We start from the raw sequence: 56291 nt of genomic DNA, 5'->3' as shown, positions 1-56291 counted from the left end.
TTCGACGCCATGGGCGCAATGTCCTCCAAGAAGAACGACGAGCCGGAGAAAGCCTCGCGCGCCTTTGACCAGGACCGCGATGGTTTCGTGATCTCCGGCGGCGGCGGAATCGTTGTGCTGGAGGATCTGGAGCATGCGCTGGCCCGCGGCGCCAAGATCTATGCCGAGGTGACCGGCTTTGCCGCCACTTCCGACGGCCACGACATGGTGGCGCCCTCCGGAGAAGGCGGCGAGCGGGCGATGCGCCTGGCGCTGTCGACCCTGCCAGAAGGCCGCAAGGTGGACTACATCAACGCGCACGGCACCTCGACCCCGGTCGGCGATGTTGGCGAAGTTGAAGCCGCCCGCCGTGTGTTCGGCGAAGGCAATGTGCCGCCGATCTCCTCCACCAAATCGATGACCGGCCACGCCCAGGGCGCTGCCGGCGCGCTGGAGGCGATCTTCTGCCTGCTGATGCTGGATAACGACTTTATTACCCCGTCGATCAATGTCGACACCCTCGCCGAAGGCATCCTGCCGGGTGAGATTGCCACCAGCCTGGTGGAAAACGCCGGCCTCGACTCGGTGATGACCAACAGCTTCGGCTTTGGCGGCACCAACGGCTCGATGGTTCTGAGCAAGTACAAGGGATAAGCGACGATGGCGGGACTGCTGACAGGCAAACGCGGCCTGATTATGGGCGTTGCCAATGACCGCTCCATCGCCTGGGGCATTGCCAAGGCCATGGCGGATGCCGGGGCCGAGCTGGCCTTCACCTACCAGGGCGAAGCCTTTGGCAAGCGGCTGGAGCCGCTGGCGCAGAGCGTCGGTTCGGATTTCATGGTCGATGTGGATGTGACCGACGATGCCTCGCTGGATGCTGCGTTTGAGCAGCTGGCGGGACGCTGGCCCGCGATCGACTTCGTGGTCCATGCGATTGCCTACTCGGACAAGTCCGAGCTGACCGGCCGCTTCCTGGACACCAGCCGGGCGAATTTCAAAAACTCGCTGGATATCTCGGCCTATTCCTTCATCGAAGTGGCACGCCGCGCCTACCCCCTGATGAAAGACGGTGGCGGCACTCTGCTGACCCTGACCTACCAAGGTTCGAACCAGGTGGTCCCGAACTACAACGTGATGGGCGTTGCCAAGGCGGCGCTGGAATCCGCGACCCGCTACCTGGCCAACGATCTGGGCCCGGAAGGCATCCGCGTGAACGCGATCTCTCCCGGTCCGATGAAGACTTTGGCCGGAGCCGCCATCGGCGGTGCGCGCAAGACTTTCAAACACACCGCCCAGAACGCGCCGCTGCGTGACAACGCGACGCTGGAGGCGGTCGGCGGCACGGCTGTTTACCTGGCCTCGGATGCCGGCGCCTGCACCACCGGCGAGATCATCCGGGTCGATGGCGGCTTCCATGTCCTGGGGATGCCGCAGCCGGATCACCTGTGATCAACTGCCCGTAATTTCAAAAAGTTGAGGCGCCCTTGCGGCGCCTTTTCTTTTGCCTGCACTTTGCCGTTTGTATTTTTATACCGAATCGCACAATAATAATCAGCATTGCAGACGCAGGAGAATTCATGTGCCACTGACTGACCTTGTAACCCCGCCGGATACCGCGTTGTGTGCCGCCGCCGATGAGATGGCACGCATGGCCAGCGCGCCATTCCTCTACAACCATGTGAGCCGCTCCCATGCGTTCGGCGCGCTGATGGCCCGGAAGATGGGTATGACCTACGACCCGGAGCTGTTCTACATCGCCGCCATGCTGCATGATCTGGGCCTGACTGAAGCCTACAAGGGTGATGACCGGTTTGAAGTGGATGCCGCGGATGCCGCCGCGCGTTTTCTTGCGGCGCAGAATGTGGAGCAATCCCGCATCGACCGGGTCTGGGACGCCATTGCGTTGCACACCACATTCTCCATCCCGCAAAAGAAATCGCCGGAAGCAGCCCTGGTGCAAATCGGTGCGGGCATCGACGTCGGCGTGATCCCGCATGACAAGATCACCCCGGAACTGATGGAACAGGTGCTTGACGCCTACCCCCGCCTCGGCTTCAAACAGGCCATGGAACAGGCTTTGACCCGGATCTATGCGGAGAAACCGATGACGGCGATGCACAACTTCGGGGCAGATGTGGCCCGCCGGAACGTGCCGGGTTTCCACCAGCCGCATTTCTGCGACATGCTGCACGGCGCGGATTTCCCGGAATGAGCCGGGGCCGCGGGCGCCCGCGCAAGTTCGACGAGACCGAGGTGCGGCAGGCCATCATGCGCTGCTTCTGGGCCAAGGGCTATGCCGCAACCACGCTTGACGATCTGGCCAAGGCAACCGGGCTGGTACGGCCCAGTCTTTACGGCGCTTTCGGCGGCAAAGAGGATATGTTTCTGGCGGCGATGGACGATTTTGCGGCCAGAACAAGGGCATACCTGGTTGGAAAGGTGCCCGCAGATGCGCCGCTCGACGTGGTACTGCGGGCAGTCTTCTCGGCGATGCTGGACCTTTACCTGACAGAGGACGGCGGCCGGGGCTGCCTGGTCTTTTCCACCGCCGGGGCAGAGGCGCCTGCGCATCCGCAGATCCGCGAAAAGCTGCTGGAGAAGCTGAACCAAAGCGACGATCAGTTCCGCCGGTTGCTAGAGCGCCATGCCCCTTCGGCCGCTCCGCAGAATCTGGAAACGGCGGCGGGGTTAGCCGCCGCGGCTCTTCACTCTATGGGATTGCGCGCCCGCTCCGGTGTCGCCCGGTCCACGCTGGAAGAGTTCGCGGAAAGCGCGGCAAACAGCATTGCCGCTCTCGTTGACTGCGCCGGGGCAAGGCGAACCGCCGACTAAGGTCCCTATCGCGTTCCCGCCTGACGGACCTGCGCCGCCGGGCCCAACCGGTGACGATGCAATCTGCAGATCGCACCGCACCGCGGGCGGGAGCCCCCGCCTGCGATGCGAAAGATGTCAGTTTACCGAAACCAACTCGATATCAAACACCAGATCCTTGCCAGCCAGGAAATGGTTGGCATCCAGGGTCACGGTTTCCTCGCTGACTTCCACGACGGTCACCGGAAGCACCTGGCCATCTGGGCTTTGCATCTGCAGTTGAGTGCCAAGGTCCAGCGGGATGTCCGCCGGGATGCCCTCGCGCGGGATTTCCTGCCGTGCGGCGGGGTTGATCGGGCCATAGGCTTCTGCGCAGGGGATTTCGAGGGTTTTCTTTTCACCAACGCCCATCCCTTCAAGGCCGGCGTCCATACCCGCGATCACATGGCCCGCGCCTACGGTGAATTCCAGCGGATCCCGGCCCTCCGAGCTGTCAAAGACGGTGCCGTCTGTCAGCTTGCCTGTGTAGTGGATGCGCACGGTGTCGCCGTTCTTTACCCCGGTCATGAGACCTCCAATCGGTTGCGGGTTGATCAAGGGGGGCAGCCTAACGGCCGCAGACGCGATGTAAACCCGTATGGGTACAATTTCCTGCTTTGCCCGCTCTCTGCCTTCGTGCCAATCTCGCCGCAGGGGAGGACAGAATGCCGATCACCACCTGTATCTTCGACGCCTATGGAACGCTGTTCGATGTCGCCGCCGCCGCCCGGCAGGCCGCAAGTGAACCCGCCTTTCCGCACCTGCAGGACAATTGGGCAGAGCTTGCAAGCCACTGGCGGCTGAAACAGCTGCAATACACCTGGCTGCGCGCCATCACCAATGCTCACGCTGATTTCTGGGACGTGACCCAGGACGGGCTCGACTGGGCGATGGAGGCGGCCGGACTGTCCGGCGACGTGGCGCTGCGCCAGCGGCTGCTGGATCTCTACTGGGAGCTGCAGGCCTATCCGGAAGTGCCCGCGATGCTGCGGGAATTGAAAGACGCGGGCATGAATACCGCGATCCTGTCGAACGGTTCCCCTGCTATGCTGGATGGCGCCGTGCAGTCGGCCGGGCTGGGCGATGTGCTGGATGATGTTCTGTCGGTGGAAAGCGTCGGCATCTTCAAACCCGATGCCCGCGTCTATGATCTGGTTGGCAAACGGTTCAGCTGCGCCAAGGAAGACGTGCTGTTCGTCTCCTCCAACGGCTGGGATGCGGCTGGGGCCGCCGGCTATGGCTTTGTGACCGCCTGGGTGAACCGCGCGGGCGAGCCTGTGGACCGCCTGCCCTGGAAACCGGCGCACATCTTGCCGGATTTGACCACCATCCCGGACCTTGCCAAGGGCTGAACCGCAGATGCCTTTCTTTGACTCTTCGGACGGGCTGCGCCTGCATTACACAGACACCGGCGAAGGCCTGCCGCTTTTGTGCCTGGCGGGCCTGACACGGGACGGCCGGGACTTCCGCTATTTTGCACCGCATGCCACGCGGTACCGGATGATTACCCTGGATGCCCGTGGACGCGGGCAGTCGGAGCACGACCCGGACTTCATGAACTACAATGTCCTGCGTGAGGCGCAGGATGTGCTGGAGCTGCTGGATCACCTGGGTGTCAGTCGGGCCGCCATCCTCGGCACCTCGCGCGGCGGGCTGGTGGCGATGACACTGGCGGCGATGTCCAAGGACAGGCTGTCGGCGGTGGTCCTGAATGACGTCGGCCCGGAGATCCCGCCTGGCGGCATCGCCCGGATCATGGAATATGTGGGCCGCCGCCCGGCAGCCAAATCTCATGCGCAGGCCGCGGAAACGCTGGAGCATCTTATGGCTCCTGCCTTTCCGGACGTGCCGGCGGGCCGGTGGCGCGAGGAGGTTGAAACTTTCTACGATCAAACCCCGGACGGCCTTTCCCTGCGCTACGACACGCGCCTGCGCGACGCGCTGCTGGCGCAAGCTGATGCAGGCCCGCCGCCGGATCTGTGGCCGCTGTTCCTGGCGCTGGACGGCCTGCCCTGCGGCGTGATCCGCGGCGCGAATTCCGACATTTTGAGCGCAGAAACCTTTGAGGAGATGCAGAGCCGCCTACCCGCCTTGCAGGCAGCGGAAATTGCCAGCCGCGGCCATGTTCCCTTTTTGGACGAGCCGGAAGCGCTCGCCCTCATCCATTCAGTTCTGGATCAGATCAAATGACTTCAATTGCCATGATCGAGGCCGCGGCGGAGCGGCTGAAGGGCCATGCCCGCGTAACCCCGCTGCTGTCCTCGCCGTTTCTCGACGAGATTGCCGGGCGGCGCCTGCTGGTGAAGGCGGAATGCCTGCAGCACACCGGGTCGTTCAAGTTCCGCGGCGGCTGGTCGGCGGTCTCAGCACTGCCGGAACAGGACCGCAAGCGCGGGGTGATCGCCTATTCCAGCGGCAACCATGCGCAGGGGGTTGCGGCCGCAGCCAAGGCGCACGGCGCGCCTGCGGTGATCGTGATGCCGGCGGATGCCCCGCAGTTGAAGATCCAGAACACCCGTGATCTGGGTGCCGAGGTGGTGCTGTATGACCGTGCCGGCGGTGAAAGCCGCGAGGCAGTGGGCGCGCAATACGCGGAAGACCGCGGGCTGACGCTGATCAAGCCCTATGACGAGCCGCTGGTGATTGCCGGCCAGGGCACCTGCGGGCTGGAGATTGCGAAGCAGGCCGCAGCGGAAGGTGTCAGCACAGCAGAGGTGCTGGTCAACTGCGGCGGCGGCGGGCTGTCTTCTGGCATTGCGCTGGCGCTGGAAGCCCGCGCGCCAGGACTGCGGGTGCGGCCGGTGGAGCCGGAAGGTTTCGACGACGTGACCCGGTCGCTGGCGGCAGGCGAAATCCGGCAGAATCCCAGCCAGTCGGGCTGCATCTGCGATGCCATCCTGACACCGCAGCCGGGGGATATCACATTTCCGATCCTCAGCCGCCTGTGCGGTCCGGGACTGATCATCACCGAGGAAGAGGCGCTGCGGGCAATGGCGCTGGCGTTCTTGCGGCTGAAGATCGTGCTGGAGCCCGGAGGCGCGGCCTCTCTGGCGGCGGCCCTATTCCACCCGGATCAGATCGAAGGCGAGGCTGTGATCGCAGTGGCAACCGGCGGCAATGTGGATGCAGAGCTGTTCCGGGAGGCGCTCTCGCGTTATGCTTGAGACCTGGCCGCGCGATGGTCCGCGCGGCAGCCAGGGGGACACGTCATGACACGTTTCACCATCGCCTCGTTCAACGTCAAAAACCTGATCGGCCCGGAGCGGGAATTCTACCGCTTTCAAAGCTACACGCCGGAGGAGTACGCGTGGAAGGCCGACTGGATGGCCGACCAGCTGCTGACGCTGAATGCGGATATCGTCGGCTTCCAGGAAGTCTTTGAGGAAGCACCGCTGCGGCAGGTGATCGCCGAAGCCGACCGGCGCGGCGCGCTGGCCAATGCTGCCAGCATCCCCGATCCTGCCAAACGCTATCACCGCAAGGCAATTTTCCAGAAACTGGCCTACGGCTCCTATGCCGAGGCAGAGCTGGCGTTTGCCCCTAACCTCAATGACACCAGCGAGCCGGGCAAGCGGCGGCCAGGGCTGGCGGTGCTGTCGCGTTTCGGCTTTGAGGGAGACCCGGAAGTGATCCAGGACCTTGCCCAACCGCTGGATATTCCGATGGCTTGCTTGGGTGAGGAGGAAGACGCGGGATTTTACACGCTCCGCCGTCTGTCGCGCCCGATCCTCAAGGTGCGGGTCCCGGTCGGGGATCAGGTGATCAGCGTGTTCAACTGCCACCTGAAATCAAAACTTGGCGAATACATCAAGCCGCAGGGCGCCCCCTACCCGCCCGAGACTGTGCTGACGGCCTATGATGCTGCAGGCAGGGCGATGGGGTCGCTGCGCGCGGCGCTCAGGCGGATGGGCGAGGCCTGGGTGCTGCGCCGCGCGGTGCTGGACGAGCTGGAACAGGGCCGGCCGGTGATGGTGCTGGGAGACTTCAACGACGGTGAACACGCGGTCAGCAGCGAGATCATCTCCGGCGAGGTGCCGTTCAAGAACTATACCTGGATGCTGCGCCACGATGCACAGCACCCGGGCGACCGCTACAGCGAGGCCGAGGACGCGCAGATCCGCGAGGCTGTAGACCGGGTGCGGCTGCGCTCGGCGGAAAAAATGTTCCTGCGGAAATCCCTGCGCGACGTGGTCTACACCACGGCCTTTGGCGGAGTTCACGAGAGCATCGACCAGATCTACATGTCGCGCCACTTCGACCCGGACTGGCACGGAGCGGTCGGCAAGATGCACTATTACAGCGTCTTCAACGACCATCTGACCGATGGCAGCCACCCGGAGGCGCCGTTCAACAAGCTTGCCTCGGACCATGGCCAGATCATGGCCCATATGGAGCTGCACGGCTGAGCCCTGCCGATTGCTTTACCTCCCTGCCCCGGCACAGGTAGACTGCGGCGGAGCAGAAACGAGGTACCCCATGCAAATTGCAGATCTGGGCGATGTCCAGCTTCACTACCGCGTTGACGGTGACGCAGGCGGCGCCCCCATCGTGTTTGCCAATTCACTCGGCACGGATCTGAGAGTCTGGGATGCTGTGGTGGAAAGGCTGCCCGCAGGATTGCGCATCATCCGCTACGACAAGCGCGGGCATGGGCTGTCCTCCTGCCCGCCTGCCCCCTATTCGATGGGTGCGCTGGTGCGGGATGCGGAACGGCTGCTGGACCATCTGGACGTGCGCGATTGCATGTTCGTGGGCCTGTCAATCGGCGGCATGATCGCGCAGGGGCTGGCGGTGAAGCGGTTGGACCAGATCCGCGCGCTGGTGCTGTCAAACACCGCTGCCAAGATCGGCACCGCAGAGATGTGGAAAGAACGGGTCCAAACGGTTCAGACAGATGGCATCGAGGCGCTGGCCGACGCGGTGATGGAACGCTGGTTTGCCCGCGGCTTCCGCGCCACGCCGGAGCTGCAGTTGTGGCGAAACATGCTCTTGCAGCAATCGCGCGACGGCTATGCCGGCTGTTGCGCGGCGATTGCGGGCACTGATTTCTACACGCCGACCAGCGGGCTGAGGCTGCCATGCCTGGGCATTGCGGGGTCCGAGGACGGCTCCACCCCGCCCGACCTGGTGCGCGAGACGGTGGACCTGATCCCAGGCAGCCAATTCCATCTGATCCGGCGCGCAGGCCACATTCCCTGTGTCGAGCAGCCGGATGAATACGCTGAACGCCTGACAGCCTTCCTGAGGGAGACCGGGCACATTGGCTGAGTTTCTTCTGGTTCACGGCTCCTGCCACGGCCCATGGTGCTGGCGCGATGCGGTCCCGGCGCTGGAGGCCCGCGGCCACATCGCTCGCGCCATCACCCTGCCCGGTCACGCGGACGGGCGCGATCCCGCGGGCGTGACACTGGCCGAAACAGCCGAGGCGGTTGCGACAGCCTCCTCCCCTGACACTGTGATCGTCGGGCATTCCTGGGGCGGCTTTCCCATTTCCGCTGCGGCAGAGGCGCATCCGGCGCGCGTGCGCGGGCTGATTTACCTTTGCGCCTATCTGCCGGTCAGCGGCATGTCCCTGATCGACATGCGCAAGGCAGGGCCGCGGCAAACGCTTGAAGGCGCCACTCAGAAGAACACGGCAGGCACCGCTTACAGCCTGGTGCCGGAAACAACACCTGACTTGTTTTACCACGACTGCCCGGCGGAAGCCGTGCGCTTCGCCATGGAAAACCTCTGTGTACAGCCGATCCTGCCGCAGGACACGCCGATTCGCCTGAGCGAACGGTTCGAGGCTGTGCCCAAAGCCTACATCCGCTGCACTGGAGACCGGATCATTCCGCCGGAATACCAGGCGCAGATGGCGGCCCGCCTGCCGACAGGGCGGACCCATATTATGAATACCTCCCACTCGCCCTTCTTCGCCGATCCTGAAGGCCTGGCAGAGCTATTGGGAATGATCGTAAAGGACTTCTGATGGCAGGCTCTGTCTTTGACAGCCGGGTTTATGGCGACTTATTCAGCAGCGGCGAAGTCAGCCGCCTGTTCTCGGACAGCGCCGAAGTGCGCGCGATGCTGCTGGTGGAGGGCGCCCTGGCCAAGGCGCAAGGCGAGGCAGGCGTGATCCCGCAGGAAAGCGCTGCTGCGATCGGGCGGGCCGTGGTGGAAATCGCCGTCGACCCGGGTGTGCTAAAACGGCCCACGGGGCAGAACGGTGTGCCGGTGCCGGGTCTGGTGGCCGCATTCCGCGAAGAAATGAAGGCGCCCGAACATGCTCAGTATGTGCATTGGGGCGCGACTTCGCAGGACATCATGGACAGCGCGCTGATGCTTCGTCTGCGCCAGGCGCTGGCGCTGGTTGAGGCGGACGTGAAGGCCGCTGTCCTATCGCTCGGCAAACTCGCCAGGGCGCATGCGGAGCTGCCGATGGCCGCCCGCACTTACGGGCAGCACGCAACCCCCACCAGTTTTGGCGCGGTGGCGGCGGCTTGGGGCACCCCGCTGCTGAACCTGCTGGAAGAGCTGCCCGGCTTGCGGCAATCCTGCCTGATGGTGTCCCTGTCCGGCGCGGCGGGCACGTCCAGCGCGCTGGGTCCTAAGGCAGCGGAAGTGCGGGCAACCATGGCAAAAGGACTGGCGCTGCAGGATCCTGGGCACAGCTGGCACACCGACCGCACGCCGGTGCTGCGGATCGCGGACTGGCTGCTTCGCGTGACCCTGGCCTTCGGCAAAATCGGCGAAGACTGCACCGCGCTTGTGCAAAGCGGCATTCAGGAGGTTTCGCTTGGCGGAGCCGGCGCCTCTTCCACCATGCCGCAGAAGCAGAACCCGGTGGCGCCCTCAGCGCTGGCAGCGCTGGCCCGGCAAGGCAGCGGATTGCTCTCCGTTTTGCAAGGTGCCGCAATGCAACAGCACCAACGCGACGGGGCGGCCTGGTTCACCGAATGGATGTGCCTGCCGCAGATCGTTCTGGGCGCGGCAACTTCCGCAAGAACCAGCAAGGAACTGTGCGCAGATATTTCGCCGCGCGCTGAGGCCATGGCGACGGCGCTTTCGGCCGGGCGGGGCCTGATCCACGCCGAAGCGCTGAGCTTCACCCTGGCGGCACAAATGCCGCGGCCCGATGCCCAGGCGGCGGTAAAGACCTTATGCCAGGAGGCTCAGGCCGCGCGCACTCCACTGCGGGATCTTGTTGTGCGGGACTATCCGGACTTGGATGCGGATGCGTTGTTTGACCCGGCCAGACAGATGGGCCATGCGCCATGGGAAGCCCTGCAGTTCAGCAAGCGTGCGGACGGCCTGCGCGGTTCCTGACCGGATTGCACCAGGCTTTGCAAAGCGCGTTTTCCGTGACGTTACAACGCGCTCTGTCCGGCACATTGCTGCTTGATGCAGCTGCCTTGGCGCGTCACCCTGACTGTAAACGGGGAGGACGATCATGCAAACCATCAAAGCCGCTGTCTGCCACGAATTCGGCGCCCCGCTGGTCATTGAAGATGTGCAGCTGGCACCGCCCGGAATGGGGGAAGTCGAGGTCACGCTGGACGCGGTTGCAATCTGCTACAGCGACATCTCCTATGCCGATGGTGCCTGGGGCGGGCATCTGCCTGCGGTTTACGGTCACGAAGCCGCCGGGGTGATCACCGGGGTTGGCTCAGGCGTGCAGGGGTTTGCGACAGGCGACTCGGTCGTGGTCACACTGATCCGCAGTTGCGGCACCTGCGCTTCCTGTGCGGGTGGCAGGCCAGTGATCTGCGAAACGCCCTATGACACGGTGAATGGGCCGTTGAAAACGGTCAGCGGCGCCCCGCTGGACCAAGCGATGGCGTGCGGCGCCTTTGCCGAGAAAGTGGTGGTGGATCAGCGCCAGATCGTAAGGATTCCCGCAGAAATGAAAAAGGACGCGGCAGCGCTGATTTCCTGCGGAGTGATCACCGGTGTGGGTGCGGTGGTCAACGCTGCCCGGCTCCGCGCGGGCCAAGACGTGGTGGTCATCGGCGCGGGCGGCGTCGGCCTCAATGCCATTCAGGGCGCCCGTATTGCAGGCGCCCGCCGCATTGTTGCGGTCGACATGAACCCGGAGAAACTGGAGACCGCCAAGGAGTTCGGCGCCACCCACGGGGTGCTTGCAACCGAAGACAAACCTTGGAAGGCCGCCCACAAAGCGCTTGGCGGGCGCGGTGCCGATGCGGTGCTGGTCACTGTCGGCGCCATTCCCGCCTACGATCAGGCGCTGCGCTACTTGGCCCGCGGCGGCAAGGCGGTGCTGATCGGCATGCCGCATTCGGGCGCCAATGCAGCATACGAGCCTGTTGTGCTGGCTGCCTTGGGACAGGGGCTGATCGGCTCCAAGATGGGTGACACAGTAATCCAGCGGGACATTCCCTGGATCGTGGATCTGTACCAGCAGGGGCGGTTGAAGCTGGATGAGCTCATTTCCGGCCGCTGGTCCCTGGACCAGATCAACGAGGCAATTGCCGATACCAAGACCGGCAGCGCCAAGCGGAATGTCATCGTGTTCAATCATGGGCGCACAGCAGGCTGACCTGTCCCCAAGAACGCCAGCAATTTTCGACAGTTTTGCGCATTCCTGGTCCCGCCGTTTGCCGCTGACCGCCTTGCCGGTCTTAACGGATCCGGTTCAGGCAGGCGCCGCTATGCCTTTGGCAGAGCTCTCACCGGTGACTCTCCGCCGATCCTGGTGTTAAACGCAACTGCTGGATGACTTGGGCACTTGAAGCGGGCAAGCTGCGGAAAAACGACAGCAGGAAAAGAAGCAGTGCCTCCGTCAAAAAGTGGCGGCAACCCGCCGGAAGCCGACATGCAGGAAAGTGCTGCAGCTGCAGCAGCATTCCTGAAGACCCTTGCACATGAAGGCCGTCTGATGATCCTTTGCCACCTTATCGCAGGGGAGAAATCGGTCAGTGAACTGGAAAACTTAATGAACCTGCGCCAGGCGGCGGTGAGCCAGATGCTGGCGCGGCTGCGGGAAGAAGGGCTGGTCACGCCCCGTCGAGAGGGCAAAGCGGTGTACTATTCCCTGAACAACGGCAGCACGGAAGAAATGATTGCGTTGCTCCACAAGCAGTTCTGCGGCTGAGATTGAGCGCGGTTCCGTGATCCGCTGCCGGCCTGGCGGTGCCTTTGCAAAAGATCTTCTTGTGTTTGTGGCAAGAGCCACGCCTTGGGCTGCAACACGCCCAAGAGGCGCGAGGCGCCTGAGGCCTGAACCCCAGGCAAAGATGTCGGGCCGGGCGGCTACTCCCCGTCAGCCCTGACCTTTTGGGTTTGCACACCCAGTCCTTCGATTTCCAACCGCATCACATCGCCGGGTTTTAAATAGACCGGCTCGGGCTTTGCTCCCATGCCGACCCCCGGTGGCGTACCTGTTGCAATCACATCACCGGGATGAAGCGTCATCAGCTGGCTCAGATGCGAAATGATCTGCGCCACCGAGAACACCATTGTGCTGGTGTTGCCAGTCTGCCGCCGATCACCGTTCACATCGCACGTCAGCCACAGGTTCTGCGGATCCGGCACCTCGTCCCGCGTCACCAGCCACGGACCGATAGGCCCGAAGGTGTCGCAGCTTTTGCCCTTGGTCCATTGCCCTGTCAGCTTGGTCTGGAAATCCCGTTCCGACACATCGTTAATCACGCAATAGCCCGCAACATGCTTCAGCGCGTCTTCTTCGGTAACGTACTTGGCCGCAGAGCCTATCACTGCGCCCAGTTCTACTTCCCAATCCGCGGCCACGGAACCGCGCGGCAGGATCACATCGTCATTCGCTCCAACTATCGAAGAGGTGGCCTTGAGGAACAGGATAGGATGTTCCGGCAGTGCCATGCCCATTTCCTCAGCATGGTCAGTGTAATTCAGGCCGATGCCAAGGAACTTTCCCGTCTGGCCGACGCAAGGAGCCAGTGCCGGAGCGCCTTCCACCGGCGGCAGCATCTGCGGATCCAACCCAGCCAGCCGGTTCAGCGTCGCATCATCCAGCACTTCGCCGGTGATGTCCGGCACGTGGGCAGAAAGATCCCGGACTGCACCCTCACTGTCCAGCAGTCCCGGCCGTATTTCTTCGCCCGCGCGGTATCGCAGCAGTTTCATTCCTGTTTTCCCCGTTTGTTTCCCGATCAGTTGGAGACGTAGCCCGCAACCACCTGTAGCAGTTTGAAGGCCGTGGAGGCGTCGTTTTCCACCACCGCAAGGAATTCCTCCTCACCGATCCGCAGGCAGCGCAGGTCGGTTTCTGCGATCATGCTCAGAGCGCGCGGTTCATGGCGGATCAATCCAAGTTCTCCAACCAGCCTTCCCGGGCCAACAGTGGCGATCAGGCGGTCTTCCTCACCTTCTTGCGGCAAGTACAAACCTGCCTCGCCATCAAGGATCATGTAAGCCCCGTCTGTGGCCTCATCATCCTTGAGAAAGACAACTTCGCCAGCCTTCGCATCATACCAGCGCGCACCAAAAGCAAGCAGGCGCATCTGGCGGCGGTTCAGGCCGGAGAACAGCTCTGTCTGCTCCAGCGCCCGCAGCTTGCGCGCCAGATCCTGGCTCGCCGCCCCATCGCCCGCCGCAGTCGCCTCGGCCTCATCGCTGACAAGCCTGCCTTGGCGCAACTCGAAGAACGCGTCGAAGACATCCGGACTTTGGAAACTGGGGGCCAAATAGATCAGTGTTGTGTCCGGCAGAAGCTTGCGCAGGTTCTTGTGCACGGCCACGCGGGTGTCCAGATCATAGCTTGCCATTGAGGAGTCAAGGATCAGGATGTCCGGCCGCTTGATGGTGGCCCGGCAGAAGGCCAGGGGCTCCGCAAAACTTGCCGCCAGCCCCTGCCCGCCCACGGCGATCGGCATGTCAAAAATCAGCTCCACCACCTGATCACGCAATCCTTCACGGACCATGAGCTCCGAAACCAGCTTGCGCACTTCATCCGCCTTGGCCCCGGCGGCATCGGAAATTTTGCCGAACAGTGCATTCTCAAGGACAGTCAAACTGGGTGCAAATGCATTTTCGCTAAAGGGCAAAAACCCGGCACCCAGCGCCTGCAGCAGACTGTCGCCATGACTGCGGCGGAAGCCAAGGATGCGCTCCTTCATCCCATCCTCGAAAGCCGGGCCGATCTGTTCCGCCGAGATTGTGAAAGGCACGATCAGCAGTTGCGCCAATTCCTCCCGGCTAAGCTTGGCAGCGTCCGTTCCGCCAGGTTTATCCGCCAGCGCCAGCGCGGCCTCATAGGCCTCCACATCCAGCCCCAGCTTGCGGAACAACGGGTGACCGGTACCGTCCATGCCAAAAATCTGCCGCAGCATCTCAACCACATCGCGGGTCAGCGCGACCAGCCCCTCGTCCAGACCCAGCTGCTTCAGCTGGTCGAGGAACTCTCCCTGGTGGTGCAGCATCTCGCCGGTCATGGCTTCCTGAGACGCGGCGAACAGCAGGTTTTCCGCAACCGGCAAAGCCGGGTTGTAGCTTTCCTCGTCCAGGAAATGCACATGCACATCCAGCCCAGCGTCCTCGATCGCCTTGCGTACCGCGGGGCGCAGCTCGACCAGCTGATCCGCAAGGTCTTGATGCGCCGGGGCTTCGAAATACTGATCAATACCGCGGCGGAACAGCGCAGTGTCCGACCCGATGCCTTCCACCAGCTTCAGCCACCACCCGCGCAGTTCATCCTCGCTGGAAAAACCCGCCAGTTCAGGATCCAGCCATGGCGCATCAAAGGGATCCGGGCTGTTGCCGGCAAGCTTTGCGATTTCCAGCTCCCGCTGATTGCGTGCCTCGCCGCGGGGGCGCATCCGCATCGGCATCATTACGTTGTCGCCGAAGGACCCCTGGAACAGGACCGGGCGCGAGGTGGCGTAGCCGATCCGTGCAGCGATGGTTGCCTGGTGCAGGCCGGCAAGACTCTCCCCCGCCACCGTCACGGTTCCAGAGGAAGGCAGGATTTCCCGGGTCAGCAGTTCCGCCAGGGCACGCCGGTCTTCCTCGGACGGCGCCGCGATACCAATCACGTTCCCCGCAGGAAACGTCGCGCTCAACTCTTCCAGCACCAGATTGCCGTCAGTATCCCGCACACTTACCGTATCAAGCTTCACATCGCCCTTCAGACGGCCCAATTTCTCGGGTTCGCCGCTGAGCAGATTTTCCTCGACCATGCCCTGCGGTGCGAAACGTTCCAGAATCACGTCCCAGCGCAAGCTCATGTCCTGGGTCTGGTTGTAATAGGCCAGCAGTTCCTTCCAGGGCGACGCCAGGTCCTTGTAGGCCGCCAGCGCCGCCACCAGCGCGCCCAGCGAAACCTTGCCCTGCAGCACCAGATAACCGCCGACCGCATAGAAGAAGAAAGGCGTCAGTTGGGTAATGAAGTTGTTGAGAAACTTCATGAAGAATTTTTTCTGGTAGATCAGGAAGCGGATGTCATAGAGGCGCCCCAGCCTGGCGGTAATAATCGCCATGCGATAGCGCCAGCCGCCGTTGATCCTGAGCGTCGACGCGCCTGCGGCACTTTCCCCGATTTCCGTGGCCAGCGCGCGCACCTGCTTGATGCGTTTCTTGTTCAGCAGGTTGATCTGCCGCTGCAGCATCGGGATCAGCCAGCCCTGCAGCGGAATCAAGGCTATCGCTGCCATCCCGAACCAGAAGTTCTGCAAAAACAGAAAGAACAGGATGGTCAGCATCTGGCCCGCCTGCAGCACCGGCTGGCTGACCGCATCCCCCATCAGCCCGCCCATCGGCTCCGATTCTGAGGTGACCATCGACACCAGCTCACCCTGGCTGACCCGCTCGAAATAGGGTTGCGGAAAGCGCAGGACCCGGGCGATCAGCTGATAGCGGAAGCGGCGCAGCATCCGCTCCGCCAGCACCCCCTTCATCGTGTTGATCCGCATTTTCAGCAGACCGTGGCAGAGCACCGACAGCAGGAAGGCTCCGCAAAGGATCCAAAGGAACGTCAGCTGATCGAAACTCTGCCCCAGCACCGTAATCGTAGAGCTCTCGGCACCGATCGCGTCATTGATGATCCGTTTGGGCAGCTCGAGCGTCAGATAGAGCAGCGGAAACAGGCAGGCGGTCACGACCAGTAGCACCAGCTGGTCGCGTTTCGAGTATTTCCAGATGAAGCGGAACAAAGAGCGCTCGATGGGAAAGCTCCGTAATTGGCGGCATCAGGCTAGGCTTTTCTATGGGTAGCGCGGTTTGACAGGCACAGGCAATGGGCAGAAACCCGCCTTGTCCCGTTGCGGCACCTTGCCGTCGCAACATTTGCCAGACGCCAAAAAATCCGTAAGGTTCCAGCCAAGTACACTTTCAGGAGACTAATTGGTTTGCCGGAATACGTCGGATCCGTTCTGCTGCTGCTCTGCGCCCTGCAGGTCAAGCACTTGTTTGCCGACTTCTTCCTGCAGACGCCCAAGATGCTGTCAGGCCGCTGCGCTTATGCCCACATGGGGCGCGCTCAGCATGCCGGTGTCCATATTGTCGGTTCGGCCTTGATCTTCCTGCTGTTCGGCGCGCCGATGATGTTCATCCTGGTGCTGGCCGTGCTGGAATGGGTGGTGCATTTCCACATCGATTTCGGCAAGGCCCGGTTTTCCGAGCGCAAGAAACTGAATCCGCAGCAAGCAATGTTCTGGCAGGCGATGGGCTCGGACCAGGCGCTGCACCAGCTGACTTATATCGCCATGGCCTGGGCCTGGATAAAGTACGCGGCGACATAAGCCACCTCTGCTTGCGCATTGTCAGGGCACCACTGGCTTGTCCCGTTTGATCGTGCGCAGGACAACATTGGTCTGGGCGCTGGCCACCGCAGGGAGGCGGAACAGGAAGCTTTCCAGAAACCTGTTGTAGGCCTCAAGATCCGGCGCCAGAATCCGAAGATGGTAGTCAGCCTGCCCGGTTGTGGCATAGCACTCCTGCACCAGCGGGCTGGTTTCCACCGCGCGGATGAACTCCACCAGCTTGTCCGGATCGTGCCGCGTCAGGTGCACATGCACTATGGCCTGGAACCCCAGCCCCATAGCGGGCGCATTCACCACGGCCCCATAGCGTTCAATGATCCCTGCCTCCTCGAGCCCCCGCACCCGGCGCCAAAGGGCTGACGGTGACATGCCCACAGCCTCTGCCAGATCGGCATTGGAGATGCGGGAATCTTCCTGAATCAACGTCAGGATCCGGCGGTCGCGGTCGTCGATCTTCATTTTTCGGTCAATTCCTCCGAAAATGTTGTAAATTTTGGATAACACATCCACATCTAGCCGCAAAACCAGAAATTCAGGCAAATCTTTTCAGCCTTCGTGGCTTATTTTTCCGGCAAACACTTTTTCCGCGCAAGGATACCGCCGCGATGACCGAGCTGAGCCACGATTTCCGCAGCTACAAGCTGGACGACCGTTATGACATGACCGAAGGCCGGGTGTTCCTGACCGGCACCCAGGCGCTGGCCCGGGTGATGCTGGACCAGGCCCGCCGAGACCACGCCGCGGGGCTGAATACCGCGGGCTTTGTGTCGGGCTACCGCGGCTCGCCGCTGGGCGGGGTCGACCTGGAATTCTGGCGCGCGGAGAAGCGGATGCAGGAGAACCGCATCAAGTTCATGCCCGCCGTGAACGAAGACCTGGGCGCCACCGCCGTTCTGGGAGCCCAGCAGGCCATTCTGGACCCGCACTGCGAGGTCGAGGGTGTGTTTTCCATGTGGTACGGCAAGGGCCCGGGCGTGGACCGCTCCGGCGATGCGCTGAAACATGGCAACGCCTACGGTTCTTCGGCAAAAGGGGGCGTGCTGGTCGTTGCTGGCGATGATCATGGCTGCGTCAGCTCTTCGATGCCGCATCAGTCGGATGTGGCCTTCATGTCCTGGTTCATGCCGGTCCTGAACCCGGCAGATGTTTCTGAATACCTGACCTTCGGCGAATACGGCTTTGCCCTGTCGCGCTACTCAGGCACCTGGGTCGGCTTCAAGGCAGTGTCGGAAACCGTGGAGAGCGCGCGCTCGGTGGAGCTGCAGCCGGACCGAGAGTTCATTTACCCGGAGCTGCCGGACTATCCCGGCGGGCTGCATATTCGCCGCGCAGACCTGCCCTCGCCCGAGATCGAAACCCGCATCCATGCCAAGCTGGGCGCCGTGCGCGCCTTTGCCGAGGCAAACCCGATCGACAAGCGGATCTATGACATCAAAGAGGCGCGGTTCGGCTTCGTTTCCACCGGCAAAGGGCACCTGGACCTGATGGAGGCGCTGCGTCTTCTGGGACTGGATGAGGCCGCCTGCCGCCGGTTGGGCATCGACATCTACAAGGTTGGCATGGTCTGGCCACTGGACCGCACCGATGCGCTGAAGTTCGTGAAGGGGAAGCAGGAAGTCCTGGTTGTCGAAGAGAAGCGCGGTATCATCGAAAGCCAGTTCAAGGAAAACTTCTATGACTGGCCCGGCAACAAGCCGGAAAAGATGGTCGGCAAATACGACAGCGAGGGCAACCCGCTGATCCCCTGGACCGGGGAACTGAGCCCGCTGCTGCTGGCGCCCATCGTGGCGGCGCGGCTGGACAAGTTTTTCCCGGAAGAAAACCTGCCGGCCAAAGCCGCTGCACTGACTGCAGAACCGCCGAAAGTGCTGAACGTGCCCGGCGCCACCCGCACACCCTATTTCTGCTCCGGCTGCCCGCACAACACCTCGACCAAGCTGCCCGAGGGCTCCAAGGCGTTCTCTGGCATCGGTTGCCACGTGATGGCGAGCTGGATGGACCGCGAAACCGCGGGATATGCCCAGATGGGCGGCGAAGGCGTGCCCTGGACCGTGGCCTCGCAGTTCAACGGCAGCAAGCATGTGTTCCAGAACCTGGGCGAAGGCACCTGGTATCACTCGGGCTCGCTGGCGATCCGCCAGGCGGTCGCGGCCGGCACCAATATCACCTATAAGATCCTCTATAACGACGCGGTGGCAATGACCGGCGGGCAGCCGGTGGACGGGCCGGTCTCGGTGCATGGCATCGCCCAGACCTGCCGCGCCGAAGGCGTGCAGCGGATCGCCCTGGTTTCTGACGATATCGGCAAGTTCAGCCACGGCGACTTCCCGGCAGGAACCACTTTCCATGACCGCAGCGCGCTGGACACGGTGCAGCGGGAACTGCGCGAGGTCACCGGCGTTACCGTTCTCATCTACGAGCAGACCTGCGCCACAGAGAAGCGCCGCCGCCGCAAGCGCGGCAAGATGGAAGACCCGAAACGCTTTGCCTTCATCAACGATCTGGTTTGCGAGGGCTGCGGCGATTGCTCGGTGGAATCCAACTGCCTGAGCGTGGAGCCGAAGGAGACGCTCTTTGGCCGAAAGCGCAAGATCAACTTATCCACCTGCAACAAGGACTTTTCCTGTCTGAACGGCTTCTGCCCCAGCTTCGTCACCGTCGAAGGTGCCACCCGGCGCAAGAAGAAAACCGCCGGGCTGGACGCCGCCGCGCTGACTGCCAAGCTTCCCGCGCCCGAACTGCCATCACTCAAGCAGCCCTTTGACCTGCTGGTCACCGGGGTGGGCGGCACCGGCGTTGTCACCGTTGGCGCGCTGATCACCATGGCAGCGCATCTGGAGAGCAAGGGCGCCAGCGTGCTGGACTTCACCGGCTTTGCTCAAAAATTCGGCACAGTGCTGAGCTACATCCGGCTGTCCAACTCCCCGGAGACACTGAACCAGGTGCGCATTGACCAAGGCGGTGCGGATGCCGTGATAGGCTGCGATGTTGTCGTAAGCTCGGCGCCGAAGGCATCGGTTCATTACCGCGCCGGTACCAAAGTGGTGCTGAACCGGGCGGAAATGCCTACTGGTGATCTGGTTCTGCGCCGCGATGCCGACCTGATGGCGGGAGTGCGCGAGAATACCATTGCAGAAGCAGTGGGGCCGCAGAACCTGTCTGGTTTCAATGCCAACGAAGCCGCTGAGGCCATGCTGGGAGATGCAGTTTTGGCCAATGTCATGATGCTGGGCTTCGCCTGGCAAAAGGGGCTGGTGCCGGTGAGTGCGGGCGCGCTGGATCAGGCAATAGAGCTGAATGGCGTGGCCATCGAAAAGAACCGTCTCGCCTTTGCCATCGGACGCGCCATGGCTGCGGACCCGGCGCTGGTAGAGGACATCTACACAGAAGCTCCGGAACAGGACGAAACGCTGAAAGAGCTGATTGATCGGCGCGCCACCTTCCTGACCGGGTACCAAAACACGGCCTATGCATCACGGTACCAGGATACGCTCGAACGGTTCCGCGATGCGCTGCCCGAGAAGGCGCAGGATGAACTGACCGCGGCAGCCGCCCGGTCGCTGTTCAAGCTGATGGCCTACAAGGACGAGTTCGAGGTAGCGCGTCTGCTGACCAGCGAGAAATTCCGCCACCAGATCGAGGACGAATTCGAGGGTGATTTTAAGGTCAACTACCACCTCGCTCCGCCGCTTCTGAGCCGCAAGAAAGATAGCCGCGGCCGGCCCCTGAAGCGCTCATTTGGCCCCTGGCTGCGCCCGGCGCTGAACCTGCTGGTCAAGGCGCGCAGCCTGCGCGGCACCGCCTTCAACGTCTTCGGTTACCACGAGGAAGCCCGCCTGCACCGCGAACTGCTGACCTGGTACGAGGATGCTCTCCGTACCGTGGTCCAGCGCTACACACCGGATACGCATGGCGCCTGTCTCGAAATCCTGCGAGCGCCGATGGAAATCCGCGGTTACGGACCGGTGCGCCTGGAGGCCGCCAGAAAGACCCGCTCGGCAGCGGATGAGACGCTGCGCAGCCTGTAAGGCAAGCACTCATAAACCGGCACTGGGATATCAGATGTCCCAGTGCTGGCGCGTAAACTCGGTGAAGGTCTCGATCTCCTCAGCCAGCGGCTCCCGCCCGGTGAACACCTTGAGATATTCAGGCGTCACTTCCAGCCGGTGGGCGTGGCTTTCGTTCGGATCCGCCATGTCATAGCCCAGCTGCATATAATACAGGACTTTGGCGCGGGTCATGGCCTCGCGCTCCGGGTATCCATAGCGGGCAAACATCGCTGTCAGCGCCTCAACCCGTCGCCGGTCGGACCGGTCCAGCAGGCTGCGCACCTTGCCTGAGCGGCGGGACCAGTCCCGCACTGCAAAGTCAAGCGCGGTGTTGAACAGATTGGGGTTGGTGATGCAGTGAAAGACATTCAGCACTGCGCCAGTGATTGTTTTGGCCGGCGCCTCCGCCTGCCGCACCATGCCTGCGGTATTGGTCTGCTCCCAGGTTTTCAGAAGCGCGTCCAGCAGATCCTGGCGGGATTTGAAATACCAGTAGAAAGACGACCGCGAGACCTGCATCCGCTCGGCCAGTGCCAGCACCTTGACCTGTTCCACGCCATCCGAGATCAGCACGTCCATTGCGACGTTCAGCCAGTCGTTGCGGGTGACCTTGATATTGCCAACCAGCGGCTCGGCCTCTGGATCATCCCGGTGCAGAACAGGTTTTTGCGCCATGAGCGGCCTTTCAGATTACTTGCATTTCCGCCACTCTATGCCGGGCCGCCTGCCTGCGCCAACACGGCAACCCTGTCTGCCCGGATTTGCAACGGGGACTAAGTGGCATCAGCGACACACAGGAAATGCGGCTTGAATATTGGGCGGTACCGACGGCTGGCGCCTGCCGGCACATCCTTGTGACTGATTGTGACCGGATGCTGGCGCCCCTCCAGCACGCTCTCTCAATCAGTTTGAATGCAGACTGCCAAGCATTCTCCGGCCTGCAACGCTTTCTGCAGCTTGGCAAAATTCTCCTTGCAGAACCGGCGTCAGACCAAATGGGGTTTGACTAAACAGCCTCCGGCGCGCGAAGGTGTTGGAAAAAACAGGGGAAAACACGATCTCATGAGCGCCTTGAACCAACTGGGCGGGCTATTCTGAATGCGTCCGCTGCTGTCCGTCGAAAACCTCAGCGTCGGTTTTGGCAAGGGGGACTCCGTTGTCAAAGACGTGAGTTTTACCGTCCAGCCGGGTGAAACGCTTGCCCTGGTTGGGGAAAGCGGCTCGGGCAAGACGGTTTCCTGCCGGGCAGTGCTGCGCATCCTGCCGAAGGCGGCGCAGCTGCGGTCAGGGCGGATCCTGCTGGAGACCCGTGGCAAAAAACTGGATCTGGCCTCGCTGGATGAACGCCGGATGCGTGACGTGCGCGGCAACACCATCTCGATGATTTTCCAAGAGCCGATGCGCTCGTTGTCACCGCTGCACCGGATCGGCAACCAGGTGTCCGAGGTGCTGTGGCTGCATGGACGGAAATCCGAACGCGAGGCGCGCGACATTGTTCTGGATTGTTTTGAACGTGTCGGTTTTCCAGAGCCGGAGCGCACCTATCGCTCCTACCCGTTTGAATTATCGGGCGGAATGCGCCAGCGTGCGATGATCGCCATGGCGATGGTGGCCAAGCCGGACCTGCTGATCGCCGACGAGCCGACCACAGCGCTTGACGTAACTACCCAGGCACAGGTGCTGGGCCTGATGAAGGATCTGCAGCGCGAAACCGGCATGGCAATGATCCTGGTGACCCATGATCTGGGCGTGGTCGCCAACATGGCCGAGCAGGTCGTGGTGATGCACAAAGGCCGGGTCATGGAGTCTGGGCGCGCCGAGCCGATGCTGCGCGCGCCTGCACATCCGTATACCAAGGCGCTGTTCGACGCTGCACCGGAAATCCCGGACGAGGCAGTCGTTGCGATTCCTCCTTCGCGCGAAGACCTGATCATGGAGATGAGATCTGTCTCCAAGACCTACACGCTGCGGGCGGGTAAGGGCTGGCAGGCCCCGACGCTGATCCATGCCTGCCGCGAGATCGACTTGCGGGTAACCCGCGGCGAAACACTGGCAATCGTTGGCGAAAGCGGATCAGGCAAGACCACTGCCGCCCGCATCGCCTTGGGGGCAGAACCGCCCGACCCTGGCGGCGAGGTGCTGTTCCGGCCAAATGCCAGCCAGCCCCCGGTCACAGTTCATGACATGGACCGGGAGACGCGAACAGCCTTCCAAAAACAGGCCCAGATGGTGTTTCAGGACCCTTACTCGTCGCTGTCGCCCCGAATGCGCATACAGGACACGCTGATGGAGCCTTTGGACATCCATCGCATCGGCACCCGGACCGATCGTCGCGACAAGGCTGCGAAAATGCTGCGCCTGGTAGGGCTGTCGCCCGACATGCTGAAACGCTATCCGCACGCTTTTTCCGGCGGCCAGCGCCAGCGCCTGTCAATTGCGCGCGCCCTGATGCTGGATCCGGCATTGATTGTCTGCGACGAACCGACCTCAGCGCTGGATGTCTCGGTGCAGGAACAGATCCTGCGGCTGCTGGAAGACATCCGCGACCAGCACAACCTGTCCTACCTGTTCATCAGTCATGACCTTGCCGTGGTAGCACGGATTGCCGATGAGGTTGCGGTGATGCGGCGCGGGCTGATCGTCGAGCAGGCACCGCCGGAAACACTATTCTATAATCCCCAGCACCCCTATACCAAGGCGCTGATCGCTGCCCAGCCGGAACCGGATATCGACCGGCCCATCGACCTGAAACTGGTGGCGCAGGGTGCGGGGGCGCCCCAGCGCTGGCCCGAAGCCTTCCGGTTCAACGGCGTCGATGCCCCGCCCCTGGTGAATTTGAAAAACCTGGAACCCGGCCACAAGGTGCGCTGCCATGCTTGATGCCCTGAAACCTTTCCTGGCGGCTGCCTTCTGCTTTGCCCCTTTAGCTGCCTTCGCAGACATCGCTGTACAAGAAAGCAAATTCTGGAGCTCCGAAGTCAAGGCCGGGTATCTGCCACCAGCTGCCAAACGCCTGCCAGAAGTACCGCTAGTGGTGGATCTGGCCTCCAAGGGCCGGGAGTTCGGTATTCAGGGCGGAACGCTGAATACCATGGTCACGCGCTCCAAGGACATCCGGCAGATGGTGGTTTATGGTTATGCACGGCTGGCCGGTTACGACGAGAAATACCAGCTGAAGCCGGACATTCTTCTGGGATACGAGAACGAGGGCAACCGCCGCTACACGCTGCAACTGCGGCCCGGGCACCGCTGGTCCAACGGCGATCCGTTCACCTCTGACGATTTCCGGTACTGGTGGGAGGATGTCGCCAACAACGAGCTGCTGAGCCCCGCTGGGCCGCCGGACTTTCTGCGGGTAATGGGAAATCTGCCGCGGGTAAGCTTCCCCGACGAAACAACAGTGATTTATGAATGGGATGACCCGAACCCCAGTTTTCTGCACATGCTGGCTCAGGCTCGCCCGCCTTTTATCTACAGGCCAGCAAAATACTTGAAACAGTTCCACGCGGATTATGCCGACGCAGAGGTTCTGGAAGAGGAAGTTGACTACGCCCGTGTCAAAAGCTGGGCTGCGCTGCATAACAAGTACGACAACATGTACAAGTTCGACAATCACGAGCTTCCGACGCTGCAGCCCTGGATCAACGCCTCGCCCGGCAAGAAGATCCGCCATCAATTCGTGCGCAATCCTTATTATCACCGGATCGACAGCCGCGGTGTGCAGCTACCCTATATCGACACTGTAGAGATGGAGATCGTGACGGCGGGGCTGGTGGCCGCCAAGTCGAACGCAGGAGAAGCGGATCTGCAGGCCCGCGGATTGGATTTTCGCGACATCCCGATCCTGCGCAAGGGCGAAAAGGACAATTCCGGCTACATGACCTACCTTTGGGGTAACGGCGCTGCTTCACAGATCGCCATCTACCCGAACCTCAATACAAAGGATCCGCTCTGGCGTGAAATTCTGCGTGATGTGCGGGTACGGCGCGCCTTGTCCCTGGCTATCAACCGCCGCGCCATTAACAGAGCGCTCTACTTCAATCTCGCCAAGCCCGGCGCCATGACGGTGCTTGAGCAGAGCGAGCTGTTCGATCCCGCCCTGCGCGACGCTTGGGCCAGGTTTGACCCGGAACAGGCAAACCGCCTGCTGGACGAGGCCGGGCTGACCGAAAAAGACGGCTATGGCATCCGCTACTTACCTGACGGACGCCTGATGGAACTGATTGTGGAAACCGCCGGCGAACGTCAGGAAGTGGAAAACGCCCTCCAGATCATCGCCGATGACTGGCGCGATGTCGGGGTCAAACTAATCATGCGTCCGCTGGACCGCGACATTCTGAGAAACCGTGTCTTCTCCGGCAGTTCCATGGCCTCCGCCTGGTTTGGCTGGGACAATGGCTTGCCGCAGTCCTATACGTCCCCGGTTTACTTGGCCCCAACAGATCAGGTCTTTTTGTCCTGGCCGAAGTGGGGCCAATACTATCAGACCGGTGGCAGCGCGGGCGAGCCGCCGGACATGGAGCCGGCCAAGAAATTGCTTTCCCTGCTGCAGGACTGGGACATGGCCACGACAAAGGCCGGGCGCATCGCGGCCTGGCGCGCCATGCTGCAGATCCACGCAGAGCAAGTCTACGCGATAGGGGTGGTTGCCGCCGCACCGCAGCCTGTGGTCGTCAGCAAGCGGCTGCGCAACGTCCCTGAGCAGGCGATCTGGGCCTGGGACCCCGGCGCGCATTTCGGTGTCTACCGGCCCGACGAGTTCTTTTTCGAGGATGGCCTGGACTGATGGAGATACTGCGATACGCCATCTACCGCTTTGGCACCATGCTGATGACACTGCTGGTGGTATCGGTGCTGATCTTTGTCATCATCAACCTTCCGCCCGGCGACTACCTGTCGAACCAGATCGCCGAGTTGCAGGCTACAGGCCAGTCCGCAGGGGTGGCCAAGGCCGAATTTCTGCGTAAGGAATACGCGCTGGATAAGCCGCTGTGGCAGCAATACATGATCTGGATGGGCTTCATGCCCGGCCCGCATGGGTTCTCCGGCATGATCCAAGGCAACTTCGGCTGGTCCTTCGAATTTGACAGCCCGGTGGCTGATATCGTTGGCGACAGCCTTTGGCTGACTGTGCTGGTGAACCTGGCCGCCGTTATTTTTGTCTATACCGTAGCCCTGCCTCTGGGGGTGCTTGCCGCCGCCCGCGCCCGCACCTGGGTCGACTACACCACGGCCTTTGTCGGCTATCTGGGGCTTGCAACGCCAAACTTCCTGCTGGCGCTGATCCTGTTCTACTACGGCCACCGCTGGTTTGACCTGCCGATCGGCGGGCTGATGGCGCCTGAATTCGAAGGTGTGCCGATGAATTGGGACAAGGTGAAATCCATCTTGGTGCACCTCATTGTTCCAACCTTCGTGATCGGTACTGCCGGCGCCTCGGCGATGATGCAGCGGCTGCGGGCCAACATGCTGGATGAACTGGGAAAACCCTATGTGGAGACCGCCATCGCCAAGGGCATGGCGCCGTCCCGCATGCTGGCAAAGTACCCGCTGCGGGTGGCATTCAACCCCTTTGTGGCCGACATCGGCAACCTGCTGCCCTCGATGATTTCCGGCTCTGTCCTTGTGTCGGTGGTGCTGGGCCTGCAAACCATCGGCCCGACCCTGCTGACAGCGCTCAAGACACAGGACATGTTCCTGTCAGGATTTGTATTGATGTTCGTGGCCCTGCTCACCCTGATTGGCACCATGATTTCGGACGTGCTGCTGGTGTTGCTTGACCCCAGAATCCGCTACGAGGGGCGCGACGCATGACCCATTTGCCCGACGGACGTTTTGTCGATGATGAACCCTTCGATCCGCAGGCCTCGCTGCTGGAGCTGGAGCGCAAGGATCTTGATGCCCCGAATTGGCTGCTGGTATGGCGCAAGTTCAAGACACACAAGCTGGGTCTGATCTCCGGCATATTCCTCTTTATTGCTTACTTCCTGATCCCGTTCGCCGGCTTCATCGCCCCTTACGGCCCCAATCAGCGTTTTTCGGAACACCTCTATTCCCCGCCGCAGTCGATCAAGCTGTTTCACGAGGGTGAGTTTATCGGCCCGTTTGTCTACCCGATGACTTCCGAGGCCAACCTCGAGACCTTCCAGTGGGAGTTCAAGCCGGACACCTCACGCCCGCTCAAGCTCAAGTTCTTCTGCGAAGGCAGCACCTATTATCTGGCCGGCTTCATAGAAAGCAACCGGCACCTGTTCTGCGCCAGCGAAGAAGCCACGATCTTCATCTTGGGGTCTGACCGTCTGGGCCGCGACATCTTCAGCCGCGTTTCCTATGGTGCGCAGCTGTCGCTCACGGTTGGCCTGATCGGGATCACGGTCTCCTTCGTGCTTGGCATCTTCTTCGGCAGTGTCGCCGGGTATTTTGGCGGCCGAGTGGACTGGACGGTGAACCGGGTGATCGAGATCCTGCGCTCGCTGCCTGAACTTCCCTTGTGGCTTGCGCTGTCAGCGGCGGTGCCCTCAAACTGGTCGCCGGTCGCGGTTTTCTTCATCATCTCCATCATTCTCGGCATTCTTGACTGGCCCGGACTGGCCCGCTCAGTGCGCGCCAAATTTCTGTCGCTCCGTGAAGAGGAATATGTCCGCGCGGCGGAAATGATGGGCGCCTCTTCCGGACGGGTGATCCGCAAGCATCTGCTGCCGAACTTCATGTCGCACCTGATCGCCTCTGCCACCCTATCAATCCCGGCCATGATCCTGGGCGAAACCGCGCTGTCCTTCCTCGGCCTCGGCTTACGTGCGCCGGCTGTTAGCTGGGGGGTAATGCTGAATGACGCGCAGAACCTCACGTCCGTGGAAATCTACCCCTGGCTGGCCATTCCGATGCTGCCGATTGTAGTCGTCGTACTGGCCTTTAACTTCCTGGGCGACGGGCTGCGCGATAGCTTGGATCCCTATCAGCAGTGACCCTGCTCACCGCCCTCCCCGCCATGGAGCAATACCGCCTCACCGGCAGCGGCCGGTGGCCCAGCGCCTTTGCTGTCACAGAACTGGCTAATGCTTCAATTGCCGCCGTTGGGCTTGAACTGGCAAAGCTGATCGAGGTGCTGAACCTCGCGCCCACCGCGCCCGATGTCATTGTCGATCAGCGTCTGACGTCCCTGTGGTTCAGCTACAGCTTCCGTCCAGAGGGTTGGGAACTGCCCAGCCTGTGGGATGCGATCGCCGGCGTCTATGAAACACAGGACGGCTGGATCCGCCTCCATACCAACCTGCCGCATCACCGCCAGGCAGCGCTGCGGGTGCTTGAATGCGCCGGCACGCGGGAGGCCGTGGCTGCCTCGGTAAAGTATTGGAATGCGGATAGCCTGGAAAGCGAAACTGTGGCTGCTGGCGGGGCGGCTGCCGCCATGCGCAGCCGAGCGGACTGGCTGTCGCACCCTCAGGGCCGCGCTGTGGCGGCAGAGCCACTGATCGACTGGTGTTTCCCCCGCCATATACAGCTGAGAGATCGGCCGCAGGCGATTGTTGAACGCCCGCTTGCCGGCTTGCAGGTGCTGGACCTCACCCGCGTTCTTGCCGGGCCGGTCTCCACCCGCACACTGGCCGGTTTTGGTGCCGATGTGCTGCGCATCGACCCGCCCGGCTGGGACGAGCCGGGAGTGATCACCGACATTTCCCTAGGAAAGCGTATGGCCGCGCTCGACCTGACCAAAGGCGAAGACCGGCTGGTATTCGAAACCCTGCTTGCCCAGGCCGATGTGCTGGTGCACGGCTACCGGCCCGGCGCACTGGACGGGCTGGGGTATGACGCAGGCAACCGGCGGCAGCTTGCGGCAAACGCCGTGGAAGTGACGCTGGATGCTTATGGCTGGACCGGCCCCTGGGCCACGCGGCGCGGGTTCGACAGCCTGGTGCAGATGAGTGCTGGCATTGCAGATGCAGGCCGGGACTGGGCCGGGACCAACAGGCCGCACCCACTGCCGGTACAGGCGCTGGATCATGCAACTGGATATCTGATGGCCGCCGCAGTGCTGTCGGCACTCACTGCAGCGGCGCAAGGCGAGGCAGTTCCGACTGCTCGCCTCTCGCTGGCGCACACAGCGGAATTGCTAGCGGGGATGGGCAAGACTGCCAAAGGACCGGATATCGCCGGGCCAAAAGACGACGACTACTTGCCGCATATTGAAACAAGCAGCTGGGGGTCTGGCCGTCGACTTGCTGCACCACTCACTCTGAACGGCACGGCAATGCACTGGGAATTACCTGCCACCCGCTGCGGCAGCGCCGCTGCCGCCTGGGCTGATTAACCGGCGGCACGCGAGCCGCCCCTGCCCCTAGGCAATCTGCCCCCCAAAAAACAAACCTGGAAAGAAGCGCCCGTCAGATTCCCGGCATCTTGCCCGTCCAGCAGCCTCCAGAACTGCGCCGCGCACCAGCGCGGCGCAAGGCCCAACCCCAAGCTGAACACGTCAGCGGTCAAGCGCGGGGGCGGGAGGGCGCCCTTTGCCAAGGTTATTCAGCGGTCGTCGCCGCCTGGTCCACCCATGTCTTCCAGCATGTCCTCGTCAATAGCTGCCTGCACAGCTCCCAACGCGGCCTCCTTCTGTTTTGGTTTCACCTCTTCCTCCTGATCCGGGGCCAGGCGCACCGTGACCTCGCGGTGGGCGAATTTGACGCCTTCACGCGCGAAAAGTTCACGAATCTCTTGGTACACCCGCTTGCGAACGATCCACTGGTCGCCCGGCTTGGTCATGAATTTCACCCGGATGATCATTGCCGAGTCCTGCATCTCGATCACCCCCTGCGACTTCAGCGGCTGGATGAAGGTTTGGCCGACAACCGGATCATCCATCAGCTTTTGCCCCAGCTTCTTGATCAGCTTCCTGACCTTCTCCACATCGGTGTCATAGGTCACCCGCAGCGGCAGTTTCATCATTACCCAGTCGCGGGAGTAATTGGTCAGCACCTTGATCTCACCAAAGGGTATGGTGTGCAGCGCGCCCAAGTGATGGCGCAGCTGGAAGGAGCGGACGGAGATCTTTTCGACAGTGCCCTTCACATCGCCGATGTCGATGTATTCGCCTTTGCGGAAGGCATCATCAATCAGGAAGAATGCGCCCGAGAAGATATCCCGCACCAGCGTCTGCGAACCAAATCCCACGGCCAGGCCAACCACACCGGCACCGGCAAAGAGCGGGCTGACGTTAATGCCCAGCTCCAGCAGCAGGATGAGGACGATCGACACCAGCACCACCGCCAGGATTGCACCGCGGAACAGCGGCAGCAGGGTCGCCAGCCGGCTGGCCCCGCCGGCACCGCCCTCATCGCCCAGTTCGGCCTCTGGAACATCCCCCACTTCTTCGTCGATCTTGCTGTCGATCCAGATCCGGAACAGGTGATAGACGATGTAGCCGATGAACAGGATCACAGTCACATCCACGACCCGCTCGGCAGCAGTAGTCTTGAGCCAGCTGGCGTCCGGTTTCCAGACAATTACCAGCGAATATGCACCGACAACAAAAGCTAGGATGCCCGCAACCCTGCGCGCGAGATCCTCGTATGTAGCTATCGGGTGTTTTGTCTTGAGGGAGGCTCCTTCCTCCCCCCCCTCTTCCTCTGCTTCCGGAGCAGCGCTTTCCGGCTGCACTGCCTCAGTGTCAGCAGCCGCCCCGCCCGCATCCGGTGCTGCACTTTCCGCAGCAGACGGCACTGCCGCCGCGGCTTGTACAGCGAGGCTGCGGCGGAAATACCTTTCGATCAAGTAATTTATTACTCCGTACACAACCAGGATCGTGGTCAGAACAAAGTAGCTGCCCGCCATCAACGGGATCGAAACTTCGTGCTCAAGAACCAGATCAAAGGCCAGCTTGAGCCAGCCGAAAACCATGTAGACCATCAGCACCGGCGCCCAGGCGACCGCCAGGAACCGCACCAGCCAGGAGCAGTCCTCGGGCGGGCGGCCAGCACGGATGGCATTGGAAATCGCCCGGCCGTTGACCAGCACCATCAACAGGTTGCCCAGCGTCCCCGCCAGTGCCAGAACGCCGTAGACCAGTGCATAGACATTGTAGTTAAGTCCGAAATCCCCGACCCAGGTCGCAAACAGCGTCGAGGAAATGTCGTATGTCGCCAACAAGGACGCCCAGATATACAGCCGCTTGGCATCCCGGTCGGAAAATACCGGGATACGGTATTGCGCCAGGAATGGTGACAGCACCATCCTCCACAGGTCCGATACGGTCCGTGCCAGAAAGTAGGCAGTGTAGATCGCTGTGACGGTAAACTCGATAGAGGGATCGCCCGACGCACCGAAAACCAGATACGAAATCAAGGCTGCAAAGATCATCGCAAAGATGGTGGCTCCGACCCCCATCAAGAAGCGGTAGACCAGAAAAGGCATCTTTTCCTGATAGCCTTCGGGAGTTTCCCGGATCCGAGCGACCACAAACCTTTTTGCGATACGCTTGCCATAAATCTCCACTGACAGCCAGCGTCCGATCAGCAGGAACAGGACACTCCAACCCAGCACCTCGACGTAGGTCATGATACGTCCGTCGGGGCTGGTCTGTCGCAGGATGTACTGCATTTCGAAGACCGAATAGGGCAGCGCCTCCAGCCGGCTGTTCAGCTCTGCGCGAAACGCTGCGACCCTGGATTGCGCCTTCATCAGAGCTGACGGCTGCTCCATCGCGCCAGAGGCAGATTGATCCCCCTGCTGCTCACCCTCAGGCGGCGCGTTCAGCAGCCGCCCGCTGCTGTCCACTACCAGCACGCTGACACCGCTTTCGGCTGCTTGCTCAATCGCCCGGGACAGTGTCTCTGCATTCCTTGCGTCACTTTCCTGCGCGCTGGCGTGAGCTGTCAGCCCGAACCCCAGCAACAGGCAAAGCAGAAACCGAAACAGTGATTGCAGCATGACTGGCTATCCTTATGGAAACTTGAGCCGAATTAACCATCTGCCGGGGCGTTGCGCAAATAGCGCGCGTGCAAATTACCGTGCGCCTTGCAACAATGCCGCATGATTGCATGCGCTCCAGCTCCGGGCTATACAAATTCAGATATCTGCCTCCGGCAGAAAGCCGTGATGCCGCGGCCCGGCAGCTATCAGCCAAGCCGGTAGCGGTGAAAGCAAAATACTGACCGCGCCCTGCCGTACACGGACATTGGGCGCGCAAACTGAGGCGGAAGATGGCCGAGCATAATAGCACGCGCCCAGAGAAGAGCGGCAGGGCCAGCTGGCGCGCTGCCTCTACCGCCGAAGCCTGCCTGGTGGCCGCCGCCCGGCAGTCCTTCCGGGATTTCGTATGACGGACACAGGCATCACTCACTCCCCGGCTGAAGCTGCAAAGCGCGGTCCCCGGATCATGTTCTACAGCCACGACACATTCGGGCTGGGTCATTTGCGCCGGTCGCGGGCCCTTGCCGGCGCGATCACAGCTGCCAATCCCGACGCCTCTGCGCTGATCCTTACCGGTTCGCCTGTCGCCGGCCGGTTCTCCTTCCCGTCCCGGGTCGACCATGTGCGTCTGCCCGGTGTCATCAAGCGTTCCGACGGCTCCTACGCTTCGCGCACCATGGGCATGAGTATCGAGGAAACCGCAGAGCTGCGTGCAGCCCTGATCCGCTCGACCGTCGAACAATATGACCCGGACGTGCTGGTCGCCGACAAGGAGCCAACAGGCTTTCGCGGCGAACTGATGCCGGCGCTTGACCTTCTGAAGACACGCGGGCGCTGCAAGATGGTTCTGGGTCTGCGCGACGTGCTGGATGAACCTGAAGTGCTGGCCGCCGAATGGGAGCGCAAGCACGCGGTCGAGGCCACCCGTGATTTCTACGATGAGATCTGGGTCTACGGACCCCGCTCCGTTTACGACCCCACCGCCGGATTGCCCTTCACGCCCGAAATGCAGGCCCGCATGCATTGGACCGGCTACTTACGCCGCGATCTTGGACAGGTTGGGGAGCCGCCTGAACAGCCCTATTTGCTTGTCACTCCCGGTGGCGGCGGCGACGGTGAGATGATGGTGGACCTGGTGCTGTCTGCTTATGAGGCCGATCTGGACCTTTCCCCCCGCGCGGTACTGGTCTACGGCCCTTTCCTGTCCGGCGAGACCCGTGAGGATTTTGAAGAACGTGTTGCCCGCCTGGACGGACGCGTGACGGCTGTCGGCTTTGAATCGCAGATCGAAACCCTTTTTGCCGGCGCTCAGGGTGTCGTCTGCATGGGCGGTTACAACACCTTCTGCGAAGTGCTGTCCTTTGATAAGCCAGCAGTGATCGTGCCCCGCACCACACCGCGGCTGGAGCAATGGATCCGTGCCAGCCGGGCCGAAGAGATTGGCCTCACGACCATGCTGGATGAAAACAGGGACGGCTGGACCGCGCCAGCGCTTGCCAAGGCAATCCGTGCATTGGCAACCCAGCTTCCTCCCTCTTCCGCCGGCTCCGAGGGTTTGCTGGACGGGCTGGATTACGTGACCCGCCGGGTTGCTGCACTGCTGCAGGACACCCGTCAAGAGGCTGCTGAATGACCGCTGCCCGCCCACCCCTTGCGGTGGTGGTCAAGGGCTGGCCGCGCCTGTCCGAGACCTTCATCGCGCAGGAACTGGTTGCTCTTGAGGCCGCTGGTCACGCTTTCGAGATCTGGTCGCTGCGCCACCCGACCGATATTAAACGCCACCCCTTGCACCTACAGCTGAAGGCGCGGGTGAACTACCTGCCCGAATACCTGTATGAGGAGCCAGACCGGGTCTGGCGTGCGCGCAGTGTCGCACAGCAACTGCCCGGCTACGGCGAGGCCTACCGCATCTGGCGAGCTGACCTGCGCCGGGATCTGTCTCCGAACCGCATCCGGCGCTTTGGCCAAGCCTGCGTGCTGGCCGCAGAAATGCCGGATGAAGTCCTGGGTCTCTATGCGCATTTTCTGCACACGCCGTCCTCCGTGGCCCGCTATGCCGCAATCATGCGAGGCCTTCCTTGGAGCTTTTCTGCCCATGCCAAGGATATCTGGACGTCGCCGGACTGGGAAATTCAGGAAAAGCTCTCTGCCGCCCATCACGGTGCTGCCTTTGGCGCCACATGCACCGGCTTTGGCGCCAAGCACTTGCAGGGAATGGCTGATAAACCAGACCGGGTCGATCTGGTTTATCACGGGCTGGACCTGACCCGTTTTCCTGCGCCGCCGGAACGGCAGCCGCGCCAGCCGCAGGATCCGGTTCACTTCATGTCAGTTGGCCGCTTGGTAGAGAAAAAGGGGTTTGACCGGCTGATAGCCGCCCTTGCGCTGCTTCCTGCAGGCCTGGACTGGCGCTGGACCCATATAGGCGGTGGCGGACTGGGCGATCTGCTGCAGGGAATGGCAGAGGACGCCGGGATCGCTCACCGCATCACGTGGCGCGGCGCCTGCGACCAGCCCGAAGTGATCGATGCCATGCGCAGCTCCGACCTGTTTGTGCTGCCCAGCAGAGTGGCGGCGGATGGCGACCGCGACGGTTTGCCAAACGTGCTGATGGAAGCTGCCTCGCAGGCTTTGCCAATCCTGTCGACCCCGGTTTCCGCAATCCCGGAATTCATTGATCACGGTACCCATGGGCTGCTGAGCGAAGACAGCCCGGAGGCGCTGGCCGAAAGCCTTCTCTACGCTGCCCGGCAGCCTCAAAAACTGACGCAAATGGCTGAAGCCGCGCTTGCGCGCTTGCGCACGGACTTTGGCATGGCTCCCGGCATTGCCCAGCTCTCCAAGCGGCTGACCGTGATGCTGCAGAGCAGATAAGCCTTATGCAGCCGGGAGCCGGTAAGCGGGTTGCCTTCTACGCCCCTATGAAGCCGCCCCACCACCCCGTTCCCTCAGGCGACCGTGAGATGGCCCGTAATCTTGTGGATTTGGTGCGCAACAGCGGTGCGGAGGTACGGCTGGCTTCGGACTTGAGGATCTTTGACAAACACGGCGACGCCAAGGTTCAGGCCGATCTTCAGCGGCAAGCTGATGCTGAAGCGGAAAGGCTGATCCGCGGGATGCCGGAAACCGACCTTTGGATTACCTATCACAACTACTACAAAGCCCCGGACCTGATCGGCCCTGCCGTAGCCCGCGCCCGCGGCATACCGTATGTGCAAATTGAGTCCACCCGCGCCAAGAAGCGCCTGACCGGTCCTTGGGCTGAGTTCGCCAAAGCCGCCCATGCTGCCGCGGATGCCGCAGATGCGGTATTCTACTTCACCGAGCAGGACCGTTTTGCGCTGGAACGAGACCGGAGAGGCCGTCAGACCCTGGCACATCTGCCGCCCTTCTTGCCGATAGAGGAGCTGCCCGCCGCGTCCTCTCTGGACGGTCCGATGCTGACCACGGCTATGATGCGTGCAGGCGACAAACTTGCCTCTTACAGCATCATTGCCGAAATGCTCACCCTGCTGCCGGGCGATTGGCATCTCGATATTGCCGGTGACGGCCCGGCGCGGCCCGGAGTTGAGGCGCTGATGGCGCCCTTCGGGAGCAAGGTCCGTTTCCTCGGCCAGCTCAGCCGCTCGGAACTAGCCGCAGCCTACGCCAGGGCCGGCTTGTTTTTATGGCCCGGAGTGAACGAGGCCTTCGGCATGGTCTACCTGGAGGCACAGGCCCACGGCTTGCCGGTTGCCGCACAAGACCGCCCTGGCGTTCGGGATGTTTTGCTCCCGGCCCCATACCCGGCCGCGGATGAAGGCGCGGAGGCTCTTGCATCCTTCACCGGTCAATTGCTTGCCAACCGCACGCTGCGCATCCAGACTGCCAGGAATGCCCGTGACTTCGTTGCCCAAAAGCACCTTGCACCCGCCGCTGCCCGGCGGTTCTGGGAAACTGTTCTGCCGCTGATGGACCTTTCTGCATGATCCGCCTCGCCCTCCTCCGCCATGGCCACACCGCATGGAACCGGGCCGGCCGCCTTCAAGGCCGCAGCGATATTCCTCTGGATGATCAGGCCCGCTCAGATCTGCGCGGTTACGCCCTGCCTCCGGATTGGCAGCTGGCCGAGCTCTGGTCCAGCCCGCTGGTGCGCGCAGCGGAAACAGCAGAACTGATAGCAGGCCGCCCTCCGCGCACTGCGCCGCAACTGACCGAGATGAACTGGGGAGAATGGGAAGGGTTGCACGGCCTGGATCTGAAAGCAGATCCCGTCAGCGGCTACCGTGATATTGAAAATTGGGGCTGGAGCTACCGCCCGCCTGGAGGCGAGACCCCGGCTGAGGTCTGGTCCCGGATTGAGCCCTGGCTGACGGATCTGACGCAGGACGCTGTGGCTGTTTGCCATATCGGCATCATGCGTATGATCCTGGCACGGGCTTATGGCTGGAGCTTTGACAGCCCTGCCCCATTCCGCATCAAACGCAACCGGCTGTTTGTGGTGGAAGTTGATGGCACACGCATCACTCCCTGGCCTGAACCCGTCCGGCTGTTACGCAGGGATGATCCATGAAAGTCCTGATTGCCGTTACACATTTGCTGGGCACGGGGCACTTGTCGCGCGTGCTGACCTTGGCCCGGGCTTTCATCGCCGCAGGCCATAGGGTTCAGGTCGTCTCCGGCGGCTTTCCGGCGCCGCAGCTCAACGCCGACGGGGTTGAACTGATTCAGCTGCCGCCGCTGCGCTCGGACGGAGTGAATTTCACCCGCCTGATGGCAGAGGATGGCGCGCTGGCAGATGAAGCCTATTTGGCGCGCCGCCAATCGGCCCTCTGCGCTGCGCTGCAGGGCATGCAGCCTGACGTCTTGCTCACGGAACTCTACCCATTTGGCCGCCGTTCCCTGCGCAAGGAGTTCCGCGCCCTCCTGGAAGCGGCTCGCACGCTGCACCGGCGGCCGGTAATCCTATCCTCCATCCGCGACATCCTCGCTCCCCCTTCCAAACCGGAAAAGGCGGAAAAGGCCGACGCTGTAATTGCGCAATATTATGACGCAGTACTGGTCCACTCTGACCCCGCCGCCACCCGACTCGAGGCCAGCTGGCCGGTCTCTGGCATGCTTGCAGAAAAGCTGCGCTATACCGGTTATGTGGCCCCCCCCGCCGCTGGCCCGCACCCAGAGCAGGCTGGTACTGGCGAAGTTCTGGTCAGCGCAGGCGGCGGCAGCGTTGGCACCTCGCTCTACCGCACGGCTTTGGAAGCTGCAAAACTGATGCCAGAAACCGCCTGGCGGCTGCTGGTTGGCGGCTCGGATGCCAGGGCGCGTATTGCGGAGTTTTCCAGCACCTGCTCCCCTGCCCTTCTGGAGCCTGCCCGCAAAGATTTCCGCCAGATGCTCTCCCACGCCGCCGCCTCTGTCAGCATGTGCGGCTACAACACCGCGCTGGATCTGTTGCAGGCCGGCACGCCTGCGGTGCTGATCCCCTTCGATGCCGGCAACGAGACCGAACAGGGCCTGCGTGCGGACAGCCTGGCTCCACTGAATGGCATTGAAATCGTGAAAACTGCCGGGCTGACCCCCGAAGCGCTATGCGCTGCGGTCAAGGCGGCAATGCAGGCTCCGCCGCGGCCGGCAGGCGGTTTCAGGTTTGACGGAGCCGCCCGGAGTGTGGAGATTGCCGCAGAACTTGCGGGAGGGCGAGAATGACGGCGGATTGGAGCGGTCTGGACCGGGAACTGGAGCAATGGCAGGCGGCAGGGCGGACGCTGCCGCTGTGGTGGCGGGACGACGATGCGATGTCCCAATCTTCAGAACTCGAACGGTTGGCAGAGCTCTCAAAGGACCTGGATCTGCCAGTGCATCTTGCGGTGATCCCCCAGGGCGCGACACCTGACTTGGCCCGCTTCATCGCAGAGCATCCGACACTGATTCCGGTCGTTCACGGCTGGGCACACCAGAACCACGCGCCTACGGGTGAGAAAAAGGCAGAATTCGGCGCCCACCGCCCGCTGGAGGAGCTGCTGGATGATGCAGAGCGCGGCCTGACTGCTTTGCAAAAATTGTTCGGCAGCAGCCTTAGGCCGATGTTTGTACCGCCCTGGAACCGGATTTCACCGGAAATGCTAACCTGGCTGGCTGGCGCCGGGTATACGGCGGTGTCCACCTTCACTCCGCGCAAAGCCTCCAAGCCTGCATCCGGGCTGCTGCGTGTGAATACCCACCTTGACCCGATCGACTGGAAGGGAAGCCGCAGCCTGCTTCCGCCGGACCAGCTGATCACGCAGGTGGTGCGTCAGCTGCGCGACCGCCGCCTGGGCGACGCGGACAATGCCGAACCTTACGGGCTGCTCACCCACCATCAGGTGCATGATGAGGCAATCTGGTCCTTCATCGCAGCGCTTGCGAAACGCTTGCTTGATGGCCCGGGCGAGGCCTGGATCTATGATGAAAGGATGTCCTGAATGAGCCGTCTGGATTCCATGCTGCGCCGCCTGACTGCCCAGCGTGATGGGCTGAACTGGGCCGCTGACCAGATCAGCCCGCTAACAGGAGACGTGCTGGACATGGGACTTGGAAACGGGCGCACCTATGATCACCTGCGCGAGATCCTGACCAGCCGCCGGATCTGGGTGATTGACCGGGTGCTGCAATGCCATCCGTCCTGCGTTCCGCCAGAAAAGGATTTTCTGCAAGGCGAAGCGAAGCCGATGCTTGAGCAACTTGCGGCGGATGGTCACAAAATCGCCTTGGCCCACTACGACTTCGGCTTTGGCGTCAAAGAAAGAGACGTGGCCGAAGCTGCCGCCCTCTCGCCAGTAATTGCCCAAGTCATGGCACCTGGCGGGATCATCGTTTCCGGCCAGCCGCTAACAGGTTTTGAGGAATTGGACGGTCCCGCGGGCATACCCCCGGGACGCTACATGTTCTATCGGGCCGAATGACACCACACCCGCCCGGCCTTTAATAGCGGGTGGCACGGGCCCGCCCTTGATGGGCGGACGTGCGCTTCGCTCCCTTCTGCCCATTAAGGGTTAAGCCACGCGCAAGCCGCGCGACCAGACCCCGCGCAGGGCGGGCGTGCAAGCCTTGATGCCGAACCTTATCAGGTCAGCGCGCTTGCCAATCTCCAGCCGTCCGCGGTCGTCCAGCCCGACCGCAGCAGCCGGTGCTTGTGTCACCGAACCAAGTCCCCGAGCCACATCGCCCCACAGCTCACCCAGCCTGACCGCGGCCATCAGCAGCGCTGCGGGCACATAGTCCGACGAAAGGATATCCAGCAGCTCGAGCTCCGCCAGGTCATGCGCCGCTACATTGCCAGAGTGGGAGACGCCGCGGATCAGGTTAGGTGCTCCCATCATCACTTTGATATCATGGGCACGGCAGGCCTGCGCTGCCTCCACAGTTGTCGGGAACTCAGCCAAGCGGATACCGTGGCCTGCAGACACGGCCACCTGAGCCGCTGTGGTGTCGTCATGGCTTGCCAAAACTGCGCCGAACCGTTTGGCCGCTTTTACCGCTTCCGCTTCGTGCAAAGCGCCATAGGTCTCTTGCAGCTCCATCAGGTGCGCCACATGCTCCCGAAAGGCCGCATCATCAAAGCCGTGTTTGCCCTTCACATATTCCTTCAGCTTGGAGATATCGCGAAACTGGCGCTGACCCGGCGTATGATCCATGAGCGAGACCAAACCGACACGGTCTTCCTCTCCGAAGGCATTCAGTTCATCCACCAGGGTGTCCGTGCAAACTTCTGCCCGAAGATGCAGGAAGTGGGAGATTTTCAATGCGTCCGCTGCCCGCAGCTCCAGCAGTTCCGAGGCAAGCTGCCGGGCATAAGCGCCATAGCGGCTTTCCCGGCGGCTGATTGAGCCCACACGCATGGCATCAAACACTGTGGTGATGCCGGTACCTGCCAGTTCCGCATCATGGGCAATGATTGCGCTCGCATGCGGCCAGTCGACCTTGGGACGAGGCTGAATGTGGCGCTCCAGGTTGTCCGTGTGCAGTTCCACCAGCCCGGGGCTCACATAATCGCCCTCGCAGTCCATTGCTCCTGCCGGAACTGAGACGCCATCCGCGATGTCTGCAATCTCACCACCGCAGATCTTCACACTACCGGTCCGGACCTCGCCCGGCAGCACCAGAGTGGCATTGGCAAGGATCATCTCTTCTGTCATCTGAACTTCACATCTTTCGAACTATGGAAGGCCACGTTTAGGAGGCCAATGTGACATTCACGCGATACGCGATCTATTACGCCCCTCCCGCTGATGCGGAATGGAGCCGGTTTGCAGCCAGCTGGCTTGGCTGGGACCTGGAAACGGGTACCATGGTGCCGCACCCGAACGTGGCTGAACTGGACATTGGCGCAATCACGGATGTGCCGCGAAAATACGGTCTGCATGCGACGATGAAGCCGCCGATGCGTCTGGCAGAAAGGCAGACCCAGGCAGCGCTTGAAGCCGCCTGCAAAGCCTTCGCCTCTTCGCAAAAGCCCGTCAGTCTTGATGGCCTTCACTTGGCCCGCCTGGGCCGATTTCTCGCCTTGTGCCCCACCGGGGAGCACAGCGCGCTGAATGCCCTGGCCGCGGCCTGTGTAACGGAACTCGACTCCTTCCGTGCCCCAGCACCTGCAGCCGAACTGGACCGCCGCCGCGCCACGGGCCTGACGCCGGAGCAGGAAGAGAACCTCAGCCGCTGGGGCTATCCTTATGTCCTGGACCAGTTCCGCTTTCACATCACGCTTACCGGAAGGCTGCCCAAACCGGAGCTGCCCGCAGTGGTGGAAGCACTGAACAAGCATTTGATCCCGCTGCTGCCCGCCCCCTTGGAAATCCGCGACCTGGCACTGATGGGCGAAGCACCGGACGGAAGGTTTCACCTGATTCAACGCTACGCCCTCTCTGGCTGAATGACCGCCAGCGCGCCGTTCACCGCGGCGCTGAGCGCGCCGCTGTTGTCAATTACATGGACTCTGCGCAATCCTGCTGGCAACGGATATTCCGCGCGGGCAAGACGGCGCCGCACCTCAGCCGCGCCTTCCCGCCCTCGGGCTGCGAGCCGCTCAGCCAGCACGTCAGGGCGTGCCGTTACCGACAGCACGATGAAATCGCCGAATACCTCCTGCGCCTCCAGCAGCACCGCGCGGGACAGGTTCACCAGCACCCCGCCCGCGCTCGCGCGCAACGTTTCGATGTCCCGCGAAATGCCGTAGTGCAGCCCATGCGCCTGCCAATGCAGCGAAAAAACACCGCTTTCGGCAAGGGCGGAAAATTCGGCTTCCGATACTGCCTGATACTCTTCCCCGCCCGCCTCAGGCGCGCGGGTGATCACCCGCCGCATCAAGCGCAGATGAGGGCCGGAGACCGCCAGGGCAGACATCAGGCTGTCCTTGCCAACCCCGGACGGCCCGACCACTGCAATGACCGGGCCTCTCCTAACCGCCGCACTCATGCCGCCGCCTTGGGGGAAAATGCGGAGACGTCCACGAACCGGTCGCAAACCTGTTGGCGCGCAGCCTCATCGTGGAAAATACCGATGATGGCCGCTCCACGTGATTTTGCAGCTTCAATCAGCCCCAGAACGGTAGCCCGGTTCCGGGCATCCAGGCTGGCCGTCGGTTCATCCAGCAGCATCGCGGGGTAGTCATAGGCAAAACCGCGCGCGATGTTCACCCGCTGCTGCTCCCCGCCCGAGAAGGTGGTGGGGCTGAGCCCCCACAGCCGTTCAGGGATATTGAGCTGCGCCAGCAGCGCGGCAGCCTTGTCTCGCGCCTGATCCAGCGGTGTACCGGCGGCCAGCAGCGGCTCTGCCACCACATCCAGGGTCGGCACCCGCGGCACTACCCGCAGGAACTGGCTGACATAACCCAGTGTCTCGCGGCGCAGTGCCAGAATATCGCGCGGCTCGGCCTTGGCGACATCGACACTGCCAACCAGGACGCTGCCGGAGGCCGCCAGGTAGTTGCCGTAGATCACCCGCATCAGGGTAGACTTGCCCGCCCCGGATGCCCCGGTCAGGCCGACACATTCACCGGGCTTCACGCTCAGGCTGGCGTTTTCCATCACCGGGATCACCGCCCTGCCCTGATTGTGCAGGGTAAAACTCTTGCTCACATTGTTCAGTTCAATCATCGCCCTGCCCTCAGGCTTGCAGCACGCTGGAAACCAGCAACTGGGTATAGTCATGCTGTGGATCGTCCAGCACCTGATCGGTCAGCCCGGTTTCCACTAAGTGGCCATCCTTCATCACCATCAGCCGGTCCGCCAGCAGGCGCACCACAGCCAGATCATGGGTGACAATGATCGCGCTCAGCCCCATCTCGCGCACCAGGCCGCGCAGCAAATCCAGCAAGCGTGCCTGCACCGAGACGTCCAGTCCCCCGGTTGGTTCGTCCATGAACACCAGCCGCGGACCGGTCACCAGATTGCGAGAAATTTGCAAGCGCTGCTGCATCCCGCCGGAAAACGCGCTGGGGCGGTCGTCAATCCGGCTTTCGCTGATCTCCACCCGGCCGAGCCAATCGGCGGCACGTTCGCGGATCGCGCCATAGTGACGGTCGCCCACGGCCATCAGCCGCTCGCTGATATTGCCGCCCGCAGACACTGACATCCTCAGCCCGTCACGGGCATGCTGATGGACAAAGGCCCAGTCGGTGCGGCTCAGCATCCGGCGTTCCGGCTCGGACATGGTGACAGTATCCACCGGCCCCTCCGTACGGGTGTCAAAGATCACCTCGCCCCGGTCGGGGGGCAGATGGCCCGCCAGGCTGTTCAGCAGGGTCGATTTGCCTGACCCGCTTTCGCCGACGATCCCCATCACCTCGCCGGGATAAAGATCAAAGCTCACGTCCGTGCAGCCGATCCGCGCGCCGTACATCTTGGCAACGTTCTTCACTTGCAGCAAAGGGGTCATCACGCTGCCTCCTCACTTAGGCGGCCCGAGTGGCTCGCCTCGCGCCGCGAACGGCAATAGTCCGTGTCAGAGCAAACGAACATCCGGTTGCCCGCATCATCCAGGATCACCTCATCCAGATAGCTGTGCTCGGAGCCGCACAGGTCGCAGGCGTGCTCGGCCTTGCTGGCCTCAAACGGATAGTCCTCGAAATCCAGCGAGACGACCTGGGTATAGGGCGGCACCGCGTAGATACGCTGCTCGCGGCCTGCGCCGAACAGCTGGATGGCCGCCATCTCCATCTTGGGGTTGTCGAACTTCGGGATCGGCGACGGATCCATCACATAGCGCCCCTCCACCTTCACCGGGTAGGCATAGGCGGTGGCGATGGCGCCGTGCTGCGCGATGTCCTCATAGAGCTTCACATGCATCAGCCCGTATTCCTGCAAGGCATGCATCTTGCGGGTCTCGGTCTCTCGCGGCTCCAGAAAGCGCAGCGGCTCCGGGATCGGCACCTGATAGACCAGGATCTGATCCTCGGTCAGCTTTGCCTCCGGAATCCGGTGGCGGGTCTGGATGACGCTGGCCTTTTCGGTTTCCTCGGTGGTCTCAACACCGGCCGTCTTTTCAAAGAACTTGCGGATCGACACCGCGTTGGTGGTGTCATCCGCCCCCTGGTCGATCACTTTCAGCGTATCCTCTGGGGTCAGCGTGGCGGCTGAGACCTGCACGCCGCCGGTGCCCCAGCCATAGGGCATCGGCATTTCGCGGCTGGCAAAAGGCACCTGATAGCCCGGCACAGCCAGACCCTTGAGGATCGCCCGGCGGATCATCCGCTTGGTCTGCTCGTCAAGGTATGCAAAGTTGTAGTCAGACATGATTGGCTCTCTCAGACCCGGGTTTGAACCCCGTCAGGAGGTTGCTTTGGACGCTTTGCTTGCAGTTGGCATTGCTCTTGCAGCAGCTATTGCGCTTGTCCTGTTCGCCGCATTCGACGGCTTTGGAACTGATTTTAAAAAGCTCGGCGAAGATGGCGACCCCAGTGCCACTCGAAAGGATGACTGAACTCATTCTGCAGCCTCCCGTGCAACCAGCGTCTCCGCCAGATCTGCCGCTTCGCGGCGTAGGTTGCGAACCAATTCCAGCTCGGACTGGAAGTCGACGTAATGCGGCAGCTTGATGTGCTCCAAAAAGCCGGTGGCCTGAATGTTGTCGGCGTGGCTCAGGACAAACTCCTCGTCCTGCGCGGCGGCGCCGACATTGTCCTCGCCCAGTTCCTCCCAGCGCAGCGCCCGGTCGACCAGCGCCATGGCGATGGATTTGCGCTCTGACTGGCCGAAGACCAGCCCGTAGCCGCGGGTGAACTGCGGCGGCACCGTCTTGGAGCCCTTGAACTGGTTCACAGTCTCGCACTCGGTCAGCTCCACCTCGCCGATCTCGATGGCAAAACCCAGTTCCGGGATCTCCACCTCCACCGGCACTTTGCCGATGCGCAGCTCACCGACAAAGGCGTGGTTGCGCGCATAGCCGCGCTGGGTCGAATACGCCATGCCGAGAATGAACCCCTCGTCGCCTCGGGTCAGCGATTGCAGCCGCACCGCGCGGCCCGCCGGGAAGGACATCGGCTCACGGGTCAGATCGCCCGGAACCGCGTCTGAGGCCGGCTCTCGCTCGATGATGTCCTCGCCCTGCAGGAACCCGGTGATATGCGGCGTGGCTTCCCTGCGCGGCTCGGACACCGGTGCTTCGGGCACCTCGCCGTCGGCAGCCAGTTTGAAGTCCAGCAGGCGGTGGGTGTAGTCAAACGTCGGCCCCAACACCTGCCCGCCCGGCGCGTCCTTGAAGGTCGCCGAGATCCGGCGGTCGCAGGCCATCTCCCCGGTCTTTACCGGCTGCGAGTAGCCAAACCGCGGCAGGGTTGTGCGGTAGGCGCGTATCAGAAAGATCGCCTCGATCAGATCGCCGCGCGCCTGCTTGATCGCCAGCGCCGCAAGGTCCGGATCATAGAGCGAGCCTTCGGCCATTACCCGGTTCACCGCCAGGCTCAGCTGCTCGCGGGTCTGGGCGAGCGACAGCTCGGGCACATCCTTGCCGCCTCGGCGCTCCTCGGCCAGCCAGGCATGGGCGTTTTCAATGGCGCGCTCGCCGCCTTTGACTGCAACATACATGGGCTCAAGCCTCCGCAGTTACTTGGGTCGACCGCGGCAGCGCAGCCACCTGCGACCCCACGGTGAAGAAAAAGTCCACACCCAGCGGGTAGAGTGCCGCATTGTTCTGGAACGCGGTCAGTTCCGGCAGCTGCATCCGGGCTGTGTTCTTGATACCCGGACCTCGCAGCACCGCGTTGGGCGCGCCAAAGCCGGGCGTTTCGACGATCAGCGTGGCCGAGCGGTCGGGGTACTCCGGGGTGCCGATAAGGAAGCGGTTCAGCGGCGTAAGCGCGTCCCACCTGCCAAGCGCGAAATCCGCTTGCTCCGCCGGGACAACCGGCGCGCCGGTGTGAAACGCCAGCCAGCCGCGCAAATCGCCGCTATCAACGTCCGGAGCAAGATAGACACCGGTTTCCGGGTCACAGAGGGTCAGCAGCAGGCTGCCCGCCGCAATGGAGATCCCCTCCGGCGGTGCGGCACCGGTGATGTCCTGGACCCGGCCAGGCCGGGCCATCGCGTTCATCGCTGCGCGGAAAGCATGTGCCGCAGCGACCGGCGGATTGCTGAAGCCGCCCGCATAGACGGCGTTCCGGGTGTCCAGGCTCATCAGTCCTCTCCCCGTACCATGGTAAAGAATTCGACCTTTGTTGCTGCAGCCTTGGCTGCACGGTCATCCTCCGCCTTCTGTTTCTCTTCAGCCAAAGGTGTCAGAACTGCAGCACTCAGAGCATCCGCAGCACCGGTCTGCATCAGGGCGTCAATCTTGGCGGCAATCTCCGCGCTTACCTTGCTGCGCCCTTGCACGTAGCCGTGACCGACCGTGCCATCCTGAAGCGACAGAGCACAACGGGTGACGGTCATTTCACCCAGATTGAACGGCGCTCCGGTGCCACCCATGCGGCCGCGCACCATGACGCCGCCGGCTTCCGGCGCGCGCAGAAGCTCGCAAGCCGGGTCCGCTCCATAGCCTTGCCACAGCTCAGTCAGCCGGGCCTCGTCGGCGGAAGCCAGTAAGCTCATCCAGCCCCTGCGGTCCATCGCAGAAAAAGTCGTTGTCATTTGTCTAAGCCTCTTGGCTATGCTGTCTACATTATCTATACAACTAGACAAATGTTATCCGAGTCGCCCTGGAAGGCGCAATCGGAGAGTTATGAAAGTTCCGTGACATGACCCGCACCCCCGTCTGGAAGTCCATCGCCATTGCACTGACTGACGACATCGCTCAAGGCCGGTATGAAACCGGCGGCAAGCTGCCCGCCGAGGCACAGCTCTCTGCGCGCTTCGGGGTGAACCGGCACACGGTACGCCGGGCGCTGGCGGATATGGCGGAACAAGGGCTGGTTCACCCCAGGCGCGGCGCCGGGGTATTCGTGGCGGCAAAGCCGACCGATTACCCTATCGGCAAGCGGGTAAGATTCCATCAAAACCTTTCCCGCGAAGGCCGCAGCCCTGCCAAGCAAATTCTAATGCTAGAGACCCGCGCTGCCGCTGCCCGCGAGGCCAATGCGCTGCAGCTGGACCCGGGCGCTGAAGTACATGTCTATGACGGCCTGTCTCTGGCGGACGACCAGCCCATAGCCCTGTTCCAAAGCATCTTTCCAGCGGAACGTTTCCCCGGCATTCTCGACGCGCTGCAGGAGCAGCGCTCCGTCACCGCAGCACTGCTGCAGTTCGGGATTGACGATTACACACGGGTTGAGACACGGATCACCGCCAAGCTCGCCACTGCGACGCAAGCACTGCACCTCAGGGTCGCGGAAGGCAGCCCGATCCTGCGCACCACTGGCATCAACGCAGATCCGGAAGGCCGGCCTGTCGAATTCGGGCGCACGTGGTTCGCGGGCGACAGAGTCACCCTGACGGTGGGAGGTGAAACCTGAGACCCCTTACGAGCTCTCATTACAAAAAAGCCCCCGCCAATGGCAGGGGCTCCGGCTTGCAGGTTCAGATCAATTCATTGCTTGGCGTTGAACACAAACAGAGTCTCGCCATTGATCTGGTAGCCGTTGATCAGCTCCTTTGCCTTGTCTGAGACCAGCCACTCCTCCAGCAGCATTGCCTGAGCGTTTTTCACATGGCCGTGCTTCACCGGGCTTACCGGGAGATAGGCATACTGGTTAAACAGAACCGGGTCACCGGCAAACAATAGTTCGAGGCCGCCCTTGTTGCCGAAGTTCAGCCAGCTGGCACGGTCCGACATGATGTAAGCGTCCATGCCCGCGGCCGTGTTGAGAGCAGCCCCCATGCCAGCGCCTACCGCATTGTACCATGAACCAAAGTCCTCACTCTCCAGTCCCGCGGCTTTCCACAGACTCAGCTCCTTCTTATGGGTGCCGCTGTCGTCGCCGCGGCTGACAAATACCGCTTCCGCCCCGGCAATCTTTTGCAGCGCATCTGCGGCATCTGCGGCGCCAGCCACTTCGGCAGCATCCGCCTTGGGTCCGACCAAAACAAAATCATTGTACATGATCTCGCGCCGGTGCGTACCGTTGCCGCCCGCCAGAAACTTCTCCTCGGCTTTCTTGGAATGCACCAGGATCGCGTCCACGTCGCCCGCCTCGCCAAGGCGGATCGCCTGGCCAGTGCCAACCACCAGCAGCTGCACATCCAGCCCCAGATCCCTTTTGATCTCAGGCAGCAGGATCTCTGCCAAACCGGAATTGTGGAAGGAAGTGGTCACCGCCATCTTCATCTCTTCCGCCAGCGCGGCTGTGGCAAAGGACATGGATACAATGGCACCAAAAATCAGACGTTTCATTCGACAATATCTCCGTTCAAAAAAGCACGCCCCTGCGGCGTTTGAGGCCCGGCAAAGAAATCCTCCGCCGGACTGAATTCGTGGATGCGGCCGCCCAGTACAAATATCACTTCATCCGCCAGCCGCCGCGCCTGCCCCATGTTGTGTGTGGACATGATGAGCCGTGTGCCACTCTCGGCGGCATGGGCAAGGATCTCTTCGATTTCACGGGTGGCGCGGCCGTCCAATGCGGCGCAGGGCTCGTCCAGAAACAAAACCTCCGGCTCCCGCACCAGGGCCCGAGCCAGCGCCAGCTTCTGCCGCTCTCCGCCCGACAGCATGGTAGCCTGGCGCTGCAGGATTCTTCCCAGGCCGACACGGGCCGCCCAGTCTGCCGCCCGCGTGCGCGCCTCGCGGCGGCCCACGCCCGTCAACCGCAGCGGATAGGCGATGTTGTCGATCACCGTGCGGCGCATCATCACCGGAGTTTGAAACACAAACGCCTGCCGCTTCTGCGCTTCTTCCAGCGGACAGGCCCAATCCAAGCTGCCGCCATTCATCCGAACGATGCCATGCAGCATCTTCAATAGCGTGGTTTTGCCCGCCCCGTTAGGGCCAATGACAATCGAGGTGCCCTGCCCGCCCAGGGTCAGGTCAACCGGTCCGACCAGCACCTTGCCGCGGCGGCGCACCTGGGCGCCCTTGGACACCAGCGGGAACATCTGCATCACCAGCGCCCCTCGCTCTCGGTACGGCCCAGCCAGTGGATCGCCAGGTTGACTGCAATCGCCAGCGCAATCAGCACAAAGCCCAGCCCCAGTGCCATTGCAAACTCTCCCTTGCCGGTCTCCAGCGCAATCGCGGTGGTCAGCACCCGGGTGGCATGATCAATATTGCCGCCCACCACCATGATCGCACCCACTTCACCAATCGCGCGGCCAAAACCCGCCAGCGCCGCAGTCAGCAGCGCCCGGCGCCCGTCCCACAAGAGCGCTTGGATGCGCTGGAACTGGGTGGCGTTCATCGAGATCAGCAGATCGTGGTAATCGCTCCACAACTCGCGAAGCGACTGATGCGCCACCGAGGCGACCAAGGGCACCACAATGATCACCTGCGCGATAATCATCGCCGTGGGTGTGAACAGCAGGCCAAAGACACCAAACGGACCGGCGCGGGATAGGAATACATAGACCACCAGCCCAACCACAACAGGCGGCAGACCCATTAGCGCGTTCAGCACCGCAATTGTGGCCCGGCGCATCCGGAACCGTCGTACCGCCAAGAAGGCTGCCAGCGGGAGTGCGATGGCACAGGCAATGGCCAGCGCGGTCAGCGTCACCCGCAGCGACCGCAGAGTGATCTCCACCAGATCCGCGTCCAGTGTCACCAACAGCCAAAAGGCCTGGCTCAGTCCTGCCCACAGATCATTCATCGCATCCGGTCACTCTCCTAGGGGCTATCTACCGGCCCGGTCTAACATGGCTTTGCCCGGCTCCAAATCACAGGAGAGGACGCCGGGACAGCCAAAAACGGCAAACCGGCTGGAAAATCATGCTGCCAATACCCATCTGAGAAATAACGGCTTCCCCGAGATGCCGCCTGTTAGCGCCAAATCACCGCATTTGGCTCCGTTTCCGCTCACACGCGCTTGCGCGGATGATATGAACATGAAACAACCCCCGCCCAAAGTGTCACCCCGGACGCAACCTTGAGGATACGCCATGTTCGACCTGCAATCCATGCGGGATCAGCTCGCCAACCACTATGATCTGGCTCCCAACCCGGCCCTTGCCGAACAGATGGCAGACGTCTACGCCCGCATGGACCGCGTGGTGAACCCCGTCGAATGGGCGACCCATGCGCCGTATGTTGCGGCAATTCTAGAACTGAAGAAACAGCGTAACGCGGTGATTCTGGCGCATAACTACATGACGCCCGAAATCTATCACGGCATCTCGGACGTGGTTGGAGACAGTCTGCAGCTGGCAATCGAAGCCACCAGGGTCAAAGCCGATGTGATCGTCCAATGCGGTGTGCATTTCATGGCCGAAACCTCCAAGATCCTGAGCCCTGAAAAGACCGTGCTGATACCCGACATGGAGGCAGGCTGCTCGCTGGCGGAAAGCATCACCGCCGAAGGCGTCGCGGAAATGCGCCGCCGCTACCCGGGCGCGCCGGTGGTCACCTATGTGAACACCACGGCTGAGGTAAAGGCCGCCTCGGACATCTGCTGCACCTCCTCTAACGCCGCGCAGATCGTTGCCGCGATGGAGGAAGACACCATCATCATGACGCCGGACCAGTACCTGGCCCAGAACATCGCCCAGCAGGTTCCGGAAAAGAACATTGTCTGGTGGGAGGGCTCCTGCATCGTGCATGAGCAGTACACTGCCAAGGACCTGCGCGATTTCCGCGAATGGAACCCAGGCACCCGGCTGATCGCCCACCCGGAATGCCCGCCCGACGTGGTGGCCGAGGCCGACTTCTCCGGCTCGACCAGCGGCATCGTCAAATACGTGACCGATGAAAAGCCGGAAAAGGCGCTGCTGATCACCGAATGCTCGATGGCTTCGAACATTGCCGATCAGCTGCCTGAGGTGGAATTTGTCGGCCCGTGCAACATGTGTCCCTACATGAAGAAGATCACGCTGGAGAAAGTCCTGTGGTCGCTGCACACCATGACCGAGCCGGTCGAGGTGGATCCCGAAGTGGCTGAAAAGGCCCGTATCGCGGTGCAGCGGATGATCGACCTTTCGCAAAAACTGGGCATCTGATCCGTGATCGAAACCGGCCGTATCGTCATTGCCGGCGCAGGTCTGGGCGCGCTTTATGCCGCGCTTGAGCTGGCACCCCGGCCGGTTCTGGTGATCTCCCCCGAATCCTTGGGCGAGGGCGCAAGCTCAGCCTGGGCTCAGGGCGGCGTGGCTGCCGCCATGGCCAACCATGACACGCCTGAGGCCCACGCCGCTGATACCCTCCAGGCAGGGGCCGGCACGGTCGACCCTGAAGTCGCCGCCATGGTCACGAAGGTGGCACGCGAGCACATCATCGACCTCACCGAACTCGGCACCCCCTTCGACCGCGATGCGGACGGCAACTTCGTTATGAGCCGCGAAGCCGCCCATTCCGCCGCCCGCGTGGTGCGGGTGAAGGGCGACCAGGCCGGCGATCAGATCATGCGGACGCTGATTGCCGCCGTGCGCGCAGCCCCGTCTGTGCAAGTTCTGGAAAACACCCAGGCCGTGCGGCTCGAGACTGAGGGCGCAACTGTCACCGGCATCTGGATCACCCGCGCTGACGCACCCTCTGCCCCGGTGCTGATCAAGGCGCCCGGCGTGCTGCTTGCCGGCGGTGGCTCCGGCGGGCTTTATGCCCATACCACCAACCCCCCCCGCATCCGCGGCCAGGTGATCGGCTTTGCCGCCCGCGCCGGCGCTTGCATTGCGGATCCGGAATTCGTGCAATTCCACCCCACCGCATTTGACATCGGCGAGGACCCGGCACCGCTGGCGACCGAAGCCCTGCGCGGCGAGGGCGCGGTGCTGATCAACGCCGCTGGCGAACGCTTCATGGTTCCGGCACACCCGGATGCCGAACTGGCCCCGCGCGACATCGTTGCCCGCGCAATCTTTGCCGAAGCGCAGGCTGGCTGCCGCCCGATGCTCGACACCCGCGAGGCTCTCGGCGCCGAGGTGCTGACCCGCTTTCCGACAGTCGCCGAAACCTGCGCACGCGCTGGCATCGACCCGGTGCGAGAGCCGATCCCGGTAGCTGTCGCCGCCCACTACCACATGGGCGGCGTTGACGCCGACCTGCAAGGCCGCACCAGCCTTTCCAACCTTTGGGTCTGCGGCGAGGCCTCCTCGACCGGGCTGCACGGCGCCAACCGGCTGGCCTCCAACGGGCTGCTTGAGGCGCTGGTCTATGCCCGCAACGCAGCGCAGGACATGTCTGGGCTGGCAACCTCCGAAAACGCAGAAGAGATCCACCCCAGCTTCCCTGCCGGCGGCCGGGAACTGGATCTGGCGGCAGTAAGATCCCTGCGGGAGACGATGACAGCCCATGCCGGGGTTCGCCGCACCGCCGGTGGTCTTCGCCAAGCGCTTGCGGAAATTGCCCGTCTTGAAGTCGAACAGGCCGGTGACGAGAATTTCGTCAACATGTGCGCCACCGCCACTCTGATCGCCGCCGCCGCGCTCCAGCGCGAGGAAAGCCGCGGTGGTCACTTCCGCGACGATTTCACCGAGGCCGACCCCGCGCAGGCGCATCGCACCCGCATCACCCTGGACGAGGCCCTGGACATCCGCACCAAGGCCGTGAAGGAACTGACATGAGCACCCAATTCGCCACCCTGCCCGACCTGATCCTGGAACCGATGGTACGCGCTGCGCTGATGGAGGATCTGGGCCAGAACGGTGACATTACCACCCGTGCGGTGATCCCCGCTTCCGCCACCTACTCTGCCCGGCTGAACGCGCGGGAGGACGGTGTGGTCTCTGGTATGCAGATCGCCCGCATCGCCTTTCACCTGGTGGACGCCGGGCTGAAGGTGGATACCCTCCTGCCCGATGGCAGCTCTTGCAAGAAGGGCGACACTCTGATGACGATCAAAGGCTCTGCGGCATCGATCCTGTCGGGCGAACGTGTGGCGCTGAACTTTGCCGGGCGGCTCACCGGCATTGCCACCCTGACCGCAGCCTTTGCCGCCGAAACCAAAGGCACCAGCACGCGCATTACCTGTACCCGCAAGACCACCCCGGGTCTGCGCATTGCCGAAAAGCAGGCGGTGCTGCACGGCGGCGGCTACAACCACCGTTTCGGACTGTCGGACGCGATCCTGATCAAGGACAACCACATCGCGGCTGCCGGCGGGGTAAAAGCGGTGCTGGAAGCTGCCAAGGCCAGCGTCAGCCACATGATGAAGGTCGAAATAGAGGTTGATACGCTGGACCAGCTCTCCGAAGTGATTGCCACCGGCGGCGCCGATGTGGTCCTGCTCGACAACATGGGCACGCCAATGCTGACCCAGGCTGTCGAGATGGCCAAGGGCCATGTGGTGACCGAAGCTTCCGGCAACATGCGGCTGGAGCGCATTGCCGAAGTGGCAGGCACCGGCGTGGACTACATCTCCTCCGGCGCGCTCACCCATTCGGCGCGCACCCTCGACCTCGGCCTCGATTTCTGACCATCAGGCTTGCGGCGCTGTCTTGTGCCCCGCAAGCCCCCGCAAATGGTCCGCTGCCCGCTTTGGCCTAAAGCACACCGCGGGGAATGGTTTCCTGCCATTCCTTGATGACGGCCACATTCTTCTCCTCCCCTTCACGGGCCGTCACCTTGCGCCAGAGATAGAAGTTCTCCCTGTCACAGGTCACCCTGTTCTCCGTGTCGATTGAGACCTGCCAGTCGCCGCGTTCAAACTCGAAGCTCCAGTCGCTGGCAAAGGCTGCCGAGGCCGGATCATCCGGATGCACCTCGTAATGCATGGTGACATGGCTGCCGACACACATGCCGTGATACGGATTCACCGACTTGCCATAATCATCGAAGGTATCCAGCACCAGCGTTCCGTCCTCGCGGGTCCAGGTTTTCGACGTGCCGCCAGCTTCACGCAACTGCTCCGCCTGCAACAGTGGATAGTCCCGTGGAGCACCAGGGTTCCGCGGTGCGATCTCTTCCCGGACATTGCGTTCTGGCAATACCAGGGAACAATCCTCCAAGTGCAGCGTCACTTCCGCCGCCTCCGGCGCAGGCCAGACAATCGGCCAGTAAGACGTCGACAACGCCAGCCGCAGCACATGGCCCGCTTTCAGGCGATGGGCGCATTCATTCAACTCAATCTCCGCCTTGTAACGCTTACCCGGAACCAGCTTCTGCGGAGCTTCGAAACCGTTTCGGCAAGTGAGATTCAGAGCCCTAAAGGTGATCCGCTGCGAAACACCATCGGGCGAGACATCGCACAGCCGCGCCACCAGTTGCGCCACGGGCTTGTCAACGCTGAAGGCCACCTTTACCCGCGGACGGCCCAGCAGTTCCAGGGGCGCGGCCAGCCGCGTGCTGTCAAAACAGGCCGACAGCACATCATCTCCCGCCTGATCACCAGCCAGTTCATTGTCAAACCGCATTCCAGGGCAGAAATAGCCAGAGGCCTGCCCCACGGTCGCCGGGCTGCTGACTGTCAGCGCTCCGCTGGCAGGCTGATCCGCCAGTTCACCCTGGCCCATGTGCATCACCCTGTCCTGCACATTTGGCGACGGCCACTCAGCCTCTGCCACCCAGCGGCCTTGCCGGGGCTTATTCTGCATGGTGGGGTTGAAATGCTCCTGCATGAAGACGCGGTAATCCGGCAAATCCTCCGCGCCGGTCTCCTCACCCTTCAGCCACTTACCGAACCATCGAAGCACCTCACCATGGAAATCCGCGGGATCCAGCTTGGCAATATGCGCGTAGCGGTGCTCCCACGGGCCGATCATTGCCTTGGCTGGAACCCTCAGGTTGGCGGCCAGCGCCGGGGGGGCATTCACATAGGCATCCGCCCAGCCGGTGATCGCCAGCACCGGGGCCTGGATCGCAGACCAGTCCTCGCAAACCGAACCGTGCTTCCAGAAGCCGCCGCGGACCTGCTGTCGCAACCATACGGCAGCCATGAATGGCATTCCCTCGATCCGCTTGATCCAGTCTTCCCGCCAGTCCGCACGAAGCTCCGGGTCCGAAGGGCGTGACTGATAAGCAAACATCTGGCTGCCCCAGTTGGCATTATCGCTCAGAAGGCAGCCCCCCATGTAATGGATGTCATCCGCGTACCGATCCACGGTCGAGGCGACCGAAACCACCGCCTTCAGCGCCGCCGGGCGGCGGAACGCCAGCTGAAGCCCATTGAAGCCCCCCCAGCTTATGCCGATCATGCCGATATTTCCGTCGCACCAATCCTGCTCAGCAATCCATTCAAGGACGGTTTCACCGTCGCTCAGCTCCTGCTCCGAGTATTCATCATCAAACACCCCTTCGCTGTCGCCCGTGCCTGCAATGTCCACCCGGATACAAGCATAGCCTTCGTGAGCAAAGACGGTATGCGTGGTCTCATCCCGTGGCGCGGTGCCGTCACGCTTGCGGTAGGGGAGGTATTCCAGAATTGCCGGAAACGGCCCCTCGCCGTCCGGCAGCCACATGCGGGCAGCCAGCCTGCGGCCGCCGGGCAAGGAGATCCACGTGTTTTCAATGATGCGGTATGCACCGTGCATGGGCAGTGTCCTTTTTTCAACGTCAGCCATGCCCGCACATTCGACCAAACTTAGACTGCGGAAAAGTGAGCAGTCGTCAGCAGATGTAAGCGAATGTACGCGGACCTGCTTACAGTCCACGAAAGTCTAAACGGCCCCAAACTGTTTAACCGGCAAAGCCGTGTCAATGCGCGGGCCAAGACAGCTGAGCAGCTATTTTGGCAGCTTGGGTGCCGATTTCTCCAAAGCCAGCTCCGCCCCGGAAAACTTCCATGGCCCCCGCACCCCAGGCACGCCTTCCGGGGTGATCTGCATGCACCTGTGCCTGATCTGCGGGTCCTCGAAAGCTTGGCCGATGGTGTTGATCGGACCGGCCGGCACTGTGGCCGCCTCCAGCGATGCCAGAAGCTTATCTTGCGTCCAACCGGCCAGCGCCACCTCCAAAACGGCGGTCAGTTCCCTCCGGTTTGCCACCCTCAGCTGGTTGGTCTGGAACCGTGCATCCGCCTTGGCCTCCGCCAGCCCCAGCACATCGCAAAGCCGCTGAAATTGACCGTCATTCCCAACCGCAAGGATCACATGGCCGTCACTGACTGCCATCACCTGATAAGGCGCGATATTCGGGTGGTCGTTGCCCAGCCGCGTTGGGCTTTCCCCGGTCGCCAGGTAGTTCATCGCCTGGTTCGCCAGCAACGCCGTCGCGCAATCCATCAGGGACATGTCCAGATGCTGGCCGCGCCCGGTGGTATGGCGCTGCTCCACCGCCGCCAGAATACCGATAGTGCCATATAAACCGGTGACAATATCGGTAATCGCAACGCCCACCTTCTGCGGCTGGCCATCCTGTGCGCCGGTGATCGACATCAGCCCGGACATTCCCTGCAGCAGGAAATCATAGCCCGCACGCTCCGCATAAGGACCGTCCTGGCCAAAGCCGGTGACCGAACAATAAATCAGCCGCGGATTGATCTTTGACAGGTTCTCATAGTCCAGCCCGAACTTCTTCAACCCGCCGACCTTGAAGTTCTCGATCAGAATATCCGCATCCCGGATCAGATTGACCACCGCCTGCTTTCCTTCTTCGGTACGGAAATCAGCAATCACGCAGTCCTTGCCCCGATTGGCGGCATAATAGTAGGCGGCAGTCTTATCACCCTCCCGTTCGATGAAGGGCGGGCCCCATTTGCGGGTGTCATCCCCATCAGGGCTTTCCACCTTTACCACCTCCGCGCCCAGATCAGCCAGTGACTGGCCGATCCATGGCCCCGCCAGGATGCGGGCAAGTTCGACCACTTTCAGACCTGCAAGCGGGGTCATTGGAGGCTCCTTTCTATTGGCAATAAATCTCTGCATGACATGCTTAGCCGCTACCGCACCAACCGGCAAGATTTGATCAAATCTAAGGTGCCGGGCGCAGTTCGTTTCACACTGACTTCCGGTTTTGTGCAGTCAGGCCGTTATTTTCGAAACATCCTGTAGCCCTCAGACCGCCAGCATGTTAGCGATACCGAGAACTTTAACCGCACCTGTGTAAGCAGAGGCAATTGAATTGCCCCTTTCTTGGCGGCACAATGGCCTGGCTCTGCGGCCCCAATGGAACAGCTATGTAAAATCAATGGTTTCGCGCGTTATCCCTGTTGCTCCTTTTGACCTTGTGCTGTTTGGCGCGACGGGTGATCTGGCGCGGCGGAAGATTCTGCCTGCCCTGTTCCACCGGTTCCAGATCGGCCAGTTCAGCAGCGACTGCCGGATCATCGGCAGCTCGCGCAGCGCGCTGACGGCGGAGGAGTTCCGCAGCCAGA

52 protein-coding genes and 1 pseudogene (1 of these 53 running past the window's edge) are annotated in these 56291 nt (G+C 62.2%); 34 read left to right on the top strand and 19 right to left on the bottom strand.

Translation table 11 applies throughout. The annotated features are described in order from the left end of the window. The 4 genes from fabB to AB1A62_RS09540 all read left to right on the top strand — a co-directional run. Positions 1-633 carry the 3' portion of a beta-ketoacyl-ACP synthase I gene (gene fabB, locus AB1A62_RS09555; protein ID WP_039181510.1) on the top strand. Its footprint begins 597 nt before the window's first position, so 633 of the gene's 1230 nt are visible here — the last part of the coding sequence; its start codon lies beyond the left edge, outside the window; it ends in the stop codon at positions 631-633. Between the two features lie 6 nt (positions 634-639). Further along, positions 640-1431: an enoyl-ACP reductase gene (locus AB1A62_RS09550; RefSeq protein WP_366661273.1), complete on the top strand. Its 792-nt coding sequence runs from the start codon at positions 640-642 to the stop codon at positions 1429-1431. A 130-nt stretch (positions 1432-1561) separates the two neighbouring features. Continuing rightward, positions 1562-2194, top strand: coding sequence for an HD domain-containing protein (locus tag AB1A62_RS09545; protein WP_366661272.1), 633 nt, complete (start codon positions 1562-1564; stop codon positions 2192-2194). Further along, positions 2191-2814, top strand: a complete 624-nt coding sequence (locus AB1A62_RS09540; protein ID WP_366661271.1) for a TetR/AcrR family transcriptional regulator — start codon at positions 2191-2193, stop codon at positions 2812-2814. The genes AB1A62_RS09545 and AB1A62_RS09540 overlap by 4 nt, the downstream gene beginning before the upstream one ends. Positions 2815-2931: 117 nt before the next feature. Here AB1A62_RS09540 and AB1A62_RS09535 read toward each other — a convergent pair whose 3' ends face one another. Beyond that, the gene (locus AB1A62_RS09535; protein WP_366661270.1) at positions 2932-3360 is read right to left on the bottom strand and encodes a peptidylprolyl isomerase; all 429 of its coding nucleotides are present in this window, start codon (positions 3358-3360) and stop codon (positions 2932-2934) included. A 137-nt stretch (positions 3361-3497) separates the two neighbouring features. Here AB1A62_RS09535 and AB1A62_RS09530 point away from each other — a divergent pair, with 137 nt between their 5' ends. The 9 genes from AB1A62_RS09530 (at position 3498) to AB1A62_RS09490 (ending at position 11926) form a co-directional block, all read left to right on the top strand. After that, positions 3498-4184: a haloacid dehalogenase type II gene (locus tag AB1A62_RS09530; RefSeq protein WP_366661269.1), complete on the top strand. Its 687-nt coding sequence runs from the start codon at positions 3498-3500 to the stop codon at positions 4182-4184. A 7-nt stretch (positions 4185-4191) separates the two neighbouring features. Next, positions 4192-5022: an alpha/beta hydrolase gene (locus AB1A62_RS09525; RefSeq protein WP_366661268.1), complete on the top strand. Its 831-nt coding sequence runs from the start codon at positions 4192-4194 to the stop codon at positions 5020-5022. Further along, positions 5019-5996: a threonine/serine dehydratase gene (locus tag AB1A62_RS09520; RefSeq protein WP_366661267.1), complete on the top strand. Its 978-nt coding sequence runs from the start codon at positions 5019-5021 to the stop codon at positions 5994-5996. Before AB1A62_RS09525 ends, AB1A62_RS09520 begins: the two co-directional genes overlap by 4 nt. Before the next feature lie 45 nt (positions 5997-6041). Continuing rightward, the gene (locus AB1A62_RS09515; RefSeq protein WP_366661266.1) at positions 6042-7238 is read left to right on the top strand and encodes an endonuclease/exonuclease/phosphatase family protein; all 1197 of its coding nucleotides are present in this window, start codon (positions 6042-6044) and stop codon (positions 7236-7238) included. A gap of 70 nt (positions 7239-7308) precedes the next feature. Next, positions 7309-8100: a 3-oxoadipate enol-lactonase gene (pcaD, locus tag AB1A62_RS09510; protein ID WP_366661265.1), complete on the top strand. Its 792-nt coding sequence runs from the start codon at positions 7309-7311 to the stop codon at positions 8098-8100. Continuing rightward, entirely contained in the window at positions 8093-8803 is a 711-nt protein-coding gene (locus AB1A62_RS09505; RefSeq protein ID WP_366661264.1) for an alpha/beta fold hydrolase, read from the top strand. The genes pcaD and AB1A62_RS09505 overlap by 8 nt, the downstream gene beginning before the upstream one ends. Then, positions 8803-10140, top strand: a complete 1338-nt coding sequence (locus AB1A62_RS09500) for an adenylosuccinate lyase family protein (RefSeq protein WP_366661263.1) — start codon at positions 8803-8805, stop codon at positions 10138-10140. Before AB1A62_RS09505 ends, AB1A62_RS09500 begins: the two co-directional genes overlap by 1 nt. Positions 10141-10264: 124 nt before the next feature. Next, positions 10265-11371 (top strand): Zn-dependent alcohol dehydrogenase, encoded by a 1107-nt coding sequence (locus AB1A62_RS09495; protein ID WP_366661262.1) that lies wholly within the window; start codon positions 10265-10267, stop codon positions 11369-11371. 189 nt (positions 11372-11560) lie between these two features. After that, positions 11561-11926, top strand: a complete 366-nt coding sequence (locus AB1A62_RS09490) for a metalloregulator ArsR/SmtB family transcription factor (RefSeq protein ID WP_366661261.1) — start codon at positions 11561-11563, stop codon at positions 11924-11926. 158 nt (positions 11927-12084) lie between these two features. Here the strand turns inward: AB1A62_RS09490 and AB1A62_RS09485 are convergent, their stop codons facing one another. Together AB1A62_RS09485 and AB1A62_RS09480 are read right to left on the bottom strand one after the other, a co-directional pair. Then, positions 12085-12936: a fumarylacetoacetate hydrolase family protein gene (locus tag AB1A62_RS09485; RefSeq protein WP_366661260.1), complete on the bottom strand. Its 852-nt coding sequence runs from the start codon at positions 12934-12936 to the stop codon at positions 12085-12087. Between the two features lie 26 nt (positions 12937-12962). Continuing rightward, on the bottom strand, positions 12963-15959 hold the full coding sequence (locus AB1A62_RS09480; protein WP_366661259.1) for a cyclic nucleotide-binding domain-containing protein: 2997 nt from the start codon (positions 15957-15959) through the stop codon (positions 12963-12965). 195 nt (positions 15960-16154) lie between these two features. Between AB1A62_RS09480 and AB1A62_RS09475 the strand changes: the two genes are divergently transcribed. Next, on the top strand, positions 16155-16547 hold the full coding sequence (locus tag AB1A62_RS09475) for a DUF3307 domain-containing protein (RefSeq protein WP_366661258.1): 393 nt from the start codon (positions 16155-16157) through the stop codon (positions 16545-16547). Positions 16548-16568: 21 nt separating this feature from the next. Here the strand turns inward: AB1A62_RS09475 and AB1A62_RS09470 are convergent, their stop codons facing one another. After that, positions 16569-17027 (bottom strand): Lrp/AsnC family transcriptional regulator, encoded by a 459-nt coding sequence (locus AB1A62_RS09470; protein WP_366661257.1) that lies wholly within the window; start codon positions 17025-17027, stop codon positions 16569-16571. A 146-nt stretch (positions 17028-17173) separates the two neighbouring features. Between AB1A62_RS09470 and AB1A62_RS09465 the strand changes: the two genes are divergently transcribed. Further along, entirely contained in the window at positions 17174-20596 is a 3423-nt protein-coding gene (locus AB1A62_RS09465; protein ID WP_366661256.1) for an indolepyruvate ferredoxin oxidoreductase family protein, read from the top strand. Between the two features lie 30 nt (positions 20597-20626). On the opposite strand, the gene AB1A62_RS09460 is transcribed toward AB1A62_RS09465, so the two are convergent. Beyond that, positions 20627-21292 (bottom strand): TetR/AcrR family transcriptional regulator, encoded by a 666-nt coding sequence (locus AB1A62_RS09460; protein WP_366661255.1) that lies wholly within the window; start codon positions 21290-21292, stop codon positions 20627-20629. A 423-nt stretch (positions 21293-21715) separates the two neighbouring features. On the opposite strand from AB1A62_RS09460, the gene AB1A62_RS09455 reads away from it, so the two are divergent. From AB1A62_RS09455 to AB1A62_RS09435, 5 genes are read left to right on the top strand one after another with little or no spacing between them, the layout of a single operon-like run. Beyond that, positions 21716-23497 carry an ABC transporter ATP-binding protein gene (locus AB1A62_RS09455; protein WP_366661254.1) on the top strand — a complete coding sequence of 594 codons (1782 nt, stop codon included), beginning with the start codon at positions 21716-21718 and terminating at the stop codon, positions 23495-23497. Beyond that, positions 23490-25403 (top strand): ABC transporter substrate-binding protein, encoded by a 1914-nt coding sequence (locus AB1A62_RS09450; protein WP_366661253.1) that lies wholly within the window; start codon positions 23490-23492, stop codon positions 25401-25403. Before AB1A62_RS09455 ends, AB1A62_RS09450 begins: the two co-directional genes overlap by 8 nt. Next, positions 25403-26431 (top strand): ABC transporter permease, encoded by a 1029-nt coding sequence (locus AB1A62_RS09445; protein WP_366661252.1) that lies wholly within the window; start codon positions 25403-25405, stop codon positions 26429-26431. Before AB1A62_RS09450 ends, AB1A62_RS09445 begins: the two co-directional genes overlap by 1 nt. Further along, positions 26428-27582 (top strand): ABC transporter permease, encoded by a 1155-nt coding sequence (locus AB1A62_RS09440; protein ID WP_366661251.1) that lies wholly within the window; start codon positions 26428-26430, stop codon positions 27580-27582. The genes AB1A62_RS09445 and AB1A62_RS09440 overlap by 4 nt, the downstream gene beginning before the upstream one ends. Next, positions 27579-28925 carry a CoA transferase gene (locus AB1A62_RS09435; RefSeq protein ID WP_366661250.1) on the top strand — a complete coding sequence of 449 codons (1347 nt, stop codon included), beginning with the start codon at positions 27579-27581 and terminating at the stop codon, positions 28923-28925. The genes AB1A62_RS09440 and AB1A62_RS09435 overlap by 4 nt, the downstream gene beginning before the upstream one ends. A 209-nt stretch (positions 28926-29134) precedes the next feature. Here the strand turns inward: AB1A62_RS09435 and AB1A62_RS09430 are convergent, their stop codons facing one another. Continuing rightward, complete coding sequence (locus tag AB1A62_RS09430) at positions 29135-31534, bottom strand: mechanosensitive ion channel family protein (protein WP_366661249.1); 2400 nt, start codon at positions 31532-31534, stop codon at positions 29135-29137. Between the two features lie 388 nt (positions 31535-31922). On the opposite strand from AB1A62_RS09430, the gene AB1A62_RS09425 reads away from it, so the two are divergent. The 7 genes from AB1A62_RS09425 to AB1A62_RS09395 are packed head-to-tail and all read left to right on the top strand — an operon-like array spanning position 31923 to position 38436. Then, the gene (locus AB1A62_RS09425; protein ID WP_366661248.1) at positions 31923-33149 is read left to right on the top strand and encodes a glycosyltransferase; all 1227 of its coding nucleotides are present in this window, start codon (positions 31923-31925) and stop codon (positions 33147-33149) included. Next, positions 33146-34390 (top strand): glycosyltransferase family 4 protein, encoded by a 1245-nt coding sequence (locus AB1A62_RS09420; protein WP_366661247.1) that lies wholly within the window; start codon positions 33146-33148, stop codon positions 34388-34390. The genes AB1A62_RS09425 and AB1A62_RS09420 overlap by 4 nt, the downstream gene beginning before the upstream one ends. Positions 34391-34395: 5 nt before the next feature. After that, entirely contained in the window at positions 34396-35484 is a 1089-nt protein-coding gene (locus AB1A62_RS09415) for a glycosyltransferase (RefSeq protein WP_366661246.1), read from the top strand. After that, entirely contained in the window at positions 35481-36068 is a 588-nt protein-coding gene (locus AB1A62_RS09410) for a histidine phosphatase family protein (protein WP_366661245.1), read from the top strand. Before AB1A62_RS09415 ends, AB1A62_RS09410 begins: the two co-directional genes overlap by 4 nt. Continuing rightward, positions 36065-37201, top strand: coding sequence for a glycosyltransferase (locus AB1A62_RS09405; RefSeq protein ID WP_366661244.1), 1137 nt, complete (start codon positions 36065-36067; stop codon positions 37199-37201). The genes AB1A62_RS09410 and AB1A62_RS09405 overlap by 4 nt, the downstream gene beginning before the upstream one ends. Then, complete coding sequence (locus AB1A62_RS09400) at positions 37198-37956, top strand: polysaccharide deacetylase family protein (RefSeq protein ID WP_366661243.1); 759 nt, start codon at positions 37198-37200, stop codon at positions 37954-37956. Before AB1A62_RS09405 ends, AB1A62_RS09400 begins: the two co-directional genes overlap by 4 nt. Next, a complete protein-coding gene (locus tag AB1A62_RS09395) occupies positions 37957-38436 on the top strand; it encodes a class I SAM-dependent methyltransferase (RefSeq protein WP_366661242.1) in 480 nt (159 codons plus the stop codon). A 90-nt stretch (positions 38437-38526) separates the two neighbouring features. Here AB1A62_RS09395 and AB1A62_RS09390 read toward each other — a convergent pair whose 3' ends face one another. Then, positions 38527-39669: an alpha-D-ribose 1-methylphosphonate 5-triphosphate diphosphatase gene (locus AB1A62_RS09390; RefSeq protein WP_366661241.1), complete on the bottom strand. Its 1143-nt coding sequence runs from the start codon at positions 39667-39669 to the stop codon at positions 38527-38529. A gap of 50 nt (positions 39670-39719) precedes the next feature. Between AB1A62_RS09390 and AB1A62_RS09385 the strand changes: the two genes are divergently transcribed. Beyond that, positions 39720-40403 carry a DUF1045 domain-containing protein gene (locus tag AB1A62_RS09385; protein ID WP_366661240.1) on the top strand — a complete coding sequence of 228 codons (684 nt, stop codon included), beginning with the start codon at positions 39720-39722 and terminating at the stop codon, positions 40401-40403. Here the strand turns inward: AB1A62_RS09385 and phnN are convergent. From phnN to AB1A62_RS09365, 4 genes are read right to left on the bottom strand one after another with little or no spacing between them, the layout of a single operon-like run. Beyond that, positions 40385-40945 carry a phosphonate metabolism protein/1,5-bisphosphokinase (PRPP-forming) PhnN gene (phnN, locus tag AB1A62_RS09380; RefSeq protein WP_366661239.1) on the bottom strand — a complete coding sequence of 187 codons (561 nt, stop codon included), beginning with the start codon at positions 40943-40945 and terminating at the stop codon, positions 40385-40387. The two genes, AB1A62_RS09385 and phnN, sit on opposite strands and share 19 nt — an antisense overlap. Next, complete coding sequence (gene phnL, locus AB1A62_RS09375) at positions 40942-41625, bottom strand: phosphonate C-P lyase system protein PhnL (RefSeq protein WP_366661238.1); 684 nt, start codon at positions 41623-41625, stop codon at positions 40942-40944. Before phnL ends, phnN begins: the two co-directional genes overlap by 4 nt. Before the next feature lie 10 nt (positions 41626-41635). Then, entirely contained in the window at positions 41636-42406 is a 771-nt protein-coding gene (gene phnK, locus AB1A62_RS09370) for a phosphonate C-P lyase system protein PhnK (protein WP_366661237.1), read from the bottom strand. Beyond that, the gene (locus AB1A62_RS09365) at positions 42406-43263 is read right to left on the bottom strand and encodes an alpha-D-ribose 1-methylphosphonate 5-phosphate C-P-lyase PhnJ (RefSeq protein ID WP_366661236.1); all 858 of its coding nucleotides are present in this window, start codon (positions 43261-43263) and stop codon (positions 42406-42408) included. Before AB1A62_RS09365 ends, phnK begins: the two co-directional genes overlap by 1 nt. Between AB1A62_RS09365 and AB1A62_RS09360 the strand changes: the two genes are divergently transcribed. Continuing rightward, on the top strand, positions 43262-43450 hold the full coding sequence (locus AB1A62_RS09360) for a hypothetical protein (RefSeq protein WP_366661235.1): 189 nt from the start codon (positions 43262-43264) through the stop codon (positions 43448-43450). The genes AB1A62_RS09365 and AB1A62_RS09360 overlap by 2 nt on opposite strands. Positions 43451-43452: 2 nt before the next feature. On the opposite strand, the gene AB1A62_RS09355 is transcribed toward AB1A62_RS09360, so the two are convergent. From AB1A62_RS09355 to phnG, 3 genes are read right to left on the bottom strand one after another with little or no spacing between them, the layout of a single operon-like run. Beyond that, on the bottom strand, positions 43453-44553 hold the full coding sequence (locus AB1A62_RS09355; protein WP_366661234.1) for a carbon-phosphorus lyase complex subunit PhnI: 1101 nt from the start codon (positions 44551-44553) through the stop codon (positions 43453-43455). A gap of 4 nt (positions 44554-44557) precedes the next feature. Continuing rightward, the gene (gene phnH, locus AB1A62_RS09350; protein ID WP_366661233.1) at positions 44558-45142 is read right to left on the bottom strand and encodes a phosphonate C-P lyase system protein PhnH; all 585 of its coding nucleotides are present in this window, start codon (positions 45140-45142) and stop codon (positions 44558-44560) included. After that, on the bottom strand, positions 45142-45594 hold the full coding sequence (phnG, locus tag AB1A62_RS09345; RefSeq protein ID WP_366661232.1) for a phosphonate C-P lyase system protein PhnG: 453 nt from the start codon (positions 45592-45594) through the stop codon (positions 45142-45144). The genes phnH and phnG overlap by 1 nt, the downstream gene beginning before the upstream one ends. 107 nt (positions 45595-45701) lie before the next feature. Here phnG and phnF point away from each other — a divergent pair, with 107 nt between their 5' ends. Further along, the gene (phnF, locus tag AB1A62_RS09340; protein ID WP_366661231.1) at positions 45702-46415 is read left to right on the top strand and encodes a phosphonate metabolism transcriptional regulator PhnF; all 714 of its coding nucleotides are present in this window, start codon (positions 45702-45704) and stop codon (positions 46413-46415) included. A 74-nt stretch (positions 46416-46489) separates the two neighbouring features. Here phnF and AB1A62_RS09335 read toward each other — a convergent pair whose 3' ends face one another. The 3 genes from AB1A62_RS09335 to AB1A62_RS09325 are packed head-to-tail and all read right to left on the bottom strand — an operon-like array spanning position 46490 to position 48704. Next, the gene (locus AB1A62_RS09335; protein ID WP_366661230.1) at positions 46490-47293 is read right to left on the bottom strand and encodes a substrate-binding domain-containing protein; all 804 of its coding nucleotides are present in this window, start codon (positions 47291-47293) and stop codon (positions 46490-46492) included. Beyond that, positions 47290-48000, bottom strand: coding sequence for an ATP-binding cassette domain-containing protein (locus tag AB1A62_RS09330; protein WP_366661229.1), 711 nt, complete (start codon positions 47998-48000; stop codon positions 47290-47292). The genes AB1A62_RS09335 and AB1A62_RS09330 overlap by 4 nt, the downstream gene beginning before the upstream one ends. Then, positions 48000-48704 (bottom strand): ABC transporter permease, encoded by a 705-nt coding sequence (locus tag AB1A62_RS09325; RefSeq protein ID WP_174148198.1) that lies wholly within the window; start codon positions 48702-48704, stop codon positions 48000-48002. The genes AB1A62_RS09330 and AB1A62_RS09325 overlap by 1 nt, the downstream gene beginning before the upstream one ends. A gap of 289 nt (positions 48705-48993) precedes the next feature. Here AB1A62_RS09325 and nadA point away from each other — a divergent pair, with 289 nt between their 5' ends. From nadA to nadC, 3 genes are read left to right on the top strand one after another with little or no spacing between them, the layout of a single operon-like run. Further along, positions 48994-50046: a quinolinate synthase NadA gene (gene nadA, locus AB1A62_RS09320; protein ID WP_366661228.1), complete on the top strand. Its 1053-nt coding sequence runs from the start codon at positions 48994-48996 to the stop codon at positions 50044-50046. A gap of 3 nt (positions 50047-50049) precedes the next feature. Then, entirely contained in the window at positions 50050-51606 is a 1557-nt protein-coding gene (locus tag AB1A62_RS09315) for an L-aspartate oxidase (protein WP_366661227.1), read from the top strand. Next, positions 51603-52457: a carboxylating nicotinate-nucleotide diphosphorylase gene (gene nadC / locus AB1A62_RS09310; protein ID WP_366661226.1), complete on the top strand. Its 855-nt coding sequence runs from the start codon at positions 51603-51605 to the stop codon at positions 52455-52457. Before AB1A62_RS09315 ends, nadC begins: the two co-directional genes overlap by 4 nt. 67 nt (positions 52458-52524) lie before the next feature. On the opposite strand, the gene AB1A62_RS09305 is transcribed toward nadC, so the two are convergent. Further along, on the bottom strand, positions 52525-54510 hold the full coding sequence (locus AB1A62_RS09305) for a CocE/NonD family hydrolase (protein WP_366661225.1): 1986 nt from the start codon (positions 54508-54510) through the stop codon (positions 52525-52527). A gap of 192 nt (positions 54511-54702) precedes the next feature. Then, on the bottom strand, positions 54703-55806 hold the full coding sequence (locus AB1A62_RS09300; protein ID WP_366661224.1) for a CaiB/BaiF CoA-transferase family protein: 1104 nt from the start codon (positions 55804-55806) through the stop codon (positions 54703-54705). Between the two features lie 298 nt (positions 55807-56104). Here AB1A62_RS09300 and AB1A62_RS09295 point away from each other — a divergent pair. Then, a pseudogene (locus AB1A62_RS09295) lies at positions 56105-56291 on the top strand (glucose-6-phosphate dehydrogenase); the annotation flags it as partial.

The sequence above is a fragment of the Leisingera sp. JC11 genome, from assembly GCF_040704725.1.
Classification (GTDB): domain Bacteria; phylum Pseudomonadota; class Alphaproteobacteria; order Rhodobacterales; family Rhodobacteraceae; genus Leisingera.
Note: the sequence above shows the minus strand (reverse complement) of the source record. Positions and strands in the feature narration are given on the sequence as shown.

Excerpts from the sequence above, each read along its gene's own strand:
- AB1A62_RS09550 (WP_366661273.1), top strand. The coding sequence starts at position 640 with ATGGCGGGACTGCTGACAGGCAAACGCGGCCTGATTATGGGCGTTGCC.
- AB1A62_RS09540 (WP_366661271.1), top strand. The coding sequence starts at position 2,191 with ATGAGCCGGGGCCGCGGGCGCCCGCGCAAGTTCGACGAGACCGAGGTG.
- AB1A62_RS09535 (WP_366661270.1), bottom strand. The coding sequence starts at position 3,360 with ATGACCGGGGTAAAGAACGGCGACACCGTGCGCATCCACTACACAGGC.
- AB1A62_RS09530 (WP_366661269.1), top strand. The coding sequence starts at position 3,498 with ATGCCGATCACCACCTGTATCTTCGACGCCTATGGAACGCTGTTCGAT.
- AB1A62_RS09525 (WP_366661268.1), top strand. The coding sequence starts at position 4,192 with ATGCCTTTCTTTGACTCTTCGGACGGGCTGCGCCTGCATTACACAGAC.
- AB1A62_RS09520 (WP_366661267.1), top strand. The coding sequence starts at position 5,019 with ATGACTTCAATTGCCATGATCGAGGCCGCGGCGGAGCGGCTGAAGGGC.
- AB1A62_RS09515 (WP_366661266.1), top strand. The coding sequence starts at position 6,042 with ATGACACGTTTCACCATCGCCTCGTTCAACGTCAAAAACCTGATCGGC.
- pcaD (WP_366661265.1), top strand. The coding sequence starts at position 7,309 with ATGCAAATTGCAGATCTGGGCGATGTCCAGCTTCACTACCGCGTTGAC.
- AB1A62_RS09500 (WP_366661263.1), top strand. The coding sequence starts at position 8,803 with ATGGCAGGCTCTGTCTTTGACAGCCGGGTTTATGGCGACTTATTCAGC.
- AB1A62_RS09495 (WP_366661262.1), top strand. The coding sequence starts at position 10,265 with ATGCAAACCATCAAAGCCGCTGTCTGCCACGAATTCGGCGCCCCGCTG.
- AB1A62_RS09485 (WP_366661260.1), bottom strand. The coding sequence starts at position 12,936 with ATGAAACTGCTGCGATACCGCGCGGGCGAAGAAATACGGCCGGGACTG.
- AB1A62_RS09470 (WP_366661257.1), bottom strand. The coding sequence starts at position 17,027 with ATGAAGATCGACGACCGCGACCGCCGGATCCTGACGTTGATTCAGGAA.
- AB1A62_RS09465 (WP_366661256.1), top strand. The coding sequence starts at position 17,174 with ATGACCGAGCTGAGCCACGATTTCCGCAGCTACAAGCTGGACGACCGT.
- AB1A62_RS09460 (WP_366661255.1), bottom strand. The coding sequence starts at position 21,292 with ATGGCGCAAAAACCTGTTCTGCACCGGGATGATCCAGAGGCCGAGCCG.
- AB1A62_RS09455 (WP_366661254.1), top strand. The coding sequence starts at position 21,716 with ATGCGTCCGCTGCTGTCCGTCGAAAACCTCAGCGTCGGTTTTGGCAAG.
- AB1A62_RS09450 (WP_366661253.1), top strand. The coding sequence starts at position 23,490 with ATGCTTGATGCCCTGAAACCTTTCCTGGCGGCTGCCTTCTGCTTTGCC.
- AB1A62_RS09445 (WP_366661252.1), top strand. The coding sequence starts at position 25,403 with ATGGAGATACTGCGATACGCCATCTACCGCTTTGGCACCATGCTGATG.
- AB1A62_RS09440 (WP_366661251.1), top strand. The coding sequence starts at position 26,428 with ATGACCCATTTGCCCGACGGACGTTTTGTCGATGATGAACCCTTCGAT.
- AB1A62_RS09430 (WP_366661249.1), bottom strand. The coding sequence starts at position 31,534 with ATGCTGCAATCACTGTTTCGGTTTCTGCTTTGCCTGTTGCTGGGGTTC.
- AB1A62_RS09425 (WP_366661248.1), top strand. The coding sequence starts at position 31,923 with ATGACGGACACAGGCATCACTCACTCCCCGGCTGAAGCTGCAAAGCGC.
- AB1A62_RS09420 (WP_366661247.1), top strand. The coding sequence starts at position 33,146 with ATGACCGCTGCCCGCCCACCCCTTGCGGTGGTGGTCAAGGGCTGGCCG.
- AB1A62_RS09415 (WP_366661246.1), top strand. The coding sequence starts at position 34,396 with ATGCAGCCGGGAGCCGGTAAGCGGGTTGCCTTCTACGCCCCTATGAAG.
- AB1A62_RS09410 (WP_366661245.1), top strand. The coding sequence starts at position 35,481 with ATGATCCGCCTCGCCCTCCTCCGCCATGGCCACACCGCATGGAACCGG.
- AB1A62_RS09405 (WP_366661244.1), top strand. The coding sequence starts at position 36,065 with ATGAAAGTCCTGATTGCCGTTACACATTTGCTGGGCACGGGGCACTTG.
- AB1A62_RS09400 (WP_366661243.1), top strand. The coding sequence starts at position 37,198 with ATGACGGCGGATTGGAGCGGTCTGGACCGGGAACTGGAGCAATGGCAG.
- AB1A62_RS09395 (WP_366661242.1), top strand. The coding sequence starts at position 37,957 with ATGAGCCGTCTGGATTCCATGCTGCGCCGCCTGACTGCCCAGCGTGAT.
- AB1A62_RS09390 (WP_366661241.1), bottom strand. The coding sequence starts at position 39,669 with ATGACAGAAGAGATGATCCTTGCCAATGCCACTCTGGTGCTGCCGGGC.
- phnN (WP_366661239.1), bottom strand. The coding sequence starts at position 40,945 with ATGAGTGCGGCGGTTAGGAGAGGCCCGGTCATTGCAGTGGTCGGGCCG.
- phnL (WP_366661238.1), bottom strand. The coding sequence starts at position 41,625 with ATGATTGAACTGAACAATGTGAGCAAGAGTTTTACCCTGCACAATCAG.
- phnK (WP_366661237.1), bottom strand. The coding sequence starts at position 42,406 with ATGACCCCTTTGCTGCAAGTGAAGAACGTTGCCAAGATGTACGGCGCG.
- AB1A62_RS09360 (WP_366661235.1), top strand. The coding sequence starts at position 43,262 with ATGATTGGCTCTCTCAGACCCGGGTTTGAACCCCGTCAGGAGGTTGCT.
- AB1A62_RS09365 (WP_366661236.1), bottom strand. The coding sequence starts at position 43,263 with ATGTCTGACTACAACTTTGCATACCTTGACGAGCAGACCAAGCGGATG.
- AB1A62_RS09355 (WP_366661234.1), bottom strand. The coding sequence starts at position 44,553 with ATGTATGTTGCAGTCAAAGGCGGCGAGCGCGCCATTGAAAACGCCCAT.
- phnH (WP_366661233.1), bottom strand. The coding sequence starts at position 45,142 with ATGAGCCTGGACACCCGGAACGCCGTCTATGCGGGCGGCTTCAGCAAT.
- phnG (WP_366661232.1), bottom strand. The coding sequence starts at position 45,594 with ATGACAACGACTTTTTCTGCGATGGACCGCAGGGGCTGGATGAGCTTA.
- phnF (WP_366661231.1), top strand. The coding sequence starts at position 45,702 with ATGACCCGCACCCCCGTCTGGAAGTCCATCGCCATTGCACTGACTGAC.
- AB1A62_RS09335 (WP_366661230.1), bottom strand. The coding sequence starts at position 47,293 with ATGAAACGTCTGATTTTTGGTGCCATTGTATCCATGTCCTTTGCCACA.
- AB1A62_RS09330 (WP_366661229.1), bottom strand. The coding sequence starts at position 48,000 with ATGCAGATGTTCCCGCTGGTGTCCAAGGGCGCCCAGGTGCGCCGCCGC.
- AB1A62_RS09325 (WP_174148198.1), bottom strand. The coding sequence starts at position 48,704 with ATGAATGATCTGTGGGCAGGACTGAGCCAGGCCTTTTGGCTGTTGGTG.
- nadA (WP_366661228.1), top strand. The coding sequence starts at position 48,994 with ATGTTCGACCTGCAATCCATGCGGGATCAGCTCGCCAACCACTATGAT.
- nadC (WP_366661226.1), top strand. The coding sequence starts at position 51,603 with ATGAGCACCCAATTCGCCACCCTGCCCGACCTGATCCTGGAACCGATG.
- AB1A62_RS09305 (WP_366661225.1), bottom strand. The coding sequence starts at position 54,510 with ATGCACGGTGCATACCGCATCATTGAAAACACGTGGATCTCCTTGCCC.
- AB1A62_RS09300 (WP_366661224.1), bottom strand. The coding sequence starts at position 55,806 with ATGACCCCGCTTGCAGGTCTGAAAGTGGTCGAACTTGCCCGCATCCTG.